Consider the following 41473-nt stretch of genomic DNA (forward strand, 5'->3'; position numbering starts at 1 on the left):
GGCAACGGCAAGGGCCAGATCTTCGTGAAGGGCGAGGTCATCAAGACCGTCCCCGAGTCGAAGATCGTGGAGACCCTCATCGAAGAGGCGATGAAGATCGCCGAGCAGATGGAGAAGGACGGCATCACCTCCGGCGAGCCCACCGTGGCCATCGGCGTCTGATCCGCACCGCCCGCGGCCTCCCGCAGCACTTCGGTCCCGGCCCCGTTCCCGCAGCTCGCGGGCGGGGCCGGGGCTTTTTCGTGACCTGAGAGACAGGGCATCCCACGGCGCCGCCGGGTACAGTGCGGAGATCAGCAGACTTGCACGGTGAGGCCCCCAGTGTTGACGCAGACCACCACCCGGGTCCTTGAACCCAGTGATCTCGACGCCGCGCTCGCCATCCTCGGACGCGAGCCGGTCGAGAACGCGTTCGTCACCTCCCGCGTCCAGGTGGCCGGGCTCGACCCCTGGCGCCTGGGCGGCGAGATGTGGGGCTGGTACGCCGACGGCGAGCTCCGCTCCCTCTGCTACGCGGGCGCCAACCTCGTCCCCGTCTGCGCCGGACCCGACGCCGTACGCGCCTTCGCGGACCGCGCCCGCCGCACCGGCCGCCGCTGCTCCTCCATCGTCGGCCCCGCCTCCGCCACCCGGCTGCTCTGGCAGCTGCTGGAGCCCACCTGGGGTCCCGCCCGCGACATCCGCTCCCACCAGCCGCTCATGGTCACCGAGCAGCCGTCCGCCGAGGTCCGCCCCGACCCGCTGGTCCGCCGGATCCGCAAGGACGAGATGGACCTGATCATGCCCGCCTGCGTGGCCATGTTCACCGAGGAGGTCGGCATCTCGCCGACCGCCGGCGACGGCGGGCTGCTCTACCAGGCCCGGGTGGCCGAGCTCGTCGCCGCCGGCCGCTCCTTCGCCCGCATCGAGGACGGCAAGGTCGTTTTCAAGGCGGAGATCGGCGCCGCCACCTCCCGCGCCTGCCAGATCCAGGGCGTCTGGGTGGCCCCCGAGTTCCGCGGCCGCGGCCACTCCAAGACCGGAATGGCCGCCGTCGTCGAATTCGCGCTGCGCGACGTGGCGCCCGTGGTCAGCCTCTACGTCAACGACTTCAACACCGCCGCGCGGGCGGCCTACCGGCGGGTCGGCTTCCGCGAGGTGGGCGAGTTCATGAGCGTCCTGTTCTGACCCGGCGCCCGCCCGCGGGGCCGCCGCGGCGGCCCTGACCGGACGGCCGGATCGCCCGCCCCGGCCCTCGCCGCCATACCGGCGCGCCGGGGCCGCGAAGTAAGGTCGCCGCATGCTGCCTACGCCCGGGCTCGACCCCGACCGGCCCGCCGGACTCCGCATCGGCCCGCTCGACCTCGCCGCCCGCGTGGACGAGGCGCTGCGCGTCCAGGCCGTGGCCTTCGGGCTCAGCCAGGAGGAGGTCGGCATCCGGCGCTGGATCGTGCAGCGCCACATGACCTGCCCCGGAGCCCGCGCCCTCGGCGCGTACACCGACGACGGCGCGCTCGCCGGGTTCGTGTACGGGATGCCGAACGACCGCGCGCACTGGTGGTCCACGATCGTCGAGCCGTACCTGCGCTCCGGCGGCCACGAGGACTGGCTCGACGGCTCCTTCGTGATCACCGAACTGCACGTCCACCCCGGTTTCCAGGGCCACGGCGTCGGCCGCGCCCTCATCACCCGGATCACCGACCGCGCCGCCGAGCAGCGCTCGATCCTCTCCGCCGTCGACACCGACAGCCCGGCGCGCGGGCTCTACCGGGCGCTCGGCTACACGGACCTCGCCCGCCGGGTGCACTTCCCGAGCGCGAGCCTCCCGTACGCCGTGATGGGCGCCCCGCTGCCGCTGCGCAGGCCCTGAAAATCTCGTTTCGAGGCGGGCGGGGGCTGCCGGTAGCCTCCCGGCATGGCAACGCAACACGTACAGCGCATGTCCCGCCTCATGGCCAAGACGCTCCGCGAGGACCCGGCGGACGCCGAGACCCTCAGCCACAAACTGCTGGTTCGCGCGGGCTACGTCCGCCGGAGCTCGGCCGGGGTGTGGACCTGGCTGCCGCTCGGCAAGCGGGTCCTCGACAACGTCTCGCGCGTCGTGCGCGAGGAGATGGACGCGATCGGGGCACAGGAGGTGCTGCTGCCCGCGCTGCTGCCGAAGGAGCCGTACGAGGTCAGCGGGCGCTGGTCGGAGTACGGGGACCTGCTGTTCAGGCTCAAGGACCGCAAGGGCGCCGACTATCTGCTCGGCCCGACGCACGAGGAGATCTTCACCCTGGTGGTGAAGGACCAGTGCACGTCCTACAAGGACCTGCCGGTCATGCTCTACCAGATCCAGACCAAGTACCGGGACGAGGCGCGGCCGCGGTCGGGCGTGCTGCGGGGCCGCGAGTTCCAGATGAAGGACTCGTACTCGTTCGACGTGTCGGACGAGGGGCTGGCGGAGTCCTACGCGCTGCACCGGGCCGCGTACCGGCGGATCTTCGAGCGGCTCGGCCTGGACCACCGGATCGTCTCCGCGGTCTCGGGGGCGATGGGCGGTTCGGCCTCGGAGGAGTTCCTGGCGCCCGCGGCGGCGGGGGAGGACACCTTCGTGGACTGCCCGTCCTGCGACTACGCGGCGAACACCGAGGCCGTGACGTTCGCGGCGCCCGCCGTCAACGGCGCCGGGCACGCGCCGGCGGAGGAGGTCCCCACCCCCGACACCCCGACGATCGAAACCCTCGCGGCGCACCTGGGCGTGCCGGCGTCGGCGACGCTGAAGAACCTCCTCGTGAAGGTGGACGGCGAGATCGTGGCCGTCGGCGTACCGGGGGACCGGGAGGTCGACCTCGGCAAGCTGGGCGAGCATCTCGCCCCGGCGGTCGTGGAGTTGGTGACGGCGGAGGACTTCACGGGCCGGCCCGACCTGGTACGCGGCTACGTGGGCCCGCAGGGCCTCGACAAGGTGCGCTACCTGGCCGACCCCCGTGTCGCGCCCGGCACTTCATGGGTGACCGGCGCCAACAAGCCGGACACGCACGCCCGGAACGTGGTCTGCGGCCGGGACTTCGAGGTCGACCGGTACCTGGACGTCGTGGTCGTCGAGGCGGGCGACCCCTGCCCCTCCTGCGGCGCGGGGCTGAGGCTCGACCGGGCGATCGAGATCGGTCACATCTTCCAGCTGGGGCGCAAGTACGCGGACGCGTTCGGGCTGGACGTGCTGGGCCGGGAGGGCAAGCCGGTCCGGGTCACGATGGGCTCCTACGGCATCGGCGTCTCGCGGGCTGTGGCCGCGCTGGCCGAACAGACGGCGGACGAGCGGGGCTTGTGCTGGCCGGCGGAGGTGGCCCCGGCCGACGTCCACGTGGTCGCGGCGGGCAAGGCGGTGCCGCTGGCGCTGGCGGAATCGGCGGCCGAGGCGCTGTCGGCCTCCGGGCTCCGCGTCCTGCTGGACGACCGCGCGGGGCTCTCGCCCGGCGTGAAGCTGACGGACGCGGAGCTGATCGGCGTCCCGTGGATCCTGGTCGCGGGCCGCCGCTCCGGCGACGGCGTCGTCGAACTCCAGCACCGCCCCACGGGGACCCGCGAGGAACTCACCCTGGACGAGGCGCTGGCCCGGCTGACCTGATCGGCACCCGCGCCCGACGCGCGGGCGGGGCCGGACGCGGCCGGGGGCCGACCCGCCGTCAGGCGGGCGGGTTGCCGGCGGCGGGGTCCTGGGCCGGCAGCGCCGGGGTCGAGCCGTTCACGGTCGGCAGCGCCGGGGGCGCCGGGGGCCCGGCGGCGGGCGCGGCGGGCGCGGCCGGAGCGGGCGGAGGGGCCGCCGCGGCCGGGGGGTTCGGGGGCGGAGCGGGGTCCGACGGAGTGGCGCGTTCGAGGAAGCGCAGGAGCTCCACCGGGAACGGCAGCACCAGGGTGGAGTTCTTCTCCGCGGCCACCGCCACCACCGTCTGCAGCAGGCGCAGTTGCAACGCCGCCGGCTGGTCCGACATCACCTCCGCCGCCTCGGCCAGCTTCTTCGAGGCCTGGAGCTCCGCGTCCGCGTTGATGACCCGGGCGCGGCGCTCCCGGTCCGCCTCCGCCTGGCGGGCCATCGAGCGCTTCATCGTCTCCGGCAGCGAGACGTCCTTGATCTCGACGCGGTCGATCTGGACGCCCCAGCCCACCGCCGGGCTGTCGATCATCAGCTCCAGCCCCTGGTTCAGCATCTCCCGGTTCGACAGCAGATCGTCCAGGTCCGACTTCCCGATGATCGACCGCAGCGAGGTCTGCGCCATCTGCGACACCGCGAACCGGTAGTCCTCCACCGCGATGATCGCGTTCGCCGCGTCCACCACCTTGAAGTACACGACCGCGTCCACCCGCACCGTGACGTTGTCCCGCGTGATGCCCTCCTGCGCGGGCACCGGCATCGTCACGATCTGAAGGTTCACCTTCCGCAGCCGGTCCACGAACGGCACGATCGTGGTGAGCCCCGGCCCCCGGACCCCCGCCCGCAGCCGGCCCAGGCGGAACACCACGCCCCGCTCGTACTGCTTGACCACCCTGGCGGCGGCGCCCAGGTAGACGACGACTCCCACTCCCGCGGCGATCCCCGCGGCCAGCAGCTCTTCGACCATGACGGCCCCCTGCCGGACATACGTTCCTACCTACGGTATGCCCTACAACCAGGCCGCGAACTCCAACAACAGCTCCGCGTCCCGGCGCCGCCCCGCGGCCAGCGCCCGGTTTCCCGACTCCACCGCCCGGAACAGCGTCCAGCCCCGCAGCCGGTCCCGGTCCACCTCCAGCGAATCCGCCAGCTTGTTCACCCGCCGCCGCGCCCCCGCCGCGCCGGCGGAAGAGGCGACCTGGTCCTCCAGCCGGTCCCGGACCAGCCGCGCCAGGTCGTACGCCCGCTCGCCCACCAGCGGGTCCGGGCCCACCGTCAGCCACGGCGCCCGCTCGCCGGCCAGCACCTTGCCCTGCCGGAAGTTCCCGTGCAGCAGCAGCTCCTCGTCCGGGGCCGCCGTCAGCTCCTCCCGCGCCTCCAGCGCCGCCCCGGCCAGCGCCGTCACCTCGGCCGGAGCCGACCGCAGCGCCCCGGCCTGCGCCTTCGTCCGCTCGGCCACCGTCTCCCAGCCGTGCCCGGAGCCCGGCGCCACCCACAGCCTGCGCAGCGTCCCGCACGCCTCCAGCAGCGCCTTCGCCTCCGGCAGCGACCGCAGCGACACCTCCGGGTGCAGCCGCTCCAGCAGCAGCGCCCCGTCCTCCTCGTGGTGGCGGGTGTCGAGGACCCGTACGGCCCCGAACCCGCCCCAGTGCGCCAGCGCGGCCAGCTCCAGGTCCGGTCGCGCCGACGGCGGAGCCAGCTTCAGGGCCGCCGGGGTGCCGTCGGCGTACCGGACGAGGACGAGCAGACTGCTCCGCCCGCCCGGGGCCTGCACCCGCTGGGCCCGCACTTCACGCCGGGTCAGCGCCGTCTCGGCGAGCTCGGGCAACTGCCCCAGCCAGTCCGCGTCCTGGGCCGGTTCCGGCGTCTCGCCGAGCGCCCGTACAAGCCGCTGCGGCGGTTCGAAAGCCATGCGTGCGGGGTCCCTTTCAGCTGGTCCGGGCTCCTGCGGAGCGTTCCGTGAGCCCAGGGAAGGCTACGCCGACACCGCGCCAGCGCGCCGCGCGCACGGCCGCGCCGGTCAGCGCGTCGGCCGCCTCCCGGCGCAGCCCGCCCTCCGCCGCCCGCACCAGATCGGAGTACGCGCCGGCCACCCGGTCCTCGATGTCGGCGGCCAGCCGCTCGGCGTCGGCCGGGTCGCGCACCTCGAACGGAAGGGCGTACGCCGCCTCCGCCGGCCGCGGCGCACCGCCCAGCTCGCGCACCGTCCGGGCCAGCGCGTCACGCCGCGCGACATGGGCGCCGTACGCGTCCCGGGCCTCGGCCGCGCGCGCCCCGGAGGCCCGGGCGCCGATCACGCCGTAGCCGTACGCGGCCGCGTGCTCGGCCGCGAGCGCGGACTGCGCCGCGACCAGGGCCCGGCCGGCGGGGGAGGGTTCGGGCTTCACGAGGCGGCTCCCGGGGTCGAGGTCAGCAGGTACGCGTGGACGGCGCCGCACGCCGCCACCGAGGCCAGCAGCCGCGCCAGCTCCCCGGGGGCGCCGGCCAGGGCGACCGTCCGGGCCTCCGCCAGCGACCGCTCGGCGTCGGCGAGCGCGGTCAGCGCCTCGGCGGGCTTCGCCGGGACGGCCGCCGCACTGGGCGCCGCGGCCGCACCGGCGGGCGCCGAAGCGGATGGCGAAGGGGACGCACCGGAGCGCGAGCCGGACACCGAGGGAGAGGCGGACGGACCGGTCTTCACCGGGCCCGCGACGGCCAGCGCCCCGGTGTGCTCCGCGACCGCCCCGCGCAGCGGGGCCAGCCGCGCCGCCAGGTCCGGATGGGCGGCGGCGGTGGCGTCGTAACGTTCCAGCAGTCGCTCGCTGTCACGGACGGCCGCCTCGCGCATCCGCCGTTCGAGTGGAACTCCGGTGTCCGCGTCCGAGGAGCCGCTCCCGTCGGAGCACCCGGCGAGCAGCGCGCCGCCGGCCACGCCGGCGGCTCCGGTGAGCAGACTTCTTCGCGAGGGCCTCAAGGTCTGTGTCCAGGGCACGGCGACGTCCTCGGGGTGATGGGCGGGGCAACGTGTGATCACGGTACCCGGGGCCCCCTCCGGAGCGCGGACGGCAACACCCTCCGCGACCGGATACCCTTTGACCTGACACACGACGGAAACCACAACAGCACACGCGGCCGAGGAGTCACCCGGATGAGCACCACCCAGAGCGACAGGCTGCGCGGATTGCTGGAGCCGCTCGTCGCCGCCAAGGGCCTGGACCTCGAAGACATCGAGATGTCCAAGGCGGGCAAGCGCCGGATGCTGCGGGTCATCGTGGACTCCGACGAGGGCGTGGAGCTGGACACCTGTGCCGAGCTGAGCCGCGAGATCTCCGACCAGCTCGATGAATCCGACGTGATGGGCGAGGACGAGTACGTCCTCGAAGTGAGCTCGCCGGGCGCCGACCGTCCGCTGACCGAGCACCGCCACTACGTCCGTGCCCTCGGCCGTCTCGTGAAGTTCCAGCTGACCGCCGGGGACGACAAGGGTGCCGGGGAACTGGTCGCCCGCATCCTCGACGTCGACGACGAGGGCATGGACCTCGAAGTTCCGGGCGTGAAGGGCCGCAAGGCGACCGCCCGCCGCATCGCTTTCACCGACATCGCCAAGGCGCGTGTCGAGATCGAGTTCAACCGCAAGGACAAGAAGGAAGAGGAGGCGTAGCCGTGGACATCGACATGAGTGCCCTGCGGGGTCTGGTCCGGGAGAAGGAGATCTCCTTCGACCTGCTCGTCGAGGCGATCGAGTCGGCCCTCCTCATCGCGTACCACCGCACCGAGGGCAGCTTCCGGCGTGCCCGCGTCGTGCTCGACCGCACCAACGGTCACGTGGTCGTATGGGCGACGGAAGACCCGAGGGACCTCGAAGAGGGGCAGGAGCCCAAGGAGTTCGACGACACCCCGTCGGACTTCGGCCGGATCGCCGCGACGACCGCCAAGCAGGTGATCCTGCAGCGTCTGCGCGACGCCGAGGACGACCTGACGTTCGGCGAGTTCGCCGGCCGGGAGGGCGACGTCATCACCGGTGTCGTCCAGCAGGGCAAGGACCCCAAGAACGTCCTCGTCGACATCGGCAAGCTGGAGGCCATCCTGCCCGTGCAGGAGCAGGTCCCCGGTGAGGACTACACGCACGGCCTGCGTCTGAAGACGTACGTCGTGCGGGTGGCGAAGGGTGTCCGCGGCCCGTCCGTGACCCTGTCGCGGACCCACCCCAACCTGGTGAAGAAGCTGTTCGCCCTGGAGGTCCCGGAGATCGCCGACGGCAGCGTCGAGATCTGCGCGATCGCCCGTGAGGCCGGTCACCGCACCAAGATCGCCGTACGGTCCACCCGCGCCGGACTCAACCCGAAGGGCGCCTGCATCGGCCCGATGGGCGCCCGTGTGCGCAACGTCATGGCCGAGCTGCACGGCGAGAAGATCGACATCGTCGACTGGTCGGACGACCCGGCGGAAATGGTCGCCAACGCCCTGTCACCCGCCCGGGTGAGCAAGGTCGAGGTCGTCGACTGGGACACCCGCTCCGCGCGGGTGACCGTTCCCGACTACCAGCTGTCGCTGGCCATCGGCAAGGAGGGCCAGAACGCCCGCCTCGCCGCGCGGCTCACCGGCTGGCGCATCGACATCCGCCCGGACACCGAGCCCGCCGAAGGCGCGGACCGGGACCGGCGCGGGGAATAAAACCGCTACCGGCCGGTGCTTCCGGCCGGTAGACAGGGATCCCGCGGGCCGGGATCCGATCCATCCGGTCCCGCAAGGATCAGGACAACAACGACGTCCGTTCGATCTTTCGCCCGTAACTTGTCGGGGGAGAGGTCGGTGCGGGGAGGTAGACTTAGGCGTGTCTGGCCGGACGCAAGCCCGCGCATGCCCCGAACGCACCTGTGTGGGGTGTCGGGAGCGAGCGGCCAAGAGCGATCTGCTGCGCATCGTGGCGATCGGGGACGAATGCGTCCCCGATACACGCGGTACGCTGCCCGGCCGGGGTGCGTACGTGCACCCCGCCGCGGTCTGCCTCGACCAGGCGGTCCGCCGCCGGGCGTTCCCCCGGGCCCTCCGGTCCGCCGGAACGCTCGACACGACGGAACTGCGCAAAGCCCTGGCCGGTGAGGCCGGGGCGACACCGTAAGAAGTAGTACGGCACGGATACCCCGTGCGGTCAGGTACCTCGCGAGTTGGAAGTAGGTCGAGATTGCGATGAGCACTCGATGAGTACGCGATGAGTACGCCCATGAAGTAGCGACGGTCCGGCGTAACCCGGACCTAAAAGGAGCGAAGTGGCTAAGGTCCGGGTATACGAACTCGCCAAGGAGTTCGGGGTGGAGAGCAAGGTCGTCATGGCCAAGCTCCAAGAACTCGGTGAATTCGTCCGTTCGGCGTCCTCGACGATCGAGGCGCCGGTTGTACGCAAGTTGACTGACGCACTGCAGGGGCCCGGCGGCAACGCCGGCAAGTCCGCTGCGAAGCCCGGCGCGCCCCGCAAGGCCGCGCCCGCCAAGCCCGCGGCGCCCTCCCCGGCCGCCGCGGCACGTCCTGCTGCCCCGAAGCCCGGCGCACCGGTGGCTCCCAAGCCCGCCGCTGCCGAGGCTCCGGCCGTCAGCGCCCCGGTGACCCCGGCCGCCCCCGGCCCGCGTCCCGGTCCCAAGGCTCCGGCCGCCCCGAAGCCCGCTCCGGCGGCTCCCGTGGCGACCGAGTTCTCCGCGCCTCCGGCGGCTCCGGCCGCCCCGGCGCGCACCGAGCGTCCCGCCGCGGCCCCCGGCCCCCGTCCGGCGCAGCAGCGTCCGGCGGCCCAGGGTGGCCAGGCCGGTGCCCGTCCCGGCGCTCCGCGTCCGGCCGGCACCGCTCCCGGTGCTCAGGGCCAGCGCCCCCAGGGTGCTCAGGCCCCGCGTCCGCAGGGCGCCCGTCCGGCCGGTCCCCGTCCGGGCAACAACCCGTTCACCTCTGGTGGCTCCACCGGCATGGCGCGCCCGCAGGCGCCCCGTCCGGCCGGCGCTCCCCGTCCCGGTGCCCCCGGCGCCGGCGGCGGCCAGGGTGCTCCCCGCCCGCAGGGTGGTCCCGGTGGCGCTCCGCGTCCCCAGGGTCCCGGTGCGGGTCGTCCGACCCCGGGCGGCATGCCCCGTCCGCAGGGCGGCGCCCCGCGTCCGGGCGGTGCCCCCGGTGGTAACCGTCCGAACCCGGGCATGATGCCGCAGCGTCCCGCTGCCGGTGGTCCCGGTCCCCGTCCCGGTGGCGGCCCCGGTGGCCGTGGTCCCGGTGCGGGTGGCGCGGGTCGTCCCGGCGGTGCCGGTCGTCCCGCGGGCGGCGGCTTCGCCGGTCGTCCGGCCGGTCCGGGCTCGCGTCCCGGCGGCGGTGGCGGCTTCGGTGGCCCGCGTCCCGGTGGCGGCGGCTTCGGCGGCGGTCCGGCCGGTGCCGGTGGCGGCGGTCGTCCCGGCTTCGGCGGGCGTCCCGGTGGTCCCGGTGCCCGTGGTGGCACGCAGGGTGCCTTCGGCCGTCCCGGCGGTCCGGCCCGTCGTGGTCGCAAGTCCAAGCGTCAGAGGCGCCAGGAGTACGAGGCCATGCAGGCCCCGTCCGTCGGCGGCGTGATGCTGCCGCGCGGTGGCGGCGAGACCGTGCGCCTGTCGCGCGGTGCCTCCCTCACCGACTTCGCGGAGAAGATCAACGCCAACCCGGCGTCGCTCGTCGCCGTGATGATGAACCTCGGCGAGATGGTCACTGCCACGCAGTCCGTCTCCGACGAGACCCTCGAAATGCTGGCCGGCGAGATGAACTACGTCGTTCAGATCGTCAGCCCGGAGGAAGAGGACCGCGAGCTCCTCGAGGGCTTCGACATCGAGTTCGGCGAGGACGAGGGCGGCGAGGAATACCTCATGCCGCGTCCGCCGGTCGTGACCGTCATGGGTCACGTCGACCACGGTAAGACCCGACTGCTCGACGCCATCCGCAAGACGAACGTCGTCGCGGGCGAGGCCGGTGGCATCACGCAGCACATCGGTGCGTACCAGGTCGGTACCGAGGTCAACGGTGAAGAGCGCAAGATCACCTTCATCGACACCCCGGGTCACGAGGCGTTCACCGCCATGCGTGCCCGTGGTGCGAAGTCGACCGACATCGCGATCCTCGTGGTCGCGGCCAACGACGGCGTCATGCCGCAGACGATCGAGGCGCTCAACCACGCCAAGGCCGCCGGCGTCCCGATCGTCGTCGCGGTCAACAAGATCGACGTCGAGGGTGCCGACCCGGTCAAGGTGCGCGGTCAGCTCACCGAGTTCGGTCTGGTCGCCGAGGAGTACGGCGGCGACACGATGTTCGTCGACATCTCCGCCAAGCAGGGTCTGCACATCGACTCCCTGCTGGAGGCCGTCGTCCTCACCGCCGACGCCTCGCTCGACCTCCGCGCCAACCCGGAGCAGGACGCTCAGGGTATTGCGATCGAGTCCCACCTCGACCGCGGCCGCGGTGCCGTCGCCACCGTCCTCGTCCAGCGCGGTACCCTCCGCGTCGGCGACACGATGGTCGTGGGCGACGCCTACGGCCGAGTGCGCGCCATGCTCGACGACAAGGGCAACAACGTCGAGGAAGCGGGTCCGTCGACCCCCGTCCTGGTCCTGGGTCTCACCAACGTCCCCGGCGCCGGCGACAACTTCCTCGTCGTCGACGAGGACCGCACCGCCCGTCAGATCGCCGAGAAGCGTGCTGCGCGTGAGCGCAACGCCAACTTCGCCAAGCGCGTCCGCCGGGTGTCCCTGGAAGACCTCGACTCGGTCCTCAAGGCCGGTCTGGTCCAGGAACTCAACCTCATCATCAAGGGCGACGCGTCCGGTGCGGTCGAGGCTCTCGAGTCCTCGCTGCTCCAGCTCGACGTCGGCGAAGAGGTCGACATCCGCGTCCTGCACCGCGGTGTGGGTGCGGTCACCGAGTCGGACATCTCGCTGGCGATGGGCTCCGACGCCATCGTCATCGGTTACAACGTCCGTGCGGCCGGCCGTGCCGCGCAGATGGCGGACCGCGAGGGCGTCGACGTCCGCTACTACTCGGTGATCTACCAGGCCATCGAGGAGATCGAGGCGGCCCTGAAGGGTCTCCTCAAGCCGGAGTACGAAGAGGTCGAGCTCGGTACGGCGGAGGTCCGCGAGATCTTCCGCTCGTCCAAGCTGGGCAACATCGCGGGTGTTCTCATCCGCTCCGGCGAGGTCAAGCGCAACACCAAGGCGCGGCTCCTGCGCGATGGCAAGGTCATCGCCGAGAACCTCACCATCTCGGGTCTGCGCCGCTTCAAGGACGACGTCACCGAGATCCGCGAAGGCTTCGAGGGCGGTATCAACCTCGGTTCCTACAACGACATCAAGATCGACGACGTCATCGCGACGTACGAGATGCGCGAGAAGCCGCGCGCGTAAGCGCGAGGCGGTTCGCACCGTGTCGTACACCGGGGCCGGTCGGCGGAATATCCGTCGATCGGCCCCGGCCGTTGCGTGTACGGTTCTGGTGACCCTGCCGAGCGACGGCCGGCAGGCCACCGAACCCGCACCGGCGGGATATCCGGAACTGCATGTACGTGGGCACTCTGTCCTTCGATCTGCTCCTCGGCGACGTTCACTCGCTGAAGGAGAAACGCTCCGTCGTCCGGCCCATCGTCGCCGAGCTCCAACGCAAGTTCTCCGTGAGCGCGGCCGAGGTGGGCGACCAGGATCTGCACCGCAGGGCTCGCCTGGGGGTCGCCCTGGTGAGCGGGGACGCGGGGTTCGTGTCGGACGTACTGGACCGCTGCGAGCGGCTGGTCGCGGCGCGTCCAGAAGTGGAACTGCTGTCGGTACGACGGCGCCTCCACGGTGATGAAGACTGACTTATAGCTTGTCTGCAAGACAGAAGAAGGAGACGGACCAGTGGCCGACAATGCGCGGGCGAAGAAGCTGGCGGACCTCATCCGGGAGGTGGTGGCCGAGAAGCTGCTGCGCGGAGTCAAGGACCCCCGCCTCGGTACGCATGTGACCATCACGGACACCCGCGTCACCGGCGACCTGCGGGAGGCCACGGTCTTCTACACGGTCTACGGCGACGACGAGGACCGGGCCAGCGCGGCAGCGGGCCTGGAGAGCGCCAAGGGCGTGCTGCGTTCCGCGGTCGGCCGGGCGGCGGGAACCAAGTTCACGCCCACCCTGACCTTCGTCGCGGACGCCCTCCCGGAGAACGCGAAGACCATCGAGGACCTCCTCGACAAGGCGCGCTCCTCCGACGCCCAGGTGCGCGAGGTCTCCTCCGGCGCCACGTACGCCGGTGAGGCCGACCCGTACAAGAAGCCGGGCGACGACGACGAGGACGCAGCCGCGGAATGAGCAGGCAGGCAGGAAAGAAGCCGGGGGGCACCTCCGGGCCGGAGGCCGCGGGAGGGCTCGTCATCGTCGACAAGCCCTCCGGCTTCACTTCGCACGACGTCGTGGCCAAGATGCGCGGGATCGCCAAGACCCGCCGCGTCGGGCACGCCGGCACGCTCGACCCGATGGCCACGGGCGTCCTCGTGCTCGGCGTCGAGAGGGCGACCAAGCTGCTGGGTCACCTGGCGCTGACGGAGAAGGAGTACCTCGGGACGATCCGTCTCGGGCAGGACACCCTCACCGACGACGCCGAAGGCGAGATCACCTCGTCGACGGACGCCTCCGGGGTCACCCGCGAGGCCGTCGACAAGGGCATCGCCAAGCTGTCCGGCGAGATCATGCAGGTCCCGTCCAAGGTCAGCGCCATCAAGATCAAGGGCGTGCGCTCCTACAAGCGCGCCCGTGACGGCGAGGACTTCGAGATCCCGGCCCGGCCGGTGACCATCTCGTCGTTCCAGGTGTACGACATGCGGGACGCGGAGGCCGAGGACGGCACCAAGGTCGTCGACCTCGTCGTCTCCGTCGTCTGCTCCAGCGGTACGTACATCCGCGCCCTGGCGCGCGACCTCGGCGCCGACCTCGGCGTCGGCGGTCACCTCACCGCGCTGCGGCGAACCCGCGTCGGGCCGTACAAGCTCGACCGGGCGCGGACCCTGGACCAGCTCCAGGAGGAGCTGACCGTCATGCCGATCGGCGAGGCGGCGGCCGCGGCGTTCCCGCGCTGGGACCTGGACGCGCGGCGGGCCTCGCTGCTCGCCAACGGCGTGCGGATCGACATGCCGGACGAGTACGCGGAAGGCCGCACCGTCGCGGTCTACGGGCCGGACGGGCAGCTGCTCGGGCTCGTGGAGAGCAAGGGCGGCAAGGCGAAGTCGCTCGCGGTCTTCGTCTGAGTACGGAGCCCGGTTGACGTGGAGCGGTGAGCGCTCGTTGCTTGCCGCTCACCGCTCCACGATCCCCCTCGGGTAGGTCTCTATCCACCCGGACCCCCCTCTTCACCCGTCCGAGCAGGCGCTCGGAGTGACTGGAGGGAGCGCAAGGGGGCGCTTTCACCACGCGTGCCCTTTCCCGCTGGTCTTCGCCTGCCTCCCGTCGCGGCGCTTGCCCGTACTGCCCGATCCGGACGCGGTGTTCGACGCGCGGCGCAGACGCTCAGCGGGCCGGCCGGGATGTGACCTGAGCCGCAACCTGACGTGGAGCGGCCGGGAGCCGGACGCCGATGCGGGTCGCCGCGCACCGGCATGGCAGTCTTAGACGTGCAATCAGTACAGGGACTACACGGGTTCGGGCGAGGAGCGGTCACAGTGCAGCGCTGGCGTGGCTTGGAGGACATCCCCCAGGACTGGGGACGCAGCGTCGTCACCATCGGCTCCTACGACGGCGTACACCGGGGACATCAGCTGATCATCGGACGGGCCGTGGCCCGCGCCCGTGAGCTCGGCGTCCCCTCGGTCGTCGTCACCTTCGACCCGCACCCCAGCGAGGTCGTGCGCCCCGGCAGCCACCCGCCGATCCTGGCCCCGTACGACCGGCGGGCCGAGCTGATGGCCGGACTGGGTGTCGACGCGCTGCTGATCCTGCCGTTCACGGCGGAGTTCTCGCAGCTGTCCCCGGCGGACTTCATCGTGAAGGTGCTCGTCGACAAGCTGCACGCGCGCGCCGTCATCGAGGGGCCGAACTTCCGCTTCGGCCACAAGGCCGCCGGGAACGTGGACTTCCTGCGCGAGCTGGGCGGCACGTACGACTACGAGGTCAACGTCGTGGACCTCGTCGAGCGGGGCGAGGCGGGCGGCGGCGTGCCGTTCTCCTCGACGCTGGCCCGCCGGCTGGTCGCCGAGGGCGACATGGACGGCGCGGCCGAGATCCTCGGACGGCCGCACCGGGTCGAGGGCGTCGTGGTGCGCGGTGCGCAGCGCGGGCGCGAGCTCGGCTACCCGACGGCGAACGTGGAGACGCGGCCGCACACCGCGATCCCGGCGGACGGGGTGTACGCGGGCTGGCTGACGGCGGACGGCGAGCGGATGCCGGCGGCGATCTCGGTCGGCACGAACATCCAGTTCGACGCGACCGACCGGACCGTGGAGGCGTACGCGATCGACCGGATCGGGCTGTACCTGTACGGCAAGCACGTGACCGTCGACTTCCTCGCGTACGTGCGGGGGATGGCGAAGTTCGAGTCGCTGGACGGGCTGCTGGAGGCGATCGCGGACGACGTGAAGCGGGCGCGGGTGCTGACGGAGACGTACGACGCGCCGCGCCGCGGTCAGTAGGCGGGCAGAGCGACGGGCGAGGGCCCGTACCGTCCTGGGACTTGGGTTCCAGGGGGTACGGGCCCTTCGCGTTGCCGTCGTGTCCGTCAGCCGAGGCGCGGGTCGCGCGGGGGCTGCCCCGGCTGCGGGGGCTGACCGGCCGGCGGCTGCGGGGCCTGCGGAGGCTGGGCCTGGGGCTGCGGGGCCTGCGGCTGCCAGGGCTGGCCCGGCTGCGGGTAGGGCTGCGCGTACGGCTGCGGCTGCGGCTGTTGCGGGGGCTGCTGGTACGGGTACGGCTGCTGCGGCTGGGGCTGCTGGGGAGCCTGCGGGGCCTGCTGCTGCGGTGCGCCCCAGTGGGCCTGGGGAGCCTGCTGCTGCGCGCGGACGAAGTCCTCGGCGACGAGCGCGGAGAGGTTGAAGTACGCCTCGCGCGTCTTGGGCCGCATCAGGTCGAGGTCGACCTCGGCGCCGGTCGCGAGGTGCTCGTCGAACGGGACGACGACCACACCGCGGCAACGGGTCTCGAAGTGCTGGACGATGTCCTCGGTCTTGATCATCTTGCTGGTCTCGCGGACCCCCGAGATGACGGTGAGGGAACGCGAGACGAGGTCGGAATACCCGTGCGCCGAGAGCCAGTCGAGCGTGGTGCTCGCGCTGCTCGCCCCGTCCACGGAGGGCGTCGAGATGATGATCAGCTGATCGGCCAGGTCCAGGACGCCGCGCATGGCGGAGTAGAGGAGGCCGGTGCCCGAGTCGGTCAGGATGATCGGGTACTGGCGGCCGAGCGTCTCTATGACGCGGCGGTAGTCCTCGTCGTTGAAGGTCGTCGAGACCGCCGGGTCCACGTCGTTGGCGATGATCTCCAGGCCGGAGGGCGCCTGCGAGGTGAACCGCCGGATGTCCATGTACGAGTGCAGGTACGGGATCGCCTGGACCAGGTCCCGGATCGTGGCGCCGGTCTCGCGGCGCACGCGGCGGCCGAGGGTTCCGGCGTCGGGGTTCGCGTCGATGGCCAGGATCTTGTCCTGGCGCTCGGTGGCGAGGGTGGCGCCGAGGGCGGTGGTGGTCGTGGTCTTGCCGACGCCGCCCTTGAGGCTGATGACGGCGATGCGGTAGCAGGACATCACCGGCGTACGGATCTGCTCCAGCTTGCGCAGCCGCTCGGCCTCGGCCGCCTTGCCGCCGAAACGGAACGGGGAGCGCTGGGGCTTGGACTTCTGCTTGCCGCGCAGCAGGCGGTCGGAGGACAGCTCGACGGCGGCGGTGTAGCCGAGGGGCGCCCCACCGGTGGCCTGGCCGGCCGGGTAGCGGGGGTCGTACTGCGCCTGCGCCTGCGGTTGCGGCCACTGCGCCTGGGCGCGGGGGTCGTACGGGGGTTGCGGTTGCGGCTGGGGCTGCGACTGGGGAGCCGGAGCGGGCGGGAACCCGTACCCGTGCGGCGGCGACTGCTGCTGCGGCTGCTGCTGGTCCGGGGTGGAGGGCGGGAACCCGTAGCCGTCCTGCTGCCCGGAAGCCGCGAACTGCGGCGGCAGCGACGGCAGTTCCGTGCCGGGGCCCGGCGCGGGGGCGTACGGGTTGTCCACGGTGGGCGCGGGGGCGAACGGGGCCGGCGCGGCGTCAACCGGGCCGTGTCCCCCGAACGGGGCAGGCGCGGACACGCCCTGGTACGGCCCGGGTGCCGGGACGGCGTCCGCCGGGGCCGGGACGTCGCCAACCGGTGCCACCGGCGCGGGAGCCGGGGTGAACGGGGCCGGTGCCTCGACGGGGGCCGGCGGGGTGGCCTGGTACGGCTCGGGCGCGGGGACGGCGTCGGCCGGGGCCGGGTTCTCGGCGACCGGCTCAGGAGCCGTGAACGGCGCGGGAGCGGGGGCCGGGGCCTCGACGGGCGCCGGCGGGGCCGGAACGTCGGCCACCGGGGCCGGGGATCCGGCGACCGGCTCGGGGGCCGTGAACGGCGCGGGAGCCGGGGCCGGGGCCTCGACGGGCGCCGGCGGGGTGGCCCGGTACGGCTCGGGCGCGGGGACGGCATCGGCCGGGGCCGGGGTCTCGGCGACCGGCTCAGGAGCCGTGAACGGCGCGGGAGCGGGGGCAGCCTCGACGGGGGCCGGCGGGACGGCGGGGTACGGCTCGGGCGCGGGGACGGCGTCGGCCGGGGCCGGGGTCTCGGCGACCGGCTCGGGGGCCGGGGCGTCGCCAACCGGGGCCAGCGGCGCGGGAGCCGGGGCGTACGGGGCCGGGGCCTCGACGGGGGCCGGCGGGACGGCCGGCTGCGGCTCGGGGGCCGGGACGTCGGCGACCGGGGTCGCGGGAGTCGGCTGGAACGGCGCGGGGGCCGGGGACTCGGCGGACGGGGTGCGGGGGACGGGGGGAGCGATCCGCATGGTCGGGGGCGACACCACGTCCGTCGGGCGGTGCGGCTCGAAGCCGCTGCCCTCGGGCAGTCCCGGCACCGGTGTGGCCGGGGCGGAGGCCGCGCCCTGCGTGTACCAGGCGGGCGGGGTGTAGTCGATGGTGAACTCGCCCGTCACCTCGGACTCCGCGTCGGACTGATCGTCCGTCGGGACGTCCCACGTCCCGCCGCGCCTCTCGTTCCGATCGCCGCTCACTGGTCCTCCTGGTCTGTCGAACACTGGTCCGGCGCCCGCCTCGACGCCACGCCCACACTCAGCCTAATCGTGCCCCGGCACGGGAGTCCGCACGGGAGTCCGCACGGGAGTCCGCGCCGCGGCGCGTCTCCGGGTGACCGGACCACCGGCACCCGGTCAGTCGATCCGGCGCGACGGTCCCAGCAGGCCCGTCTCCGCCTCCGTGCCCTGGGTCATCACGAACTGCCGGTCGCGCGGTGTGCACCACAGGGTGACCCCGTCACCCAGCGTCGGCAGCGAATCCACCGCCGGACGCGGCAGGTTCATCAGCCGGCCGATCTCCTGCGCCTCGTCCGGGGACACCCGCTGCACCCCCACCAGCGAGGAGTTCCGCAGCAGCCGCGGCGCCGCCGGGCTCAGGTACGGCAGCAGCGTCAGTACGGACTGCCAGGGTCCCGCCACCACCCGGCCGCGCGGCGGCCGCATGCCGCAGTCGCGGACCACCAGCACCGGGCTGCCCGCCGACGCGCCCTGCGGCGGCACCCGGCCCACGTCGTGCAGCGTCACGCACGGCTGCCCGCCTCCCGCCGCCTGCGCGAGCCCGGACCAGACCTGCCCGCGCCCCGTCTCCACCGCGATCCGCGCGCCCGTGGCCGCCGCGCGCAGCGCCAGCACCTGGGCCGTCCACAGACCGCCGATCAGCGTCACCTCGTACGGAGTCGGCCGGTTGACGCCGAGCACCGCCGGGTGCCCCTCCGCGTCCACGCCGATGACGACCCCGTCGTCGCCGACGGGCAGCGCCAGCGCGTCCAGATCCGCCGCCGGAACCACGTGCCGTTCCCGGCGCGGCCCCAGCAGCCCGTATCCGCCCCTCATCGCGCCCCTCCCAGCGGCAGCGAGGCCAGCAGCCCCGGCACCTGTTCACGGTCGAGCCGCACCAGCCCGGTCTTCACGCCCCGCGCCGTCCGCTCCAGTTCCCGGCGGGCCGCCACCAGCTCCTCGTCACTGCGCCCGGTGACCCGGACGTGCCCGGTCAGCGTGACGCCGTGCCGCTCGGCCGGGGCCATCGTCAGGCTGAAGTTCGTCGCCAGCGCGGGCAGCGAGGTCAGCAGCGCCACGAACTGCGGCAGCGCCGCACCGGAGCCGCCCAGCTGCGGCCAGCGGCCTATCCAGTACGTGGTGTGCCGCCGGTCGTCGCACCGCCACGCCCGCGGGGTCTCCTCCGTACGCCGGCCCGTGCTCGCCGAGCGTCCCGCCTGGGTGATCGCCATCGGGTTCGCGCACGAGGACGTCGCCAGCGCGGCCGTCAGCTCCTGCTCCGTCAGCACGGTGGCCCGGAACCCGGCCCCGGCCAGCCGGCTCGCCAGCTGGTCCGCGGCCCGCACCACGCACCGCTGGGCACCCGCGAGCCCGCCGCCGCGCGCGGCGACCGCCTCCGGGCACAGCTCCGGGTCCAGCTTGAGCGCGATCCACGTCAGCCGCACCGCCGGACTGCCCGTCAGGGCCTGCAGCGGCGCGTAGTTGCGGGTGGCCATCGACTGGGCCGGCAGGTGCGGCGCGGGCGCCGGCTGGGTGTGCTGCACCAGCTGCGCGGACTCCAGCCTGATGCCGTCCACTTCGAGGACGTCCCGGACGGCGGCCAGCGGCAGCGGCCGCGCCCCCCGCTCGGGCCGCAGCGCGGTGGCGTCCATGTCCACCTGGACGACCGCCGTCAGGAAGGTGCCGTCGCCGATCATCCCGACGGGCCGCCGGTCCCGGTCGCTGAACGTCAGCGTCCGCAGCGCCGGATCGGCCTCGACCAGCGGGGCCAGCCCCGGCTCGGTGCCCGCCGGCACGGTCGCGGACGCGGCCCGGCGCCGCCGGGCCCGCAGCGCCAGCGCGCCCCCGATCCACTCGGGCAGGGAGCGCTGGTGCCTGCGTACGACGGCGAGGACCACCAGGACCACCGCGAGCACGCCGGCGGGAACCAGCAGCAGCGGTCCGACCACCCACGCCACCAGCAGCCCGGCCGCCGCCAGCTGGAGGAGTACGAGCTGTTGCAATCGGAACGGACCGAACCGCCCCGGGCTGGACTTCGGATGCGGCGTCACCCCGCCGCGTGCGGGTGCGGCCGCGGCCGCCTGCGGCTCCGTCGCGGTGGCCATCACTCGCGCACCTTCCCTTTCCGGGGGCGGACCCCGACGGACTCCGGGACGCGCGGCACCCGCCGCATGCCCCCGGAATCTCCCCAATCCACCCCAACAAGCCCTGATTTCCCCGGTGCCGGAGGTGCCGAGCGGCAACCGCACCCTACCCGGCCCCTGTCCACGCTCCGTCAAGAGGCATAGTAGGTCCCCGGTCCGACAATCGAGGCCCGGGGACCGTACTCACCGACCGGGCCGTGCGGGGGAGAAGCAGGCGGTCATGGCATCACGACGCGATGAGCTCAACGCGTACACCTTTGCGAAGCGGCGTACCGTGGCGGCGTTCCTCCAGCCCTCCGCCACGGGAACCGAGGAGGGCGCCCCCCGGCCGCTGCGCGCCGTCCTGCCCGGGGTGATCGTCGGGATGGTCGTGCTCGCCGGGTTCGGCGCCTGGGGCATGTTCAAGCCGCAGGCGCCCAAGGGCTGGGACGCCCCCGGCACCGCCGTCATCGTCGGCAAGCAGTCCACGACCCGCTACGTCGTCCTCACCACCAAGGTGAACGGCAAGAGCCAGACGCGGCTGCACCCCGTGCTCAACCTGGCCTCCGCCCGACTCCTGCTGGACCCGCAGAAGTTCAAGGTCATCCAGGTCGAGGACAAGGTGCTGGACGCGGGCAAGCCGCCGCGCGGTCCCATCATCGGCATCCCGTACGCCCCGGACCGGCTCCCCGCCACGGCGGACGCTGCCAAGGCCAAGCGCTGGGCCGTCTGCCAGCAGCCCGGCGGCAACGGGCAGGGCGTGCAGACCGCCGCCTTCGTCCTCGCCGACCGCGAGGCGGGCCTGATGGACGACGCCCGCAAGGTCACCGACGGCCAGGTGCTGTACGTCCAGAGCTCCGGCGGGTCCAAGGAGCGCTACCTCGTCGACGCGACGGGGACGAAGTACAAGTTCCCCGAGGGCACGCCCGACGCCGGGAAGATCACCAACGCCCTCGTCGGGTCCGGGGCGGTCCCGCAGCAGGTCACCGAGGAGTGGCTGGCGACCCTCAACTCCGGGGACCCGCTGGAGTTCCCGCGGCTGCCGGCCACCGCCGGACCGGACGCCGGGGTGCAGGGGCTGGGCTCCGCCGACAACAAGGTCGGCATGGTGCTGCTGGCCCAGACGGGCTCCGGCACCCAGCACTACGTGGTGCTGCCCGGCCGGGTCGCGCCGGTCTCCGACTTCGTGGCCTGGCTGCTGATCTCCTCGCCCGCGACCGACGTGCTCAACATGAACGGCAAGCCGCACGAGGTGGACCTGCAGTCCCTCAACCCGGAGGCCACCGCCTTCAAGGCCGACGCCAAGTGGCCGCTGAAGAAGTCCGCCCAGATCAACCGGGCCCCGGCGGCCGCGGGCACCACCCCGGGCGCGGGCGGCTCGGGCTCCGGCTCGGGCTCCGGCGACCGCGACACCGTCTGCAACGTGCTGCGCTCCGTCGACGGTCAGGGCAACCAGACCCTGAGCACCTGGGCCGGCACCGGATTCCCCGTGGACATCGCCGCCAGCGGCACGAGCGCGTACGTCACCCCCGGCTCCGGCCTGCTCTACACCCAGATCCAGGGCAAGCAGACCAGCGCGGGAGGCTCCCTGTTCCTGGTCACCGACACCGGGCTGCGGTACGCCGTCCAGGCCAACGGCGACAGCGACGCGGAGAAGTCGAAGATCGGCGCGCCCGACCAGCAGCAGCAGGGCGCGGCCTCCGACGGCCGGCCCGAGGCCAGCCAGGCGCAGATCCGGCTCGGCTACGGCGGGGTCGTCCCGGCCATGGTGCCCATCGCCTGGTCGGAGTTCCTCTCCAAGGGGCCCCGTCTGGACACCAACTCGTCGCGCCAGCCGCAGGGTTCATGAGGGAGCCGGCCATGTCCACACCCCCGCGCCGCGCGCTCCCCGCCCTCTCCCTGACCCTCGCCCTCCTCGCCCTGTCCGGGCCCGTAGCGGGCGCGGCCGGGAGCGCGGCCGGCGGCGCGGCCCCGTCAGTCCCGCCGGCCGCCTCCCCGGCCCTGCGGCTCGCGGGCGCCGGCGAGTGCACGTACCCCATGAAGAAGCAGATAGCCGACCGTCCCTGGGCCCTCCAGCGGCTGCTGCTCGACGCGCTCTGGGCCGAGTCCAAGGGCAAGGACGCCAAGGGCGCCAGCGTCCGGGTCGCCGTCATCGACACCGGCGTGGACCGGGCCAATCCGCAGCTGTCCGGCGCCGTCGACACCGGCGCCGGCAAGGACTACGTCGACCCCAAGGGCGGCGACGGCACGAACGACACCGTCGGGCACGGCACCAAGGTGGCCGGACTGATCGCCGCCCGCCCCCAGGACGGCACCGGCTTCGTCGGCCTGGCCCCCGAGGCCACGATCATCCCGATCCGGCAGAACGACGGGCAGGGCCAGGGCAACGCCAAGACCCTGGGCGAGGCGATCGACCACGCGGTGTCCAAGGGCGCCCAGGTCATCAACATCTCCCAGGACACCGACGTACCGCTGAGCGAGGACTCCGAGCTCGCCAAGGCCGTCAAGCGGGCCGTCGACGCCAAGGTCGTCGTCGTCGCCTCGGCGGGCAACGACGGCCTGAGCGGCGAGAAGCGCAGGACCTTCCCGGCGGCCTTCCCCGGCGTGCTGGCCGTCGCCGCCTCGGACCGCAACAACGAGCGGGCCGCGTTCTCCCAGCCCGGCGACTTCATCGCGGTCGCGGCCCCCGGCGTCGACATGGTCTCCACCGTCCCGGGTTTCGGCCAGTGCGTCGACAACGGCACCAGCTTCTCCGCGCCGTACGTCGCCGGGGTCGCCGCCCTGCTGCGCGCCCAGCACCCGGACTGGACGCCGGAGCAGATCGTCTGGCAGATCCAGGGCACCGCCGAGCGCTCCGTCAAGGGCCGTGACGACTACGTCGGTTGGGGCGTCGTCGACCCGGTGCGCGCGGTCACCCAGGACCGGGAGCCCCCGAGGAAGCCCGTCCCGGACCCCGGGCCGCCCCCGGCGGCCGCCCCGCAGCCGGCGGCGATGCACCTGACCGAGACCCCGCAGGAACGCGAGGAACGGCTCGGTACGTACGCTCTCGGGATCGGAGTCGTCCTGATCGCGGTCATCGCCGGTACGGCGACGGTGATCCGGGACGCCCGCCGACGCAGACACCGTTTGCAGTGAACGGTCACAGTTCATCCACAGAACCGGCCAACCGGTGTTGGGCAAGGCGGTTGGAGTGGCTAGAGTGGCGCCAGGCTTCACGACTGTGATCGGGGGATTGGCGTGAAGCGGAGGGGGATTCCAGAGGCGTGCGGCTCGCTGCCGCGCCCCGGAACGTCCGCTCCGCTGCCCAGTCCGCCGGTCTCGCCGGCGAATTGAGAAGTGAGGAGCTTCGGGTGAGCATCAACAGCGGTTTCGGTCTCGCAGACGATCCCATCGTCAAGGCCAAGTCCAGGATTTCCGAGACGGCCGAGGCCGTCAGCAAGCAGTCCCGCGAACTGGCCGACATCATCGAGACGGTGGGCGCCGGCTGGACCGGTGTCGGCGCCAACGCGTTCAAGAGCGCGCAGATCATGATCAACGAGGACCACGACCGGATCCGTACGCTGCTCGGCGTCCTGCACAACGCCGTGGCGCAGACCAAGAACCTCAGCAACGCCCAGGACGACGAGGTCCTCCAGGCCTTCCGGAAGCTCGGTTCCGACACCGGACCGGCCGCCGCGCCCCCGGCCAACACGTCCGGCCTCAACGGCGTCTGACCCCGGATCCGAGTACTCGTCACCCCACGCTCTAAGGAGAAGAACATGTCTGGTTCCGACGGCCACACCCGGGTACGGTACGAAACCGTCCAGCAGATGGCGGACCGGATCCGCACGATTTCCCAGAACATCGTCAAGGACCTCGCGGAGATGGACGCCGCGCTCACCGTCGTCACCGACACCTGGGACGGTGAGGCGCACGCGAAGTACGTGGGCGTCCAGAAGGACTACAAGGGCCGCGCCGAGCACATGCGCGACAAGCTCGAGGAAACCGCCAAGCTGATCGAGCACGGCAAGGGCAACTACCGTGCCACCGACATCAAGGCCTCGCACCTGTTCTCCGAGGCCTACTGAGCCCGGAGCACCGAGCCCGAACGCACCGAAGGGGCGCGCCCGAACCCGGGCGCGCCCCTTCGGCGTTCAGCAGGCCGTTCGGCTGTTCGACCGGCCGGCCTGCCTGCTACGTCAGGTCGAACTCGCCGTCCCTGGCACCGAGTACGAACGCCTCCCACTCGGCGGCCGTGTAGCGCAGCACGGTGTCGGGGTCCAGGGAGGACCGCATGGCCACGGCGCCGCCGGGCAGCTTCGCGATCTCGACCCGTTCCTCGCTCGGGCTGGTCCCGGGCGGTCCTTCCCACTCCACGCCGCTGATGTCGAGCGCGTACAGCTCGTCCTTCTCCTGCTGGGTGCCCATGTGCGGCCTTTCCCTCGGTTCCCTCGGTGGTGCCGGTGCTGCTGAGGTCTTCGCTGCCGATTATCGGTGCTGCGGGCCCGCCGGGGGAGGGTTTCCCCCGGCTGGGCCCTCTCTTGCGGATCTTGCCTCGCCGGCGGGGTCCGGAAGGGTCCGGAAGGGACGGCCTGGCCGCGGGCCTGGCCGCGGCCTAGCCGAGCTGGCCGGCGAGTGCCTTCGCCAGCGCCCCGACCTGCTCGGCGCCCAGCCCGCTCTTGCCCGAGTCCCCGACGGTCAGCAGCAGGGACGCGTCCCCCGGGCCGTCGAGCCCGAGCCGCGCCGCGGCCACGTTCCCGTTCTTGGCCACGACCGGGACGCCCTTCTTCGCCGCGGCCGCGTCCCCCAGGAACGTGCCCAGGTCGTCGACGCCGATGCCGGCCGCCCGCTGGGCCACCGGGGCGAGGACGGACAGCGCCTGCGCCTTCCCGGTGGCCACCGTGTGCAGCTCCACGTCCTCCTGCCCGAGGTGGAAGGTGCAGCTCACCAGCGCTCCGGGGTTGGCCGCCCACGCAGACCCCTCGGGGGCCTTGCGGCCGTCCTCGGCGGTGACGGCGGGCTGCTCGCCCTGCGTGTTGCCCGGCCCGGCCACCAGGGACACCCCGGCGGTCTTCGCCGCCTCGGCCAGGTCGTACGCCAGGGGGCAGTCGGCCGCCCCGTCCCCGCCGATCTCCGCCGCCTTCTCCTGCAACGAGCCGAGGCTGAGCGAGTCCCCGCCGCCCGAGCAGCCGCTCAGCAGGAGGGCCGCGACCGCCGCCGCCGCGGCCGGAGCCGCACACCGGCGCCCGGAGCGTCCGAGGCCACGTACACGTATCACCGAAGTTCACGCCTTTCTCGAAGGACGGGACCGCGCCCGAGGAGACCGGGCCCGAAGAGCGGGCCCCCAGGACCGCGCCCGAAAGACCGCGGGCCCGGACAGTTTCCGGGCCCGCGGGTGGACATCACCCGCCCGATCACATGCCGGGCATCCGGCCCAGCTGCACCAGCGGGGTACCGCGCCTGCGCGAGGCGAAGTAGCCCCGGCCCGGCGGCATCGGCCGCGGCCGGACATTGCCGACCAGCTCGCCCTCGGAAGGATCGCCCGACAGCAGCAGGCCCTGCGCGCCCAGCTCCTTGATCCGCTGGATGAACGGCTCGTACATGGAGCGCGAGGCCCCCGCCGAGTTGCGCGCGATGATGAAGCGGACCCCGGTGTCCCGGGCGAACGGCAGGAACTCCACCAGGGGGTTCAGCGGATTGCCCTGGCTCGTGGCCACCAGGTCGTAGTCGTCGATGACGATGAACACGTCCGGGCCCGTCCACCAGCTGCGGTCGCGCAGCTGCTGCGGGGTGACGTCCGTCGGCGGCTGCCGCCGCGCGAACACCCCGGCCAGCGCCTCCATGTGCATCTGCAGGGAGCCCGCCATCGGCGCGTACTCCAGCAGGTGCTCCTCCGGCAGCGCCCCCAGCAGACCGCGCCGGTAGTCGCCCACGACGAGCTTCGCCTGGTCCGGCGTGTACCGCTCCGCGATCCGCTGCGCGATCAGCCGCAGCAGGTTCGTCTTGCCGGACTCGCTCTCACCGAAGACGAGCAGGAACGGATCGGTGTCGAAGTCGATGAACACCGGCTCCAGCGCCGTCTCGTCGATGCCGATCGACAGCCCGGCACCGGGGTGCTCCCCGCCCTTGGGCAGCTGGTCCGCGTGCAGCAGCCGCGGCAGCAGCCGTACGCCCGGAGCCGCGGCCCCCGACCAGTGCTGCTTGACCGCCGACACGAACGCGGCCGTGGCCTGCGACAGGTCCTCCGGGTCGTGCTCGCCGTCGATCCGCGGCTGCGCGCCGAGGAAGTGCAGCTTCTCCGGCACCTGACCGCGCCCCGGCATCCCCGTCGGCACGTTCGCCGCGACCTTGCGGTCGAACTCGGAGTCCATGACGTCACCGAGCCGCAGCTCCAGCCGGCTCAGCATCTGGTCCTTGAGCGCGGCCCGCACCTCCATGTACCGGGCCGCGGTGATCACCACGTGGATGCCGTAGCCCAGACCCCGGGACGCGATGTCGGTGACGACCTGCTCCAGGCCGTCGTACTCGTTGCGGAACGTGCCCCAGCCGTCCACCACCAGGAACACGTCGCCCCACGCCTCGCCCGGCAGGTCGCCCGCCGCGCGCCGGCGCCGGTACGTGCCGATGGAGTCGATGCCGTGGGCGCGGAAGAACTCCTCGCGCCGGTTGAGGATGCCCCCCACCTCCGCGACGGTCCGGCGCACCCGCTCCGGGTCCAGGCGCGAGGCGATCCCGCCGACGTGCGGCAGCTCCGCCACCGCCGACAGGCTGCCACCGCCGAAGTCCAGCCCGTAGAACTGCACCTCGCGCGGGGTGTGCGTGAGCGCGAACGAGGAGATCAGCGTCCGCATCAGCGTCGACTTGCCCGACTGCGGACCGCCGACCACGATCATGTGGCCCGCCGCACCCGAGAAGTCCCGGTACAGCACCTCGCGCCGCTGCTCGAACGGCTTGTCGATCAGGCCGAGCGGTACGACGAGCCCGCCGGGCCGCGTGTACCCCTGCGCGTGCAGGCCCCGCGCCTCGCTCGGCGCCAGCGCCGGCAGCAGCTGGTCCAGCGACGGCGCCCGGTCCAGCGGCGGCAGCCACACCTGGTGCGCGGGCACCCCCTGCCCCTCCAGCCGGCCCACGATCACGTCCAGCACCGTGTCCGCCAGCGCCTCGTCCTCCCGCTCCGTCTGCGCCGCCAGGTACGCCGGGTCCGGAGCCGCGTACACCACCGGCACCGGGGCCGCCGTGAACAGCGCCGGGCGCCGCTCCACCGGGAACAGCCCGACCGACAGGTCCGGCCCGCCCGAACGGTAGGTACCCGAGACGTACGCCGCCTTGAAGCGCGTCATCTCGTCCGTACCGAACTTCAGGTAGCCCGAACCCGGCACCGACGGCAGGTGGTACGCGTCCGGCACGCCGATCGCGGTCCGCGACTCCGCCGCCGAGAAGGTCCGCAGGCCGATCCGGTACGACAGGTACGTGTCCAGCCCGCGCAGCTTGCCCTCCTCCAGGCGCTGCGAGGCCAGCAGCAGGTGCACGCCCAGCGAGCGGCCGATGCGGCCGATCTGGATGAACATGTCGATGAAGTCCGGCTTCGCGGTCAGCAGTTCCGAGAACTCGTCGATGACCAGCACCAGCGAGGCCAGCGGCTCCAGCGGGGCACCCGCCGCGCGCGCCTTCTCGTAGTCGTGGATGTTCGCGTAGTTGCCCGCCGAACGCAGCAGCTCCTGCCGGCGCTGGAGCTCACCGCGGATCGAGTCGCCCATGCGGTCCACGAGCGTCAGGTCGTCCGCCAGGTTCGTGATGACCGCCGCGACGTGCGGCATCTGCCCCATCCCGGTGAAGGTCGCACCGCCCTTGAAGTCCGCGAGGACGAAGTTCAGCGTCTCCGAGGTGTGCGTGACCGCCAGACCCAGCACCAGCGTGCGCAGCAGCTCCGACTTGCCCGAACCCGTCGCGCCCACGCACAGACCGTGCGGGCCCATGCCCTCCTGCGCGGCCTCCTTGAGGTCCAGCATCACCGGGGCGCCGCCCTCGCCGACCCCGATCGGCACGCGCAGCCGCTCACCGGCCGACCGCGGCCGCCAGGTCCGGGCCACGTCGACCTGCGCCGCGTCGCCCAGGTTCAGCAGGTCCGTGAAGTCCAGATTGGCCAGCAGCGGCTCGTCGTCGTCCCCACCGCCCGTACGCAGCGGCGCCAGCTGCCGCGCGAGCGCCTCAGCCGCAGGCAGCGACAGGGTGTCCGGCACCCCCTCGTACGCCACGCCGCCGCCCGACTCCAGCCGCAGCCGGCCCGGCCGCACCACGACCGACAGCCCGCCGCGCGGCTCGTCGAGCTCGCCCGCGACCACCTCGACCATGGTCACGCCCTGCAGCCCCTCGGCCGCCGCGAACACCGAGTCCGGCGGAACCATCCCGCCGTCGAGCACCACCACCAGGTGCGGCTGGTCCAGCACCGGCGACACCTCGCGGCTGAACCGCGGCCGGCCGTCCAGCCGGGAGCCCAGCAGCCCCTCCAGCTCAGCCAGGTCATCGCCGAACAGCCGCTTCGTACCCGCCCCGTCGACCTGACCCGGCAGCTGCGTGTGCGGCAGCCACTTCGTCCAGTCCCACGAAGGCACCGCACCCGGCGCCGCCACCACGGCCACCATCAGGTCCTCGGGGGAGTGCAGCGTCGCCAGCTGCGCCACCAGCGCCCGCGCCGTCCCGCGCGCCGACTCCGCCTCCCCGGACACCGTCACGTGGTAGAACGCCCGGATCGACACCGCCATCGGCAGCCCGTCCAGCGAGGAGTGCACCTTCAGGAAGCGCTGCATCGCGCCCGCCGTCAGCGGCTCCAGCTCGTCCACCGGCGCCGTGTCCGGAGCCACCAGCGCGGTCGCCAGCCGCTGCGCGCCCAGCCCCAGCCGGGCCTGCCCGAAGTCGCCGTCGCCGACGCGCCGCTCCCACAGCCGCGAACCCTCGGCCACCACCGACCACAACTGCTCCGGGGCCGGGTGCAGATACAGCTGGGCGTCACGCTGCGCCCGCGCGGTCCGCCGCACCTGACGGCGCGTCTGCGCGAGGTACTTGAGGTAGTCCCGGCGCACATCGGCCATTTGCCCCTGCGTACCGCGCCGGAAGCGCACCAGCTGCGCGATCACCATTCCCACCGTGGACGCCAGCATCAGCACACCCATGATGCGCATGAAGGGCGCCGCACCCGGCATGAAGAAGAACACCACCGACGAACCCATGCCGAGCATCGGCAGGAGCTGCATCAGCATGCCCTCCTGCTGCCCCCGCGGCAGTTCCGGTGGCCCCTCCAGCCGCAGCTCCTCCGAAGGGACTTCGGGCGGCAGGGCCCGCGGCGGGCGTTTGACGACGATCTGGCTCACCGGAGCATCAATCCCTCGAAAACGGACGGGACGTCGCAACCGGCGCCCCCAAGTCCCGGGCGGGGAGGGGGTCTCCTTCCCGCGCCGGTGATCCTACTTGCCGACAGTCACGCATACTCCCGGTAGGGTGGCGCGCGCAGCATGCGCATCCGCGAATCCGACGCCGCCGACACCTCGTCAGGCCGGGCGGAGACATCGCCAACCAGGGGGGTCACACAGGTGAGTACGGCCGAGGCGACGGGCTTCTGCAGGGTCACCGTCGTGGCACCCGACAGCCGGATCGACGTCGCCCTCCCCGAGGACATAGCCGTCGCCGACGTCTACCCCGAGCTGCTGCGCCTCACCGGCCAGACCCAGCCCGTCGGCGCCCCGACCGGCTTCCACCTGGTCCGCCGCTCCGGCACCGTCCTCGACGGCGCCCGCAGCCTCGCCGCCCAGCAGGTCCTCGACGGCGAGGTGCTCAGCCTGCGCCCCTTCGCCGAGTCCCTGCCGCCCGCCGTCTTCGACGACGTCTCCGACGCCGTCGCCTCCGCCGTCGTCCGCGACCGGCACCGCTGGAGCGACGACATGCTGCGCGGCGCGGGCCTGGCCGGCGCCGCCGTCCTGCTCGTCCTGCTCGGCTTCGTCCTCTGGTACGCCGACCCCGTCCGGCACGACATGCACGGCCTGCCCGGCGTCATCGCCGGAGCCGTCGGCGTCCTGCTCACCGCCGCCGCCGGGGTGCGGGCCCGCGTCTACCGCGACCGGGGCTCCGCCGTCGCCCTCGGCCTCGGCGCGCTGCCGCACCTGCTGATCGCCGGCGCCGGCATCGTCGCCCCCGCCGCCGGCGAGGGACCGGGCCGCCTGCAGTTCCTGCTCGGCTGCGTCTGCGTCCTCGTCGCCTCCGTCACCCTGGTCGCGCTCACCCCCAGCGGCGACGCCCCCTTCGTGGCCACCACCTTCCTCGGCGCCACCGGCACCCTCGCCACCTTCACGGCCATCGCCACCGGCGCCTCCGCGACCGCCACCGCCGCCGTCTGCGCGCCCGCCGCCATCGGGCTCGTCGCCTTCCTCCCCGGCCTCTCCGCCCGCTTCGCCCGGCTGCCCATCGGGTACGCCGCCCCGCAGAGCTCCGTAGAGGATTACGAGACCCCGGACCGGTACGAGGCCGAGCCGTACGGCGAGGCCGCCGGCTCCGAGCAGCGCGACCCCGCCGCCTCCCTGGACGCCGAGCAGATAGCCGCCCAGGCCCGCCGCGGCCACGAGATGCTCCTCGGCCTCGTCGGCGGCTGCGCCGCGGTCGCCGTCGGCTCCGCCGCCGTCCTCGGCTTCTCCGACAACACCTGGGGCCGCCTCCTCGCCCTCGCCACCGGCCTGGCGATGCTGCTGCGCGCCCGGCTCTTCCGCTACACCTCGCAGGTGGTGTGCACCCTGGTGGCGGGCCTCGCCGCCGTCGGGCTGCTGATCCTCGGCCTGTCGCTGCACCCGCCGGCCGGCCTGGTCCTCGACCTCGTCCGCTACCACGACCGCGGCGGCATGGACCTCCGTACGATCTGGCTCTCCGCCGCCGTCGCCGCCGGCGCGGCCCTGCTCGCCGGAATTGCGCTTGTCATCCCCCGCAAGGGCCTGTCACCCTTCTGGGGACGGCTCCTCGACCTCACCGAGGCCGCGGCACTGCTCAGCCTGGTCCCGCTGGCCCTGGCCGTGCTCGACGTCTACTCCCGGGCCCGCTCTCTCACCAGCTGAGAGCCGCGACCCGGCAGCCTGGTACGCTGTGTGACGGCCGTTTGTGTACGCGTCCCCCGGATTCCTCGACAGAGGGTCTGTGGACTGCGCCCAGCGGACCCCGCCTCCCGAGTTACGGAAGCTCCCCAGAGAATTCGACCTGGGGCACTCGGTGGCTACGAAGACCTATTACGAGGAGTACGCGTGCCGCTCGACGCCGCAACGAAGAAGCAGCTCATCGCAGAGTTTGGTGCCAAGGAGGGCGACACCGGCTCCCCCGAGGTCCAGGTCGCGATGCTGTCCCGCCGCATCTCGGACCTGACCGAGCACCTCAAGACCCACAAGCACGACCACCACTCCCGTCGTGGTCTGCTGATCCTGGTCGGCCAGCGTCGCCGCCTGCTGCAGTACCTGGCCAAGAAGGACATCCAGCGCTTCCGTACGCTGGTCGAGCGCCTCGGCATCCGCCGCGGTGCGGCCGGCGCCAAGTAAAGACGCTGTGAAGGGAGCGGACCCCACTCTGAGGGGGCCGCTCCCTTTGCTGTACGTGCGCGACGTACCGGACGCTTTGTAGTCTGGGAGAGCGCACAACAGAAGAGGAGGAGCGCCCTCCCTACGCCGCCGGTCCTCGGTAGTGGCATCCGGAAGGCCCCACGGGCCACGAACCGGGTGCTTCGATCGAAGACCGGCCCGCACGCCAGGAGCGCTTCTCCGACACCGTCCTCCACCACACGGGTGGCGGACGGAGACGACGAATATGGAGAAAACGCTAGTGGAGAACGAGACCCACTACGCCGAGGCCGTCATTGACAACGGTTCCTTCGGCACCCGCACCATCCGCTTCGAGACGGGCCGTCTGGCCCGCCAGGCCGCCGGCTCCGCCGTTGCCTACCTGGACGACGACACGATGGTGCTGTCCGCCACCACCGCGTCGAAGAAGCCCAAGGACCAGCTCGACTTCTTCCCCCTGACGGTGGACGTCGAGGAGCGGCAGTACGCGGCCGGCAAGATCCCCGGCTCCTTCTTCCGTCGTGAGGGCCGGCCCTCCGAGGACGCGATCCTCACCTGCCGCCTGATCGACCGCCCGCTGCGCCCGTCCTTCAAGAAGGGCCTGCGCAACGAGATCCAGGTCGTCGCGACGATCATGGCCCTCAACCCCGACCACCTGTACGACGTCGTGGCGATCAACGCCGCCTCCGCGTCCACCCAGCTGGCCGGTCTGCCCTTCTCCGGTCCGATCGGCGGCGTCCGCGTCGCGCTGATCCGCGGCCAGTGGGTGGCGTTCCCGACGCACACCGAGCTTGAGGACGCCGTCTTCGACATGGTCGTCGCGGGTCGCGTCCTGGAGGACGGCGACGTCGCGATCATGATGGTCGAGGCCGAGGCCACCGAGAAGACCATCGCCCTCGTCAAGGGCGGCGCCGAGGCGCCGACCGAGGAGATCGTCGCCGCCGGTCTGGACGCCGCGAAGCCGTTCATCAAGGTCCTCTGCAAGGCCCAGGCCGACCTGGCCGCCAAGGCCGCCAAGCCCGAGGGCGAGTTCCCGGTCTTCCTGGACTACCAGGACGACGTGTACGAGGCCCTCGCGGCCGCCGTCAAGGGTGACCTCTCCCAGGCGCTGACCATCGCGGGCAAGCAGGACCGCGAGGCCGAGCTGGACCGCGTCAAGGAGATCGCCGCCGAGAAGCTCCTCCCGGCCTTCGAGGGCCGCGAGAAGGAGATCTCCGCCGCCTACCGCAGCCTGACCAAGGCCCTGGTGCGCGAGCGCGTCATCAAGGACAAGGTCCGCATCGACGGCCGCGGGATCACGGACATCCGTACCCTCGCCGCCGAGGTCGAGGCCATCCCGCGCGTGCACGGCTCGGCGCTGTTCGAGCGTGGCGAGACCCAGATCCTGGGCGTCACCACCCTCAACATGCTCCGCATGGAGCAGCAGCTGGACACCCTCTCCCCGGTGACCCGCAAGCGCTACATGCACAACTACAACTTCCCGCCGTACTCCGTCGGCGAGACCGGCCGCGTCGGTTCGCCGAAGCGCCGCGAGATCGGCCACGGCGCGCTCGCCGAGCGCGCGATCGTGCCGGTCCTCCCGACCCGCGAGGAGTTCCCCTACGCGATCCGTCAGGTGTCCGAGGCCCTCGGCTCCAACGGTTCGACGTCCATGGGCTCGGTCTGCGCCTCCACCATGTCGCTGCTGAACGCCGGTGTGCCCCTCAAGGCCCCCGTCGCCGGCATCGCCATGGGCCTGATCTCCCAGGAGATCGACGGCAAGACCCACTACGTCGCCCTCACCGACATCCTCGGTGCGGAGGACGCGTTCGGCGACATGGACTTCAAGGTCGCCGGCACCAAGGAGTTCGTCACCGCGCTCCAGCTGGACACCAAGCTCGACGGCATCCCGGCCTCGGTCCTGGCCGCCGCCCTCAAGCAGGCCCGCGACGCCCGCCTCCACATCCTCGACGTGATGATGGAAGCGATCGACACGCCGGACGCCATGTCCCCGTTCGCCCCGCGGATCATCACGGTCAAGATCCCCGTGGACAAGATCGGTGAGGTCATCGGCCCCAAGGGCAAGATGATCAACCAGATCCAGGAGGACACCGGCGCCGAGATCACGATCGAGGACGACGGCACCATCTACATCGGTGCCGCCGACGGCCCGGCCGCCGAGGCCGCCCGCGCCACGATCAACGCGATCGCCAACCCGACCATGCCGGAGGTCGGCGAGCGCTACCTGGGTACGGTCGTCAAGACCACCACCTTCGGTGCCTTCGTCTCCCTCATGCCCGGCAAGGACGGCCTGCTCCACATCTCGCAGATCCGCAAGCTCGCCGGTGGCAAGCGCGTGGAGAACGTCGAGGACGTGGTCGCGGTCGGCACCAAGGTGCAGGTCGAGATCGCCGAGATCGACTCCCGCGGCAAGCTTTCCCTGATCCCCGTGATCGAGGGCGAAGCCGCCGACGCCGATGCCGACAAGGACGACTCCGACAAGTGACGTCGCGTAGTTCCCGTGTGACGGCCCGCCCCTCTTCGGAGGGGCGGGCCGTCGCCCGTACCCAAACCCTGCTCAAGGGGCAGGGCGGCGTCGGCACCGTCCGCCGCACGGTCCTCCCCGGCGGACTGCGCATCGTCACCGAGACGCTGCCCTCCGTCCGCTCCGCCACGTTCGGCATCTGGGCGCACGTCGGTTCCCGCGACGAGACGCCCACGCTGAACGGCGCCACGCACTACCTGGAGCACCTCCTCTTCAAGGGCACCGAGAAGCGCAGTGCCCTCGACATCTCCTCCGCGATCGACGCGGTCGGCGGCGAGATGAACGCCTTCACGGCGAAGGAGTACACCTGCTACTACGCGCGGGTGCTCGACACCGACCTGCCGCTGGCCATCGACGTGGTCTGCGACATGCTCACCGGCTCGCTGATCCGCGAGGAGGACGTCGACGCCGAGCGCGGCGTCATCCTCGAAGAGATCGCGATGACCGAGGACGACCCGGGCGACTGCGTGCACGACCTGTTCGCGCAGACCATGTTCGGCGAGACCCCGCTGGGGCGTCCCGTCCTCGGCACCGTCGACACGATCAACGCGCTCACCGCCGACCGGATCCGGCGCTTCTACAAGAAGCACTACGACCCGACCCACCTCGTCGTGGCCGCCGCCGGCAACGTCGACCACAACAAGGTCGTCCGCCAGGTCCGCGCCGCCTTCGAGAAGGCCGGCGCGCTGACCCGCACCGACGCCGAGCCGATCGGCCCGCGCGGCGGCACGAAGCGGATCCGCACCTCCGGCCGCGTCGAGCTGATCAACCGCAAGACCGAGCAGGCCCACGTGGTCCTCGGCATGCCCGGTCTGGCCCGCACCGACGAGCGCCGCTGGGCCCTGGGCGTGCTGAACACCGCCCTCGGCGGCGGCATGTCCTCCCGCCTCTTCCAGGAGGTCCGGGAGAAGCGCGGCCTGGCCTACAGCGTGTACTCGTACACCTCCGGCTTCGCCGACACCGGGCTCTTCGGCGTCTACGCGGGCTGCCGGCCCAGCCAGGTCCACGACGTGCTGCGGATCTGCCGCGACGAGCTCGACAAGGTCGCCGCCGACGGCCTCACCGACGAGGAGATCAGGCGGGCCGTCGGCCAGCTCTCCGGCTCCACCGTCCTCGGCCTCGAAGACACCGGTGCCATCATGAACCGCATCGGCAAGAGCGAGCTCTGCTGGGGCGATCAGATGTCCGTCGACGACATGCTGGCCCGGATCGCCACGGTGACCCCGGACGACGTCCGCGCGGTCGCCCAGGACGTCCTGGCCCAGCGCCCGTCGCTCGCGGTGATCGGCCCGCTGAAGGAGAAGCAGGCCGCCCGCCTCGACGAAGCGGTGGTCTGAGGTCCGGACGCCCGCCGGCCGCCCCTCCCGGGGCCGCCGGCGGGCGTCCGCCCCGCACGACGTACGACCGGCGGCCTGGCCGCCACGACCAGCGAAGGAAGATCCAGATGAGCAGCAAGCTGCGGGTCGCGGTTCTCGGAGCCAAGGGACGCATCGGCGCCGAGGCGGTCAAGGCCGTCGAGGCCGCCGAGGACATGGAACTCGTCGCCGCCCTCTCCCGCGGCGACAAACTGGAGACGCTGGCCGAGACCGGCGCCCAGGTCGCCGTGGAGCTCACCACCCCCGCCTCCGTCATGGGCAACCTCGACTTCTGCATCCGCCACGGCATCCACGCCGTCGTCGGCACCACCGGCTGGACCGAGGACCGCCTCGCCCAGCTGGGCGGCTGGCTGGCCGGCTCCCCGGAGACCGGTGTGCTCATCGCCCCGAACTTCTCCATCGGCGCCGTCCTCACCATGAAGTTCGCCGCCCAGGCCGCCCGCTACTTCGAGTCCGTCGAGGTCATCGAGCTCCACCACCCCAACAAGGCGGACGCCCCCTCCGGCACCGCGACGCGTACCGCGCAGCTCATCGCCGCCGCCCGCGCCGAGGCCGGCTGCGCCCCGCAGCCCGACGCCACCGTCACCGGCCTCGACGGGGCCCGCGGAGCGGACGTCGACGGCGTCCCGGTGCACGCCATCCGGCTGCGCGGCCTGCTGGCCCACCAGGAGGTGCTGCTCGGCGGCGAGGGCGAGACCCTCACCATCCGTCACGACTCCCTGCACCACAGCAGCTTCATGCCGGGCATCCTGCTCGGCGCGCGCCGCGTGACGCAGACCCCGGGCCTCACCTTCGGCCTGGAACACTTCCTCGACCTCGGCTGATGAGCAGGCAGTAGTACCCATGCGCGCGAAGATCACGTACTTCCTCACGGCCGCCGTCCTGGCCGTCTACTTCGTCCTGGTCGGCGGCCGGGGCCTGATGCTGATCCGGCTCGGGACCCCGATCTCCGTCCCGTTCGGGCTGGCCGTGCTGGTCCTGCCGGTCATCGGCGTCTGGTTCCTCTGGAAGAACACGCAGTTCGTCACCAGGGCCAACCAGCTCGCGACCGAGCTGGAGTCCGAGGGCGGCCTCCCCGTGGACGAGCTGGAGCGGGACCAGTACGGCCGGATCCTGCGGGACTCCGCCGACGAGGTCTTCGCGCGCCGCAAGGCCGAGACCGAGGACGCGCCGGGGGACTGGCGCAGCTGGTTCCGCCTCGCCGTCGCCTACCACGACGCCCGCGACACCCCGCGCGCCCGCAAGGCCATGCAGCGGGCCATCGCCCTGCACGCGGAAAAGCCCGTACAGGCCTGATCAGGCCTGTACGGGCTTTTCCGCGTGCGGCGGTGTCGTTACGCGGCCACGGCCCGGTACTCGTCGGCCCAGGCCTCGACCGCGTGCGCGGCCCGGTCGAACGCCTCGGTCCGGGACAGGAAGTCGGCGTTGTGGTCGGTGAGCAGCACCGGCAGCTCCGCGCCGTCGCGCCCGGCGACCGTCAGCGCCTGCCCCTGTACGGTCCTCGGCAGCCCCAGCCAGCGCACCGGCTGCTGCACCGTACGGACCTCGTCGATCTGGTTCCAGGCGAGGGAGCGGGTCCGCAGGAACGCCACCCGGCGCAGCCCCGAAGGGCTGACCCAGACGCCGGCGAGCAGGATCCGCAGCGCGGACCCGATCACGGCGAGGGCGGCGGCGAGGCAGATGAGCGCCCCGGGCCAGGTGCCCGCGAACGCGATGATCATCGTGGACAGCAGCATGAAGGCGGCCAGCAGGAGCAGCAGGGCCGCGGCGGCCACCCGCCAGGGGCCGGGCCGGTAGGGCCGGCGCCAGCGGTCGTGGTCGACGTGGGCGAGGGCATCGTCTTCATGCGCTTCGAATACGCCGTCGGCCGTCAAGAAGGGCAGGGGCACGGCTGGACCTCACTCACATGCACGTTCGGTTGGGCTGTGCCGTGAGGCTACCGCCCCTGGGAGGCCTCGGACTTCTGCGGCGCGTTGCTGGGCTGAAGTGCGGGCATTCCGAGGAGCAGCGAGCCGACGAGCCCGGCCACCACGGTCAGGCCCACCAGACTACGGGCGGTCATCTGGCTCCAGCTCAGACTCTCGCGCGGCGGTGGAGTGACATTGCTGCGGAACCGGTCGGCCTCGGCGACGAATGCGAACGGAACGGGTTCGCGCCGGCTGAACATGAGAGCGACTCTCCTCACGATCGGGCCGCCGGCGGGCGGCGGCGGGATGGGCTGGTGTTCTATGAGGTAGGACGATCGGCGGGCCCAATCGGTGCCGGATTTCGGGGCATTAACCAAAATTCATGGCGGCGCGTCAGCCGGCCGGGTCACGACGGCGCGGGCCGGGGCTGCGCGGACGCCTCTACGGGGCCCCGTAGAGTGGGCGGCGCCCAGCCCGCGCATGTTCGGAAGGACCCCCGGTGAGCGAGACCGCCGCTTCAGACCTGAAACCCAGCTTCCGCAGTGACGTGACGGTGGAGCTGGTGAAGCACTCCGCCGCCGACTCCGACGTGCTGTGGGCCGCCCGGGTCTCCACGGCCGGCGAGCAGTCCCTGGAGGAGCTCCAGAAGGACCCGGAGCGTTCCAAGGGCCTCATCAACTACCTGATGCGGGACCGCCACGGCAGCCCCTTCGAGCACAACTCGATGACCTTCTTCATCAGCGCCCCCATCTTCGTGTTCCGCGAGTTCATGCGGCACCGCGTCGGCTGGTCCTACAACGAGGAATCGGGCCGCTACAGGGAGCTGGAGCCGGTCTTCTACGTCCCGGACTCCGAGCGCAAGCTCGTCCAGGAGGGCCGCCCGGGCAAGTACGTCTTCGTCGAGGGCACCCAGGCGCAGCAGGAGCTGACGGGCCGGGTCATGGAGGACTCCTACCGGCAGGCCTACGAGGCCTACCAGGAGATGCTGGCGGCGGGCGTGGCCCGGGAAGTTGCCCGTTCGGTCCTGCCCGTGGGTCTTTTCTCCTCGATGTACGCCACCTGCAACGCGCGCTCCCTGATGCACTTCCTCGGTCTGCGCACCCAGCACGAGCTGGCGGCGGTGCCGTCCTTCCCGCAGCGGGAGATCGAGATGGTCGGCGAGAAGATGGAGCAGCACTGGGCGCAGCTCATGCCGCTGACGTACGCCGCCTTCAACGGCAACGGGCGCGTTGCCCCGTAAGGGCCGATGCACCCATGGCGTACTGATGTGCTGAGCGAAGTCCCAAGTGTCCGTATTGCGGCGTTTCGTAAAGTTCATCTAGGCTGATCAAACGGACCCGGCACTGCTTGAACCCCCGAGCAGGCAGTGCCGGGCTCCAACACCACCTCGCCGCCACCGGGAGGTACCCCCTGTTGACGTCCCCCGAGGGGACACCGCGAGCGTGGCAGCGAGTAGCGTGTTACCCATGGCTCCGATCTCGACTCCGCAGACCCCCTTCGGGCGGGTCCTCACCGCCATGATCACGCCGTTCACGGCGGATGGCGCACTCGACCTCGACGGCGCGCAGCGGCTCGCCGTCCACCTGGTGGACGCAGGCAACGACGGCCTGATCGTCAACGGCACCACCGGTGAGTCGCCGACCACCACCGACGCGGAGAAAAACGACCTCGTACGAGCCGTACTCGAAGCGGTCGGTGACCGCGCCCACGTCGTGGCCGGAATCGGCACCAACGACACCCGGCACACCCTTGAGCTCGCCCGCCAGGCCGAGCGCACCGGCGCCCACGGCCTGCTCGCGGTGACCCCGTACTACAGCAAGCCGCCGCAGGAAGGCCTGCACCGGCACTTCACCGCGATCGCCGACGCCACCGAGCTGCCGGTCATGCTCTACGACATCCCCGGCCGCAGCGGTGTCCCGATCAACACCGAAACCCTGGTCCGGCTGGCCGAGCACCCCCGTATCGTGGCCAACAAGGACGCCAAGGGCGACCTCGGCCGCGCCAGCTGGGCCATCGCCCAGAGCGGCCTGGCCTGGTACTCCGGCGACGACATGCTGAACCTGCCGCTCCTGTCGGTCGGCGCGGTCGGCTTCGTCTCCGTGGTCGGCCACGTGGTCACCCCGGAGCTGCGCGCCCTGCTCGAAGCCCACCTGGGCGGCGACGTCCAGAAGGCCACCGAGATCCACCAGAAGCTGCTCCCCGTCTTCACCGGCATGTTCCGCACCCAGGGTGTGATCACCACCAAGGGGGCCCTGAACCTCCAGGGCCTGCCCGCGGGCCCGCTGCGGCTCCCGCTCGTCGAGCTGACCGCCGAAGAGACGACGCAGCTCAAGATCGATCTTGCCGCGGGCGGGGTACAGCTCTGACAACAGACTTCACAACTGAATAAGCACGATCGCGAAGCATCGAAGCAAGTACAAAACAGACGCCAGTCAGTGCACGAATGACATGCGCGCCACGTGCCTCAAGGGGTACGTGGCGTGCGTGGTGAGGAGACACTTTTGAGCCATCCGCATCCTGAACTCGGTGCCCCGCCGAAGCTGCCCAAGGGCGGCCTCCGCGTCACCCCCCTGGGTGGTCTCGGTGAGATCGGCCGCAACATGACCGTCTTCGAGTTCGACGGTCGCCTGCTCATCGTCGACTGCGGCGTGCTCTTCCCCGAGGAAGAGCAGCCGGGCATCGACCTGATCCTCCCGGACTTCACGTCCATCAGGGACCGGCTCGACGACATCGAGGGCATCGTCCTCACGCACGGCCACGAGGACCACATCGGCGCCGTCCCCTACCTCCTCCGGGAGAAGCCGGACATCCCGCTGATCGGCTCCAAGCTGACGCTGGCCCTCATCGAGGCGAAGCTCCAGGAGCACCGCATCCGCCCCTACACCCTTGAGGTGAAGGAAGGCGAGCGCGAGAACCTCGGCCCCTTCGACTGCGAGTTCATCGCGGTCAACCACTCCATCCCGGACGCCCTGGCCGTGGCCATCCGCACCGGCGCCGGCCTGGTCGTGGCCACCGGCGACTTCAAGATGGACCAGCTGCCGCTGGACAAGCGCCTCACCGACCTGCACGCCTTCGCGCGTCTGAGCGAAGAGGGCATCGACCTCCTCCTCTCGGACTCGACGAACGCCGAGGTCCCGGGCTTCGTCCCGCCCGAGCGCGAGATCTCCAATGTCCTGCGCACGGTCTTCGCGAACGCCCACAACCGGATCATCGTGGCCAGCTTCGCCAGCCACGTGCACCGCATCCAGCAGATCCTCGACGCCGCCCACGAGTACGGCCGCAGGGTCGCCTTCGTCGGCCGCTCGATGGTCCGCAACATGGGCATCGCGCGCGACCTGGGCTACCTGAAGGTCCCGGCCGGCCTCGTCGTGGACGTCAAGACCCTCGACGACCTGCCGGCCCACGAGGTCGTCCTGGTCTGCACGGGCTCCCAGGGCGAGCCGATGGCGGCCCTGTCCCGCATGGCCAACCGGGACCACCAGATCCGGATCGTCCCCGGCGACACCGTGATCCTGGCGTCGTCGCTGATCCCGGGCAACGAGAACGCGGTCTACCGCGTGATCAACGGCCTGACCCGCTGGGGCGCCAACGTCGTGCACAAGGGCAACGCCAAGGTGCACGTTTCCGGGCACGCCTCCGCCGGCGAGCTGCTGTACTTCTACAACATCTGCAAGCCGCGGAACCTGATGCCGGTCCACGGCGAATGGCGCCACCTGCGCGCCAACGCCGAGCTCGGTGCCCTGACGGGCGTCCCGAAGGACCGCATCGTCATCGCCGAGGACGGCGTGGTCGTCGACCTGATCGACGGCAAGGCCCGCATCTCCGGCAAGGTCCAGGCCGGCTACGTGTACGTGGACGGCCTCTCGGTCGGCGACGTCACCGAAGCCTCGCTCAAGGACCGCCGGATCCTCGGTGACGAGGGCATCGTCTCGGTCTACGTCGTGGTCGACAGCACCACGGGCAAGGTCGTGAGCGGCCCGAACATCCAGGCCCGCGGTTCCGGCATCGAGGACTCGTCCTTCGGCCCGGTCATCGCGAAGATCGAGGAAGCCATCGCCCGCGCAGCGGCCGACGGCGTCGCCGAACCGCACCAGATCCAGCAGCTCATCCGCCGGACCATGGGCAAGTGGGTGTCGGACAGCTACCGCC

At 72.2% G+C, this 41473-nt stretch carries 37 protein-coding genes (2 of these 37 only partly in view); 25 read left to right on the forward strand and 12 right to left on the reverse strand.

All coding sequences use genetic code 11. The annotated features are described in order from the left end of the window. The 4 genes from ispG to EES41_RS26440 all read left to right on the forward strand — a co-directional run. Positions 1-162 carry the 3' end of a flavodoxin-dependent (E)-4-hydroxy-3-methylbut-2-enyl-diphosphate synthase gene (gene ispG, locus EES41_RS26425; protein ID WP_073798423.1) on the forward strand. Its footprint begins 996 nt before the window's first position, so 162 of the gene's 1158 nt are visible here — the last part of the coding sequence; its start codon lies off the left edge, out of view; it ends in the stop codon at positions 160-162. A gap of 162 nt (positions 163-324) precedes the next feature. After that, positions 325-1167 carry a GNAT family N-acetyltransferase gene (locus EES41_RS26430; protein WP_037791071.1) on the forward strand — a complete coding sequence of 281 codons (843 nt, stop codon included), beginning with the start codon at positions 325-327 and terminating at the stop codon, positions 1165-1167. 112 nt (positions 1168-1279) lie between these two features. Continuing rightward, positions 1280-1849: a GNAT family N-acetyltransferase gene (locus EES41_RS26435; RefSeq protein ID WP_123080591.1), complete on the forward strand. Its 570-nt coding sequence runs from the start codon at positions 1280-1282 to the stop codon at positions 1847-1849. A gap of 45 nt (positions 1850-1894) precedes the next feature. After that, positions 1895-3592, forward strand: a complete 1698-nt coding sequence (locus tag EES41_RS26440; RefSeq protein ID WP_123080592.1) for a proline--tRNA ligase — start codon at positions 1895-1897, stop codon at positions 3590-3592. Positions 3593-3650: 58 nt separating this feature from the next. Here the strand turns inward: EES41_RS26440 and EES41_RS26445 are convergent, their stop codons facing one another. The 4 genes from EES41_RS26445 to EES41_RS26460 are packed head-to-tail and all read right to left on the reverse strand — an operon-like array spanning position 3651 to position 6587. Beyond that, on the reverse strand, positions 3651-4583 hold the full coding sequence (locus tag EES41_RS26445) for a slipin family protein (protein ID WP_123080593.1): 933 nt from the start codon (positions 4581-4583) through the stop codon (positions 3651-3653). Between the two features lie 42 nt (positions 4584-4625). Then, a complete protein-coding gene (locus EES41_RS26450) occupies positions 4626-5528 on the reverse strand; it encodes an aminoglycoside phosphotransferase family protein (protein WP_123080594.1) in 903 nt (300 codons plus the stop codon). Positions 5529-5544: 16 nt separating this feature from the next. Further along, positions 5545-6003, reverse strand: coding sequence for a ferritin-like domain-containing protein (locus EES41_RS26455; protein WP_123080595.1), 459 nt, complete (start codon positions 6001-6003; stop codon positions 5545-5547). Continuing rightward, positions 6000-6587 (reverse strand): hypothetical protein, encoded by a 588-nt coding sequence (locus EES41_RS26460; RefSeq protein WP_123080596.1) that lies wholly within the window; start codon positions 6585-6587, stop codon positions 6000-6002. The genes EES41_RS26455 and EES41_RS26460 overlap by 4 nt, the downstream gene beginning before the upstream one ends. Positions 6588-6743: 156 nt before the next feature. On the opposite strand from EES41_RS26460, the gene rimP reads away from it, so the two are divergent. From rimP to EES41_RS26500, 8 genes are all read left to right on the forward strand, one after another. Then, positions 6744-7256 (forward strand): ribosome maturation factor RimP, encoded by a 513-nt coding sequence (gene rimP, locus EES41_RS26465; RefSeq protein ID WP_008737684.1) that lies wholly within the window; start codon positions 6744-6746, stop codon positions 7254-7256. Positions 7257-7258: 2 nt separating this feature from the next. Continuing rightward, positions 7259-8269 carry a transcription termination factor NusA gene (gene nusA / locus EES41_RS26470; protein ID WP_008737686.1) on the forward strand — a complete coding sequence of 337 codons (1011 nt, stop codon included), beginning with the start codon at positions 7259-7261 and terminating at the stop codon, positions 8267-8269. A 160-nt stretch (positions 8270-8429) separates the two neighbouring features. Beyond that, positions 8430-8717, forward strand: a complete 288-nt coding sequence (locus tag EES41_RS26475; protein WP_008737688.1) for a YlxR family protein — start codon at positions 8430-8432, stop codon at positions 8715-8717. Positions 8718-8865: 148 nt separating this feature from the next. Then, entirely contained in the window at positions 8866-11985 is a 3120-nt protein-coding gene (gene infB, locus EES41_RS26480) for a translation initiation factor IF-2 (protein ID WP_123080597.1), read from the forward strand. 152 nt (positions 11986-12137) lie between these two features. Beyond that, positions 12138-12431: a DUF503 domain-containing protein gene (locus EES41_RS26485; RefSeq protein WP_008737690.1), complete on the forward strand. Its 294-nt coding sequence runs from the start codon at positions 12138-12140 to the stop codon at positions 12429-12431. 40 nt (positions 12432-12471) lie between these two features. Then, complete coding sequence (gene rbfA / locus EES41_RS26490) at positions 12472-12921, forward strand: 30S ribosome-binding factor RbfA (RefSeq protein ID WP_008737692.1); 450 nt, start codon at positions 12472-12474, stop codon at positions 12919-12921. Then, a complete protein-coding gene (truB, locus tag EES41_RS26495) occupies positions 12918-13853 on the forward strand; it encodes a tRNA pseudouridine(55) synthase TruB (RefSeq protein ID WP_073776436.1) in 936 nt (311 codons plus the stop codon). Before rbfA ends, truB begins: the two co-directional genes overlap by 4 nt. A 411-nt stretch (positions 13854-14264) precedes the next feature. Beyond that, entirely contained in the window at positions 14265-15230 is a 966-nt protein-coding gene (locus EES41_RS26500) for a bifunctional riboflavin kinase/FAD synthetase (protein WP_123080598.1), read from the forward strand. Between the two features lie 86 nt (positions 15231-15316). Here EES41_RS26500 and EES41_RS43165 read toward each other — a convergent pair whose 3' ends face one another. From EES41_RS43165 to eccE, 3 genes are all read right to left on the reverse strand, one after another. Further along, positions 15317-17815: an SCO5717 family growth-regulating ATPase gene (locus tag EES41_RS43165; protein WP_254211570.1), complete on the reverse strand. Its 2499-nt coding sequence runs from the start codon at positions 17813-17815 to the stop codon at positions 15317-15319. A gap of 156 nt (positions 17816-17971) precedes the next feature. Next, the gene (locus EES41_RS26510) at positions 17972-18670 is read right to left on the reverse strand and encodes a hypothetical protein (protein ID WP_008737702.1); all 699 of its coding nucleotides are present in this window, start codon (positions 18668-18670) and stop codon (positions 17972-17974) included. Next, positions 18667-19938 (reverse strand): type VII secretion protein EccE, encoded by a 1272-nt coding sequence (eccE, locus tag EES41_RS26515; protein ID WP_123080599.1) that lies wholly within the window; start codon positions 19936-19938, stop codon positions 18667-18669. The genes EES41_RS26510 and eccE overlap by 4 nt, the downstream gene beginning before the upstream one ends. Before the next feature lie 259 nt (positions 19939-20197). On the opposite strand from eccE, the gene eccB reads away from it, so the two are divergent. From eccB to EES41_RS26535, 4 genes are all read left to right on the forward strand, one after another. After that, positions 20198-21805 (forward strand): type VII secretion protein EccB, encoded by a 1608-nt coding sequence (gene eccB / locus EES41_RS26520; RefSeq protein ID WP_123080600.1) that lies wholly within the window; start codon positions 20198-20200, stop codon positions 21803-21805. A gap of 11 nt (positions 21806-21816) precedes the next feature. Then, positions 21817-23091 carry a type VII secretion-associated serine protease mycosin gene (mycP, locus tag EES41_RS26525; RefSeq protein WP_164495951.1) on the forward strand — a complete coding sequence of 425 codons (1275 nt, stop codon included), beginning with the start codon at positions 21817-21819 and terminating at the stop codon, positions 23089-23091. A gap of 215 nt (positions 23092-23306) precedes the next feature. Then, entirely contained in the window at positions 23307-23669 is a 363-nt protein-coding gene (locus EES41_RS26530; protein ID WP_254211571.1) for a WXG100 family type VII secretion target, read from the forward strand. 45 nt (positions 23670-23714) lie between these two features. After that, on the forward strand, positions 23715-24023 hold the full coding sequence (locus EES41_RS26535; RefSeq protein ID WP_123080601.1) for a WXG100 family type VII secretion target: 309 nt from the start codon (positions 23715-23717) through the stop codon (positions 24021-24023). A 106-nt stretch (positions 24024-24129) separates the two neighbouring features. On the opposite strand, the gene EES41_RS26540 is transcribed toward EES41_RS26535, so the two are convergent. The 3 genes from EES41_RS26540 to eccCa all read right to left on the reverse strand — a co-directional run bounded on the left by EES41_RS26540 (position 24130) and on the right by eccCa (position 29303). Then, positions 24130-24363: a DUF397 domain-containing protein gene (locus tag EES41_RS26540; protein WP_008737714.1), complete on the reverse strand. Its 234-nt coding sequence runs from the start codon at positions 24361-24363 to the stop codon at positions 24130-24132. Positions 24364-24550: 187 nt separating this feature from the next. After that, a complete protein-coding gene (locus EES41_RS43885) occupies positions 24551-25213 on the reverse strand; it encodes a hypothetical protein (RefSeq protein WP_123080602.1) in 663 nt (220 codons plus the stop codon). Positions 25214-25349: 136 nt separating this feature from the next. Then, positions 25350-29303 carry a type VII secretion protein EccCa gene (eccCa, locus tag EES41_RS26550; protein WP_123080603.1) on the reverse strand — a complete coding sequence of 1318 codons (3954 nt, stop codon included), beginning with the start codon at positions 29301-29303 and terminating at the stop codon, positions 25350-25352. Positions 29304-29522: 219 nt separating this feature from the next. On the opposite strand from eccCa, the gene eccD reads away from it, so the two are divergent. The 6 genes from eccD to EES41_RS26580 all read left to right on the forward strand — a co-directional run bounded on the left by eccD (position 29523) and on the right by EES41_RS26580 (position 36713). Beyond that, positions 29523-31028: a type VII secretion integral membrane protein EccD gene (eccD, locus tag EES41_RS26555; RefSeq protein ID WP_123080604.1), complete on the forward strand. Its 1506-nt coding sequence runs from the start codon at positions 29523-29525 to the stop codon at positions 31026-31028. 183 nt (positions 31029-31211) lie between these two features. Beyond that, a complete protein-coding gene (gene rpsO, locus EES41_RS26560; RefSeq protein WP_008737721.1) occupies positions 31212-31499 on the forward strand; it encodes a 30S ribosomal protein S15 in 288 nt (95 codons plus the stop codon). A 280-nt stretch (positions 31500-31779) separates the two neighbouring features. Continuing rightward, complete coding sequence (locus EES41_RS26565) at positions 31780-34002, forward strand: polyribonucleotide nucleotidyltransferase (RefSeq protein WP_037791090.1); 2223 nt, start codon at positions 31780-31782, stop codon at positions 34000-34002. Beyond that, positions 33999-35378: a pitrilysin family protein gene (locus EES41_RS26570; RefSeq protein ID WP_123080605.1), complete on the forward strand. Its 1380-nt coding sequence runs from the start codon at positions 33999-34001 to the stop codon at positions 35376-35378. The genes EES41_RS26565 and EES41_RS26570 overlap by 4 nt, the downstream gene beginning before the upstream one ends. A 107-nt stretch (positions 35379-35485) precedes the next feature. Next, positions 35486-36241 (forward strand): 4-hydroxy-tetrahydrodipicolinate reductase, encoded by a 756-nt coding sequence (dapB, locus tag EES41_RS26575; protein ID WP_123080606.1) that lies wholly within the window; start codon positions 35486-35488, stop codon positions 36239-36241. 19 nt (positions 36242-36260) lie between these two features. After that, positions 36261-36713: a hypothetical protein gene (locus EES41_RS26580; protein WP_073798437.1), complete on the forward strand. Its 453-nt coding sequence runs from the start codon at positions 36261-36263 to the stop codon at positions 36711-36713. Between the two features lie 38 nt (positions 36714-36751). On the opposite strand, the gene EES41_RS26585 is transcribed toward EES41_RS26580, so the two are convergent. Then, a complete protein-coding gene (locus tag EES41_RS26585) occupies positions 36752-37306 on the reverse strand; it encodes a PH domain-containing protein (protein WP_037798233.1) in 555 nt (184 codons plus the stop codon). A gap of 47 nt (positions 37307-37353) precedes the next feature. Beyond that, positions 37354-37584 carry a hypothetical protein gene (locus EES41_RS26590; protein ID WP_037791093.1) on the reverse strand — a complete coding sequence of 77 codons (231 nt, stop codon included), beginning with the start codon at positions 37582-37584 and terminating at the stop codon, positions 37354-37356. Positions 37585-37823: 239 nt separating this feature from the next. Between EES41_RS26590 and thyX the strand changes: the two genes are divergently transcribed. The 3 genes from thyX to EES41_RS26605 all read left to right on the forward strand — a co-directional run. Then, on the forward strand, positions 37824-38564 hold the full coding sequence (gene thyX, locus EES41_RS26595; protein WP_073776381.1) for an FAD-dependent thymidylate synthase: 741 nt from the start codon (positions 37824-37826) through the stop codon (positions 38562-38564). A gap of 226 nt (positions 38565-38790) precedes the next feature. Next, complete coding sequence (gene dapA, locus EES41_RS26600; RefSeq protein WP_123080607.1) at positions 38791-39690, forward strand: 4-hydroxy-tetrahydrodipicolinate synthase; 900 nt, start codon at positions 38791-38793, stop codon at positions 39688-39690. Positions 39691-39825: 135 nt separating this feature from the next. After that, positions 39826-41473, forward strand: the 5' portion of a protein-coding gene (locus tag EES41_RS26605; RefSeq protein WP_123080608.1) for a ribonuclease J. It continues 38 nt past the right edge of the window; only the first 1648 of its 1686 coding nucleotides appear in the window; its start codon is at positions 39826-39828; the stop codon falls past the right edge of the window.

The organism is Streptomyces sp. ADI95-16 (assembly GCF_003721495.1).
Classification (GTDB): Bacteria; Actinomycetota; Actinomycetes; order Streptomycetales; family Streptomycetaceae; genus Streptomyces; species Streptomyces goshikiensis.

What these genes read in the sequence shown, in the direction of transcription:
- EES41_RS26540 (WP_008737714.1), bottom strand. Translation starts at nt 24,363, where the DNA reads ATGGGCACCCAGCAGGAGAAGGACGAGCTGTACGCGCTCGACATCAGC.
- eccB (WP_123080600.1), top strand. Translation starts at nt 20,198, where the DNA reads ATGGCATCACGACGCGATGAGCTCAACGCGTACACCTTTGCGAAGCGG.
- mycP (WP_164495951.1), top strand. Translation starts at nt 21,817, where the DNA reads ATGTCCACACCCCCGCGCCGCGCGCTCCCCGCCCTCTCCCTGACCCTC.
- EES41_RS26450 (WP_123080594.1), bottom strand. Translation starts at nt 5,528, where the DNA reads ATGGCTTTCGAACCGCCGCAGCGGCTTGTACGGGCGCTCGGCGAGACG.
- EES41_RS26535 (WP_123080601.1), top strand. Translation starts at nt 23,715, where the DNA reads ATGTCTGGTTCCGACGGCCACACCCGGGTACGGTACGAAACCGTCCAG.
- EES41_RS26440 (WP_123080592.1), top strand. Translation starts at nt 1,895, where the DNA reads ATGGCAACGCAACACGTACAGCGCATGTCCCGCCTCATGGCCAAGACG.
- EES41_RS26590 (WP_037791093.1), bottom strand. Translation starts at nt 37,584, where the DNA reads ATGTTCAGCCGGCGCGAACCCGTTCCGTTCGCATTCGTCGCCGAGGCC.
- EES41_RS26510 (WP_008737702.1), bottom strand. Translation starts at nt 18,670, where the DNA reads ATGAGGGGCGGATACGGGCTGCTGGGGCCGCGCCGGGAACGGCACGTG.
- dapA (WP_123080607.1), top strand. Translation starts at nt 38,791, where the DNA reads ATGGCTCCGATCTCGACTCCGCAGACCCCCTTCGGGCGGGTCCTCACC.
- eccE (WP_123080599.1), bottom strand. Translation starts at nt 19,938, where the DNA reads ATGGCCACCGCGACGGAGCCGCAGGCGGCCGCGGCCGCACCCGCACGC.
- EES41_RS26485 (WP_008737690.1), top strand. Translation starts at nt 12,138, where the DNA reads ATGTACGTGGGCACTCTGTCCTTCGATCTGCTCCTCGGCGACGTTCAC.
- rimP (WP_008737684.1), top strand. Translation starts at nt 6,744, where the DNA reads ATGAGCACCACCCAGAGCGACAGGCTGCGCGGATTGCTGGAGCCGCTC.
- dapB (WP_123080606.1), top strand. Translation starts at nt 35,486, where the DNA reads ATGAGCAGCAAGCTGCGGGTCGCGGTTCTCGGAGCCAAGGGACGCATC.
- EES41_RS26445 (WP_123080593.1), bottom strand. Translation starts at nt 4,583, where the DNA reads ATGGTCGAAGAGCTGCTGGCCGCGGGGATCGCCGCGGGAGTGGGAGTC.
- EES41_RS26435 (WP_123080591.1), top strand. Translation starts at nt 1,280, where the DNA reads ATGCTGCCTACGCCCGGGCTCGACCCCGACCGGCCCGCCGGACTCCGC.
- truB (WP_073776436.1), top strand. Translation starts at nt 12,918, where the DNA reads ATGAGCAGGCAGGCAGGAAAGAAGCCGGGGGGCACCTCCGGGCCGGAG.
- EES41_RS26580 (WP_073798437.1), top strand. Translation starts at nt 36,261, where the DNA reads ATGCGCGCGAAGATCACGTACTTCCTCACGGCCGCCGTCCTGGCCGTC.